Origin of the sequence: Streptomyces sp. NBC_01551, from assembly GCF_026339935.1 — a bacterium.
Taxonomy (GTDB): Bacteria; Actinomycetota; Actinomycetes; order Streptomycetales; family Streptomycetaceae; genus Streptomyces.
Map to the genome: position 1 here is coordinate 5,502,165 of NZ_JAPEPX010000001.1, position 56,638 is coordinate 5,558,802.

Annotated in this window: 49 protein-coding genes and 1 riboswitch (1 of these 50 running past the window's edge); of the genes, 23 read left to right on the top strand and 26 right to left on the bottom strand. The window is 73.5% G+C overall.

Annotation, left to right across the window (positions count from 1 at the left end; translation table 11 throughout):
- Nucleotides 1-46 precede the first annotated feature (46 nt).
- On the top strand, nt 47-1,462 hold the full coding sequence (locus OG982_RS24845; protein ID WP_266783024.1) for an NAD(P)/FAD-dependent oxidoreductase: 1,416 nt from the start codon (nt 47-49) through the stop codon (nt 1,460-1,462).
- A 74-nt stretch (nt 1,463-1,536) separates the two neighbouring features.
- Entirely contained in the window at nt 1,537-1,926 is a 390-nt protein-coding gene (locus OG982_RS24850; RefSeq protein ID WP_266783022.1) for a VOC family protein, read from the top strand.
- A 40-nt stretch (nt 1,927-1,966) separates the two neighbouring features.
- On the opposite strand, the gene OG982_RS24855 is transcribed toward OG982_RS24850, so the two are convergent.
- Nucleotides 1,967-2,479, bottom strand: coding sequence for an O-acetyl-ADP-ribose deacetylase (locus OG982_RS24855; protein ID WP_266783020.1), 513 nt, complete (start codon nt 2,477-2,479; stop codon nt 1,967-1,969).
- A gap of 152 nt (nt 2,480-2,631) precedes the next feature.
- Between OG982_RS24855 and OG982_RS24860 the strand changes: the two genes are divergently transcribed.
- Entirely contained in the window at nt 2,632-4,719 is a 2,088-nt protein-coding gene (locus OG982_RS24860; RefSeq protein WP_266783018.1) for a SpoIIE family protein phosphatase, read from the top strand.
- 12 nt (nt 4,720-4,731) lie between these two features.
- Here OG982_RS24860 and OG982_RS24865 read toward each other — a convergent pair whose 3' ends face one another.
- Both OG982_RS24865 and OG982_RS24870 read right to left on the bottom strand, forming a co-directional pair.
- Nucleotides 4,732-7,527, bottom strand: coding sequence for a SpoIIE family protein phosphatase (locus OG982_RS24865; protein WP_266783016.1), 2,796 nt, complete (start codon nt 7,525-7,527; stop codon nt 4,732-4,734).
- Nucleotides 7,528-7,554: 27 nt separating this feature from the next.
- A complete protein-coding gene (locus tag OG982_RS24870) occupies nt 7,555-8,553 on the bottom strand; it encodes a GlxA family transcriptional regulator (RefSeq protein ID WP_266783014.1) in 999 nt (332 codons plus the stop codon).
- A gap of 109 nt (nt 8,554-8,662) precedes the next feature.
- On the opposite strand from OG982_RS24870, the gene OG982_RS24875 reads away from it, so the two are divergent.
- From OG982_RS24875 to OG982_RS24885, 3 genes are all read left to right on the top strand, one after another.
- Nucleotides 8,663-9,271, top strand: a complete 609-nt coding sequence (locus OG982_RS24875; protein WP_266783012.1) for a cysteine hydrolase family protein — start codon at nt 8,663-8,665, stop codon at nt 9,269-9,271.
- Nucleotides 9,272-9,365: 94 nt separating this feature from the next.
- Complete coding sequence (locus tag OG982_RS24880; protein ID WP_266783010.1) at nt 9,366-10,850, top strand: AlkA N-terminal domain-containing protein; 1,485 nt, start codon at nt 9,366-9,368, stop codon at nt 10,848-10,850.
- Between the two features lie 15 nt (nt 10,851-10,865).
- Nucleotides 10,866-11,369: a methylated-DNA--[protein]-cysteine S-methyltransferase gene (locus OG982_RS24885; RefSeq protein ID WP_266783008.1), complete on the top strand. Its 504-nt coding sequence runs from the start codon at nt 10,866-10,868 to the stop codon at nt 11,367-11,369.
- 30 nt (nt 11,370-11,399) lie between these two features.
- Here OG982_RS24885 and OG982_RS24890 read toward each other — a convergent pair whose 3' ends face one another.
- The 3 genes from OG982_RS24890 to OG982_RS24900 are packed head-to-tail and all read right to left on the bottom strand — an operon-like array spanning nt 11,400 to nt 14,038.
- On the bottom strand, nt 11,400-11,828 hold the full coding sequence (locus OG982_RS24890; RefSeq protein ID WP_266783006.1) for a hypothetical protein: 429 nt from the start codon (nt 11,826-11,828) through the stop codon (nt 11,400-11,402).
- Nucleotides 11,829-11,872: 44 nt separating this feature from the next.
- Nucleotides 11,873-12,370 carry an NUDIX hydrolase gene (locus tag OG982_RS24895; protein WP_266783004.1) on the bottom strand — a complete coding sequence of 166 codons (498 nt, stop codon included), beginning with the start codon at nt 12,368-12,370 and terminating at the stop codon, nt 11,873-11,875.
- A gap of 9 nt (nt 12,371-12,379) precedes the next feature.
- Nucleotides 12,380-14,038, bottom strand: coding sequence for a BCCT family transporter (locus OG982_RS24900; protein ID WP_266783002.1), 1,659 nt, complete (start codon nt 14,036-14,038; stop codon nt 12,380-12,382).
- Between the two features lie 143 nt (nt 14,039-14,181).
- On the opposite strand from OG982_RS24900, the gene OG982_RS24905 reads away from it, so the two are divergent.
- Nucleotides 14,182-15,330 carry a glycerate kinase gene (locus OG982_RS24905; protein WP_266783000.1) on the top strand — a complete coding sequence of 383 codons (1,149 nt, stop codon included), beginning with the start codon at nt 14,182-14,184 and terminating at the stop codon, nt 15,328-15,330.
- Between the two features lie 270 nt (nt 15,331-15,600).
- Here the strand turns inward: OG982_RS24905 and pssA are convergent, their stop codons facing one another.
- The 9 genes from pssA to OG982_RS24950 form a co-directional block, all read right to left on the bottom strand.
- Nucleotides 15,601-16,383, bottom strand: a complete 783-nt coding sequence (pssA, locus tag OG982_RS24910; protein WP_266791729.1) for a CDP-diacylglycerol--serine O-phosphatidyltransferase — start codon at nt 16,381-16,383, stop codon at nt 15,601-15,603.
- A gap of 82 nt (nt 16,384-16,465) precedes the next feature.
- Entirely contained in the window at nt 16,466-17,122 is a 657-nt protein-coding gene (locus OG982_RS24915) for a phosphatidylserine decarboxylase (RefSeq protein ID WP_008737909.1), read from the bottom strand.
- Between the two features lie 186 nt (nt 17,123-17,308).
- A complete protein-coding gene (locus OG982_RS24920) occupies nt 17,309-18,514 on the bottom strand; it encodes an acyl-CoA dehydrogenase family protein (protein ID WP_030868030.1) in 1,206 nt (401 codons plus the stop codon).
- Between the two features lie 2 nt (nt 18,515-18,516).
- The gene (locus OG982_RS24925; RefSeq protein WP_030155134.1) at nt 18,517-19,029 is read right to left on the bottom strand and encodes a MaoC family dehydratase; all 513 of its coding nucleotides are present in this window, start codon (nt 19,027-19,029) and stop codon (nt 18,517-18,519) included.
- Between the two features lie 5 nt (nt 19,030-19,034).
- Nucleotides 19,035-20,009 (bottom strand): CoA ester lyase, encoded by a 975-nt coding sequence (locus OG982_RS24930; protein WP_266782997.1) that lies wholly within the window; start codon nt 20,007-20,009, stop codon nt 19,035-19,037.
- On the bottom strand, nt 20,006-22,057 hold the full coding sequence (locus tag OG982_RS24935; RefSeq protein ID WP_266782995.1) for a protein meaA: 2,052 nt from the start codon (nt 22,055-22,057) through the stop codon (nt 20,006-20,008). Before OG982_RS24935 ends, OG982_RS24930 begins: the two co-directional genes overlap by 4 nt.
- 31 nt (nt 22,058-22,088) lie before the next feature.
- Nucleotides 22,089-23,426 (bottom strand): crotonyl-CoA carboxylase/reductase, encoded by a 1,338-nt coding sequence (gene ccrA / locus OG982_RS24940; RefSeq protein WP_266782993.1) that lies wholly within the window; start codon nt 23,424-23,426, stop codon nt 22,089-22,091.
- A gap of 389 nt (nt 23,427-23,815) precedes the next feature.
- Nucleotides 23,816-24,649: a TetR family transcriptional regulator gene (locus tag OG982_RS24945; RefSeq protein WP_266782992.1), complete on the bottom strand. Its 834-nt coding sequence runs from the start codon at nt 24,647-24,649 to the stop codon at nt 23,816-23,818.
- A gap of 172 nt (nt 24,650-24,821) precedes the next feature.
- Complete coding sequence (locus OG982_RS24950) at nt 24,822-26,618, bottom strand: 3-hydroxyacyl-CoA dehydrogenase family protein (protein WP_266782990.1); 1,797 nt, start codon at nt 26,616-26,618, stop codon at nt 24,822-24,824.
- Between the two features lie 391 nt (nt 26,619-27,009).
- Here OG982_RS24950 and OG982_RS24955 point away from each other — a divergent pair, with 391 nt between their 5' ends.
- Entirely contained in the window at nt 27,010-27,561 is a 552-nt protein-coding gene (locus OG982_RS24955) for an adenylosuccinate lyase (RefSeq protein WP_266782988.1), read from the top strand.
- 7 nt (nt 27,562-27,568) lie between these two features.
- On the opposite strand, the gene OG982_RS24960 is transcribed toward OG982_RS24955, so the two are convergent.
- The 3 genes from OG982_RS24960 to OG982_RS24970 form a co-directional block, all read right to left on the bottom strand.
- Complete coding sequence (locus tag OG982_RS24960; RefSeq protein WP_266782986.1) at nt 27,569-27,991, bottom strand: RidA family protein; 423 nt, start codon at nt 27,989-27,991, stop codon at nt 27,569-27,571.
- 24 nt (nt 27,992-28,015) lie between these two features.
- Nucleotides 28,016-29,602, bottom strand: coding sequence for an alpha/beta hydrolase (locus OG982_RS24965; protein ID WP_266782984.1), 1,587 nt, complete (start codon nt 29,600-29,602; stop codon nt 28,016-28,018).
- A gap of 113 nt (nt 29,603-29,715) precedes the next feature.
- On the bottom strand, nt 29,716-30,750 hold the full coding sequence (locus OG982_RS24970) for an Rv2578c family radical SAM protein (RefSeq protein WP_266782982.1): 1,035 nt from the start codon (nt 30,748-30,750) through the stop codon (nt 29,716-29,718).
- Nucleotides 30,751-30,913: 163 nt separating this feature from the next.
- Between OG982_RS24970 and OG982_RS24975 the strand changes: the two genes are divergently transcribed.
- The 4 genes from OG982_RS24975 to OG982_RS24990 all read left to right on the top strand — a co-directional run bounded on the left by OG982_RS24975 (nt 30,914) and on the right by OG982_RS24990 (nt 35,804).
- Nucleotides 30,914-31,357: an SRPBCC family protein gene (locus OG982_RS24975; protein ID WP_266782980.1), complete on the top strand. Its 444-nt coding sequence runs from the start codon at nt 30,914-30,916 to the stop codon at nt 31,355-31,357.
- A gap of 262 nt (nt 31,358-31,619) precedes the next feature.
- The gene (locus OG982_RS24980; RefSeq protein WP_266782978.1) at nt 31,620-32,453 is read left to right on the top strand and encodes a M55 family metallopeptidase; all 834 of its coding nucleotides are present in this window, start codon (nt 31,620-31,622) and stop codon (nt 32,451-32,453) included.
- Nucleotides 32,446-33,801, top strand: a complete 1,356-nt coding sequence (locus tag OG982_RS24985; protein WP_266782976.1) for a M20/M25/M40 family metallo-hydrolase — start codon at nt 32,446-32,448, stop codon at nt 33,799-33,801. The genes OG982_RS24980 and OG982_RS24985 overlap by 8 nt, the downstream gene beginning before the upstream one ends.
- The gene (locus OG982_RS24990; RefSeq protein WP_266782975.1) at nt 33,801-35,804 is read left to right on the top strand and encodes a prolyl oligopeptidase family serine peptidase; all 2,004 of its coding nucleotides are present in this window, start codon (nt 33,801-33,803) and stop codon (nt 35,802-35,804) included. Before OG982_RS24985 ends, OG982_RS24990 begins: the two co-directional genes overlap by 1 nt.
- A gap of 44 nt (nt 35,805-35,848) precedes the next feature.
- Here the strand turns inward: OG982_RS24990 and OG982_RS24995 are convergent, their stop codons facing one another.
- On the bottom strand, nt 35,849-36,619 hold the full coding sequence (locus OG982_RS24995; RefSeq protein WP_266949253.1) for a hypothetical protein: 771 nt from the start codon (nt 36,617-36,619) through the stop codon (nt 35,849-35,851).
- Here OG982_RS24995 and OG982_RS25000 point away from each other — a divergent pair.
- The 3 genes from OG982_RS25000 (at nt 36,613) to OG982_RS25010 (ending at nt 40,156) form a co-directional block, all read left to right on the top strand.
- Nucleotides 36,613-37,191: a GNAT family N-acetyltransferase gene (locus OG982_RS25000; RefSeq protein WP_266782973.1), complete on the top strand. Its 579-nt coding sequence runs from the start codon at nt 36,613-36,615 to the stop codon at nt 37,189-37,191. The genes OG982_RS24995 and OG982_RS25000 overlap by 7 nt on opposite strands.
- Before the next feature lie 4 nt (nt 37,192-37,195).
- Nucleotides 37,196-38,095 carry an arginase family protein gene (locus OG982_RS25005; RefSeq protein WP_266782971.1) on the top strand — a complete coding sequence of 300 codons (900 nt, stop codon included), beginning with the start codon at nt 37,196-37,198 and terminating at the stop codon, nt 38,093-38,095.
- A gap of 93 nt (nt 38,096-38,188) precedes the next feature.
- Nucleotides 38,189-40,156: a DUF5107 domain-containing protein gene (locus tag OG982_RS25010; RefSeq protein ID WP_266782969.1), complete on the top strand. Its 1,968-nt coding sequence runs from the start codon at nt 38,189-38,191 to the stop codon at nt 40,154-40,156.
- A 75-nt stretch (nt 40,157-40,231) separates the two neighbouring features.
- Here OG982_RS25010 and OG982_RS25015 read toward each other — a convergent pair whose 3' ends face one another.
- Nucleotides 40,232-41,104, bottom strand: a complete 873-nt coding sequence (locus tag OG982_RS25015; protein WP_266782967.1) for a methyltransferase domain-containing protein — start codon at nt 41,102-41,104, stop codon at nt 40,232-40,234.
- A gap of 199 nt (nt 41,105-41,303) precedes the next feature.
- On the opposite strand from OG982_RS25015, the gene OG982_RS25020 reads away from it, so the two are divergent.
- From OG982_RS25020 to OG982_RS25030, 3 genes are all read left to right on the top strand, one after another.
- Nucleotides 41,304-41,876, top strand: a complete 573-nt coding sequence (locus tag OG982_RS25020; RefSeq protein ID WP_266782965.1) for a TIGR03086 family metal-binding protein — start codon at nt 41,304-41,306, stop codon at nt 41,874-41,876.
- Nucleotides 41,877-41,991: 115 nt separating this feature from the next.
- Nucleotides 41,992-43,218: an aminotransferase class I/II-fold pyridoxal phosphate-dependent enzyme gene (locus tag OG982_RS25025; protein WP_266782963.1), complete on the top strand. Its 1,227-nt coding sequence runs from the start codon at nt 41,992-41,994 to the stop codon at nt 43,216-43,218.
- Nucleotides 43,218-44,246 (top strand): MBL fold metallo-hydrolase, encoded by a 1,029-nt coding sequence (locus OG982_RS25030; RefSeq protein ID WP_266782962.1) that lies wholly within the window; start codon nt 43,218-43,220, stop codon nt 44,244-44,246. The genes OG982_RS25025 and OG982_RS25030 overlap by 1 nt, the downstream gene beginning before the upstream one ends.
- 146 nt (nt 44,247-44,392) lie before the next feature.
- On the opposite strand, the gene OG982_RS25035 is transcribed toward OG982_RS25030, so the two are convergent.
- Nucleotides 44,393-45,238 (bottom strand): bifunctional 5,10-methylenetetrahydrofolate dehydrogenase/5,10-methenyltetrahydrofolate cyclohydrolase, encoded by an 846-nt coding sequence (locus tag OG982_RS25035; protein ID WP_266791727.1) that lies wholly within the window; start codon nt 45,236-45,238, stop codon nt 44,393-44,395.
- Between the two features lie 136 nt (nt 45,239-45,374).
- Nucleotides 45,375-45,471, bottom strand: a riboswitch (ZMP/ZTP riboswitch).
- A gap of 47 nt (nt 45,472-45,518) precedes the next feature.
- Between OG982_RS25035 and OG982_RS25040 the strand changes: the two genes are divergently transcribed.
- A complete protein-coding gene (locus OG982_RS25040; RefSeq protein ID WP_266782960.1) occupies nt 45,519-46,280 on the top strand; it encodes a class I SAM-dependent methyltransferase in 762 nt (253 codons plus the stop codon).
- A gap of 214 nt (nt 46,281-46,494) precedes the next feature.
- Nucleotides 46,495-48,078: an RNA polymerase sigma factor gene (locus OG982_RS25045; RefSeq protein ID WP_266782958.1), complete on the top strand. Its 1,584-nt coding sequence runs from the start codon at nt 46,495-46,497 to the stop codon at nt 48,076-48,078.
- 182 nt (nt 48,079-48,260) lie between these two features.
- Here OG982_RS25045 and OG982_RS25050 read toward each other — a convergent pair whose 3' ends face one another.
- From OG982_RS25050 to OG982_RS25065, 4 genes are all read right to left on the bottom strand, one after another.
- Nucleotides 48,261-48,701 (bottom strand): SRPBCC family protein, encoded by a 441-nt coding sequence (locus OG982_RS25050; protein ID WP_266782956.1) that lies wholly within the window; start codon nt 48,699-48,701, stop codon nt 48,261-48,263.
- A 55-nt stretch (nt 48,702-48,756) separates the two neighbouring features.
- Nucleotides 48,757-50,043, bottom strand: coding sequence for an amino acid permease (locus OG982_RS25055; protein ID WP_266949970.1), 1,287 nt, complete (start codon nt 50,041-50,043; stop codon nt 48,757-48,759).
- 193 nt (nt 50,044-50,236) lie between these two features.
- The gene (locus OG982_RS25060) at nt 50,237-52,360 is read right to left on the bottom strand and encodes a phage holin family protein (protein ID WP_266782952.1); all 2,124 of its coding nucleotides are present in this window, start codon (nt 52,358-52,360) and stop codon (nt 50,237-50,239) included.
- A gap of 71 nt (nt 52,361-52,431) precedes the next feature.
- On the bottom strand, nt 52,432-52,836 hold the full coding sequence (locus OG982_RS25065) for a hypothetical protein (RefSeq protein WP_266782950.1): 405 nt from the start codon (nt 52,834-52,836) through the stop codon (nt 52,432-52,434).
- Nucleotides 52,837-52,965: 129 nt separating this feature from the next.
- Here OG982_RS25065 and OG982_RS25070 point away from each other — a divergent pair, with 129 nt between their 5' ends.
- A complete protein-coding gene (locus OG982_RS25070; RefSeq protein ID WP_266782948.1) occupies nt 52,966-53,736 on the top strand; it encodes an MBL fold metallo-hydrolase in 771 nt (256 codons plus the stop codon).
- 2 nt (nt 53,737-53,738) lie between these two features.
- Nucleotides 53,739-54,356, top strand: coding sequence for a DedA family protein (locus OG982_RS25075; RefSeq protein ID WP_266791725.1), 618 nt, complete (start codon nt 53,739-53,741; stop codon nt 54,354-54,356).
- Between the two features lie 139 nt (nt 54,357-54,495).
- Here OG982_RS25075 and OG982_RS25080 read toward each other — a convergent pair whose 3' ends face one another.
- Nucleotides 54,496-55,908, bottom strand: coding sequence for an NAD(P)/FAD-dependent oxidoreductase (locus OG982_RS25080; protein ID WP_266782946.1), 1,413 nt, complete (start codon nt 55,906-55,908; stop codon nt 54,496-54,498).
- 572 nt (nt 55,909-56,480) lie between these two features.
- On the opposite strand from OG982_RS25080, the gene OG982_RS25085 reads away from it, so the two are divergent.
- Nucleotides 56,481-56,638, top strand: the 5' end (the start) of a protein-coding gene (locus tag OG982_RS25085) for a hypothetical protein (RefSeq protein ID WP_266782944.1). It continues 283 nt past the right edge of the window; only the first 158 of its 441 coding nucleotides appear in the window; it begins with the start codon at nt 56,481-56,483; its stop codon lies off the right edge, out of view.

The window sequence follows — 56,638 nt, forward strand, 5'->3', positions numbered from 1 at the left end:
CCAATATCCTGGACCCGATGCCGCTGCCGGACGAAGGAGTCGCAAGGTGCCGTCGATTCTCGATGCGGTCGTGGTGGGGGCGGGGCCCAACGGCCTGACGGCCGCGGTCGAACTGGCCCGGCGGGGCTTCTCGGTGGCCGTGTTCGAGGCGGCCGACACCGTCGGCGGCGGGGCCCGCACCGAGGAACTGACCCTCCCCGGCTTCCGGCACGACCCCTGCTCGGCGGTGCACCCGCTCGGCATCGGCTCCCCGGTCTTCGCGACGATGCCGCTGGGGCGGTACGGCCTGGAGTGGCTGCACGCGCCGCTGCCCATGGCGCACCCCTTCGACGACGGCACGGCCGCCGTCCTCTCCCGCTCCGTCGCCGAGACCGCCGCCTCCTTCGGGGCGCGCGACGCGGGCGCGTACCGGCGGCTGGTGGCGCCGTTCCTCGGCAAATGGGACACCCTGGCCCGCGACTTCATGTCGCTGCCGTCCACGGCGCTGCCCCGCGACCCGCTCACGCTCGCCCGCTTCGGCCTCACCGGGCTGCCGCCCTCCACCTGGCTGCTGCGCCGCTTCCAGGAGGACCGGGCGCGCTCCCTCTTCGCCGGGCTCGTCGCGCACGTCATCGCCCCGCTCGGCGGGATCGCCACCGGCGCCGTCGGCCTGGTCTTCGCGCTCGCCGCGCACGCGAACGGCTGGCCGATGCCGCGCGGCGGCTCGCAGTCCGTCTCCGACGCCCTCGCCGGGTACCTGCGCGACCTCGGCGGGACGATCCACACCGGATTCGAGGTCAAGCGCCTCGACGACCTCCCGCCGGCCCGCGCGTACGTCTTCGACACCTCGCCGACCGCGCTGGCCCGGATCGCCCGGCTGGGCCGCGCGTACGACGGCTACCGGTACGGCGCCGGAGTGTTCAAGATCGACTACGCCCTGTCCGGCCCCGTGCCCTGGACCGCCGAGGCGCCCCGCCGGGCCGGCACCGTCCAGATCGGCCCGCGCGCCGCCGACATCGACGCCGCCCTGCAACTGGCCACCAGCGGGCGGGCGCCCCGCAACCCCTTCCTCATCACCGCGCAGCCCAGCCTGGTCGACCCCGGCCGGGCGCCCGAGGGAAAGCACGTGTTCTGGGCGTACGGGCACGTCCCGGCCGGCTGGGACGGCGACCTCACCGACGCCGTCGAGCGCCAGCTGGAGCGCTTCGCCCCGGGTTTCCGCGACCTGGTGCTCGCCCGCGCCACGGCCGGCCCGCCGGAGCTGGCCGCCCGCAACCCCAACTACGTCGGCGGGGACATCGCCTGCGGCGCCGCCTCGGGGCTCCAGCTGCTGCTGCGGCCCAAGATCAGCCCGTTCCCGTACTCGACGGCCCACCCGGCGGTGTTCCTGTGCTCCTCGGCCACCCCGCCGGGCCCGGGCGTGCACGGCATGTCGGGCCACAACGCCGCGAAGGCGGTGTGGCGGCACCTGCGGGCGCGCTAGGCCCTGTCGGCCGGCCGATGCGTCGCCGCGCCGCCAGGGGGACGATGGGGGAGGGGGTACGGAAGGCGGTCACCATGCTGGGAAAGAGCAAGGGATTCAGCGGCTACTCGGTGGACAGCATCGAGGGCGCCAAGGAGTTCTACGGTCAGACGCTCGGGCTGGACGTCGCCGTGGACGACGCGATGGGCATCCTGGTCGTGCACCTCGCCGGGGGCACCGACCTGATGCTCTATCCCAAGGACAACCACGAGCCCGCGACCTTCACCGTCCTGAACTTCCCCGTCGACGACATCGACCAGGCCGTCGACGGCCTCGCCGCGCGCGGCGTGACCTTCGAGTTCTACGACGGATTCGACCAGGACGCCAAGGGCATCGTCCGCGAGGACCCGCCCGGGCCCGCCATCGCCTGGTTCAAGGACCCGGCGGGCAACATCCTGTCCGTGCTCCGGGACACCAAGGCGTAGAGCGGCCCATTGGCGGCCCACCGGCGGGGCACTGGCGGCCCTACCGGCCCACGCGCTCCGCGAAGACGTCGTACGCCGCCTTGTCGAAGAGGACGAAGCGGACCTCCTCGACGTCCGTGGCCGCCGCGCCGACCGTTTCCAGCGCGATCCGAGCGCCGTCGTCCATCGGCCAGCCGTACACGCCCGTGGAGATCGCCGGGAAGGCCACCGTACGGGCGCCCAGCTCGTCGGCCACCCGCAGCGACTCGCGGTAGCAGGAGGCGAGCAGCGCCGAGCGGTCTTCCTCGCGCGACCACACCGGGCCCACCGTGTGGATGACCCACCGCGCCGGGAGCCGGCCCGCCGTGGTCGCGACCGCCCGGCCCGTCGCCAGGCCCTTGCCGTACTGGGAGGCGCGCAGCGCCCGGCAGGCCTCCAGGATCTGCGGCCCGCCCCGCCGGTGGATGGCTCCGTCCACGCCCCCGCCGCCGAGCAGCGAGGAGTTCGCGGCGTTGACCACCGCGTCCGCCTCCTCGCCGGTGATGTCGCCGAGGACGAGGGTGATACGGGGCATCGGGGCTTCCTTCGCAGTCGTGTCGATCACGGGCACCCCACGCTAGTGCGCCCGGCCGTCCGACGGGGCGCCGTCCGAAACAGCGCCGGTCACTGGTGCCTCGGCTAGGGTGAATCGGAAGGAATCAGGCCCCCCGGGGTGAGGTCGGTGCATTGGACACTTACCAGTCGACGAGCGAGGTCCCGGATCAGCCGGTGGCGGCTGTCGGGTACGCGGGCGTGCTCCGCGAGCTGCTCCCGATCGCCCTGTGGCGGGAGGACGCCGAAGGGCGCGTCGTCGAGTGGTCGCTGGCCGCCCAGGACCTCCTCGGGCACCGCCCCGAGGACATCATCGGCCGCGTCGGCACCTCCGTACTCGTCCCCGAGGCCAACCAAGAGCTCGCCGACGACCTGACCCGGCGCGTGCAGGCGGGGGAGAGCGTCGTCGGCACCCTGCCCGTACGCCACCGCGACGGGCACCGGGTGCGGATGGAGATGTGGATCGTCCCGGCCACCGACCCGCAGGGGCGCACGGGAGCCCTGCTCATCGCCGTGGAGACCTCCGAGGTCCTCCACATGCGGGACTCCCTCGCCACCCTCCAGAGCCTGTTCACGCAGTCGCCCATCGGCCTCGCCACCCTCGGCCCCGACCTGCGCTTCCTGCGGGTCAACGACGCGCTCGCCCGGATGAACGGCGTCTCCGCCGCCGAACACCTCGGCAAACGCCTCACCGAGGTGGTGCCCGGCGTCAACGCCGTCGCGCTGGAGGCCACGATGCGGCAGGTCCTGGACCGGGGGACCCCCGTCGTCGACGTCCGCCGCACCGGCCGCACCCCCGCCGACCCCGACCACGACCGGACCTGGTCCTGCTCGTACGCCCCGCTGCTCGACGCCGCCGGGCGGCGGCTCGGCCTGATCGCCTCCCTCATCGACATCACCGAGGGCCAGCGGGCGCAGGCGGAGGCCGAGCGGGCGCAGCGCCGGTTCGCCCTGCTGGCCGAGGCGGGCACCCGCATCGGGACCACCCTGGACCTGCGGCAGACCGCCGAGGAGATCGTGGACGTGCTGGTGCCGCAGCTCGCGGACTCGGCCGACGTCCAGCTGCTGGAGGCGGTGCTCGACCCCGACGACAGCCTCGCGGCCGCCGCGGGCGCCGGCCGGGGCGTGCTGCGCCGGCTCGCGGCCGTGTTCCCCGACCCGGCCGCGCCCACCGCCAAGCTGGCCCCCGGGCAGACCTTCCAGATCCCGGTGGGCACGGTGTACGAGCGGGTCATCGCCGACGGCCTGCCCATGAACCTGTACGTCTCCGACATCCCGGCGCTGATCACCGACCCCCGCGCGGGCGCCCTGCGCGACTACCTCGCCACGCTCGGCTCGGCCCGGATGGTCCCGCTCGTGGCGCGCGGGCGGGTGCTCGGCGCGGTCGCCGTGACCCGGCTGCGCGAGCGGGAGCCCTTCGACGAGCAGGACTACGTCCTCATCGACGAGCTGGTGGCCCGCGCCGCGCTCAACATCGACAACGCCCGGCTGTACACCACCCAGCGGGCGGCGGCCCTCACCCTCCAGCGCAGCCTCACCAACAGCGCCCTGCCCAAGGTCACCGGCCTCGAACTGACCGGCCGCTACCTGCCCGCCAGCGAGCACGACGTCGGCGGCGACTGGTTCGACGTCATCCAGCTGCCCAGCGGCCGCACCGGACTGGTCATCGGCGACGTCATGGGCCACGGCATCCACGCGGCGGCCGTCATGGGCCAGCTGCGCACGGCGGTACGGACCCTCGCCCGCCACGACGTGCCGCCCGCGCAGATGCTGCGCTCCCTCGACGCCGTCGTCGCGGACCTGGGCGAGGACGAGATGGCCACCTGCGTCTACGCCGTCCACGACCCGGTGTCCGGCAGCTGCGTCATCGCCCGGGCCGGCCACCCGCCGCCCGCCGTCGTCACCGCCGACGGGGAGATCACCTTCCTCGACGGCCCGCCCGGGACCCCGCTCGGCACGGGCGGCCACCACTTCCGCACCGAGGAGGTGCGGCTGCCGCCCGGAAGCCTGCTCGCGCTGTACACCGACGGCCTGATCGAGGCCCGCGACCGGGACCTCGACGCGGGAATGGAACAGCTCGCGGCGGCGCTGCTGGAGTCCGGGCAGCCCCTGGAGACCCTGTGCGACGGCATCCTGGAACGGCTGCTGCCCGGCGCCCCGCAGGACGACGTGGCCGTGCTGCTGGCCCGCACGGTGGGCGTCCGCGCCCCGGGCACCCCCTGAGGAGCGCCCCGCTCACCAGGCCAGGTCCTCCAGGGCGTCCAGGTCCAGCGCGGTGGCCGCCGGATCCGAGCCCCCGGTCAGCGGGACCTCGGCCCAGATGACCTTGCCGCGCTCGGTGTAGCGGGTGCCCCACCGGTCCGCGTACTGCGCGACGAGGAACAGCCCGCGCCCGCCCTCGTCGGTGGTGGCCGCGTACCGCAGGTGCGGGGAGGTGCTGCTGCCGTCGGAGACCTCGCAGATCAGGGTGCGGTCCCGCAGCAGACGCACCCGGACCGGCGCGTTCCCGTACCGGATCGCGTTGGTGATGAGCTCGCTGAGGATGAGCTCGGTGGTGAAGGCGATGTCCTCCAGCCCCCACGCGGTGAGCTGCGCCGAGCCCGCGTTGCGCACCCGCGAGACCGCCGACGGGTCGCCGGGCACCTCCCACTCCGCGATCCGGTCCGGCTCCAGCCGCCGGGTGTCGGCGACCAGCAGGGCGATGTCGTCGCTCGGCGCCGGGAACAGCAGCGCAGCCAGCACGTCCGCGCACGCCTGGTCGGGGCTGCGGCCGGGCTGCTCCAGCGTCCGGCGCAGCAGCGCCTGACCGGTGTCGAAGTCCCGGTCGCGGTCCTCCAGCAGGCCGTCGGTGAACAGCACGAGCCGGCTCCGCTCCGGCAGCGACAGCTCGGCCTTCTCGAACGGCATCCCGCCCACCCCCAGCGGCAGCCCGGCGGGCAGCTCGGGGAACTCCACGCGCCCGTCCGGGTGCACCAGGGCGGGCCCCGGATGCCCGGCGCTGGCCATCGTGCAGCGCCCGGAGACCGGGTCGTAGACCGCGTACAGGCAGGTGGCGCCCGTGACACCGGACTGCTCCCCGCGGCCCTCGGCGCCGGCGGCACTCTCGTTCTGGTCGATCCGGTCGATCAGCTCGTCCAGGTGCCCCAGCAGCTCGTCCGGCGGCAGGTCCAGCGTGGAGAAGTTGTGCACCGCAGTGCGCAGCCGGCCCATCGTCGCCGCCGCGTGCACCCCGTGGCCGACGACGTCCCCGACGACCAGCGCCACCCGGGCGCCCGGCAGCGGGATCACGTCGAACCAGTCCCCGCCCACCCCGGCCTTCGCCGGCAGGTACCGGAACGCGACGTCCACGGCGCTCAGGTCCGGCAGCACCCGCGGCAGCAGGCTCCGCTGGAGCGCCACCGCGGTGGCGTGCTCGCGCGTGTAGCGGCGGGCGTTGTCGATGGAGACGGCGGCCCGCGCCCCCAGCTCCTCCGCGAACGAGAGGTCCTCCTCGTCGAAGGCCTCCGGGGTGTCCGCCCGCCAGAAGTTCGCCATTCCGAGGACCACCCCGCGCGCCTGGAGCGGTACGGAGATCAGCGAGTGCAGCCCGTAGTCCAGGGCGATCCGGGTGCCCTCGTGGTCCTGGGCCCGCCAGCCGAACGCCTCGTTCAGATCGGCCGCGAGCACCGCCCGCCCGGCGTCCAGCGCCGCCGACATCGGCGCGGTCGGCACCACGAACCGGATGACGTCGCCTACCGGCTGGAGCGGCTGGTCGGTGCGGATCCCGGTCATCGCCGCCCGGCGCATCTCCGTGTACACGCCGTTGGCGACCGAGGGCTCCTCGCCGTGCAGCACCGGCTCCAGCAGCTCCACGGTGACGAAGTCCGCGAACCGCGGCACCGCGACCTCCGACAGCTCCTCGGCGGTGCGCACCACGTCCAGGGTCGTCCCGATGCTCACCCCGGCCTCGTACAGCAGCTGGAGCCGGCCCCGGGCCACCTCGGCGCGGCCGGAGAGCGAGGCGAGCTCGGTGGTGTCGCGCAGGGTCATCACGCTGCCCGAGGGCATGCCCGCGTACTGCTTGGTGGGGCGTACGTTCACTGCGAGCAGCCTGTTGTTCGCCAGGTGGACCTCGTCCGTCGCGACCCGCCCGGACGCCAGCAGCGCGGCGGTGCGCGGGTCGAGCCCGAGTTCGCCGACGTGCCGCCCCTCGGCGTCCGCCGGCAGGTCCAGCAGCCTCCGCCCCTCGTCGTTGGCCAGCAGCAGCCGGCGTTCCGCGTCGATGATGAGCACGCCCTCGCGCACGGCGTGCAGGACCGCCTCGTGGTGCTCGTTCATCCGGGTCATCTCGGCCTCGCCGAGGCCCCGGGTCTGGCGCCGCAGCCGCCGGCTGACCAGGAAGGCGCCGCCGGTGCCGAGCACCAGCGCCCCGGCCGCGGCCCCGAGCAGCAGCGGCAGCTGCTTGCGGACCACGTCGGAGACGTTCTCGATCTCGATGCCGGTGCCGACCAGGCCGACGACGTTGCCGTTCTTGTCCTGGACGGGGACCACCGCGCGGACCGCGTCGCTCGGGGTGCCCTTGAACACCTCGGTGAAGGCCTCTCCGCGCACGGCCCGGGACAGGTCGCCGGTGGCGCGCCGGCCGATCAGGTTGGGCCGGGCGTCGGTGTAGCGGATCCCGTCGGTGGTCATGACGGCGATGAAGTCCACGCCGGAGCCCAGGCGGGCGGCCTCGGTGAGCGGCTGGAGCTCGGTGGTCGGATTGGGCGCCTTCAGCGCCTGCGGGAGGCCCGGGGCGTGCGCGAACGCCTCGGCGGCGGCGAGCGAGCGGTTGCGGGCGTCGCGCTCGCTGTTGAAGCGCGCTTGGTAGACGAGGGCCAGCGTGGCGGCGGCGATCAGCACGAGCACGATGACGGCCTGGAGGGCGAACACCTGACCGGCGACGCTGTGCGGCGCGCGTGACAGGCGAGCGGGCGGGAACGCCCGCTGCCCGGCCGACTTGGGGGGCGGTGATGCCGGTGATCCCCTCGGTCGGCCAAAACGTCCTGTCATGAGCCATTTCTAACACTGTCGGGGAGGTTAGGGGATGGCGTGCCGATCAGGCATCGCCCTGGTGGCAGGCGCCGGGGTGGCGGTGGCCGCCGCGCGGTACGCGCGCGGGCCGAGGCCGACGTACGCGGTGAAATGCTGGCGGAAGGTTACCTCGCTCGCGAACCCGGCCCGCCGGGCCACCTCGGTGACCGGGTGGTCGGTGCGCTCCAGGAGCCGGCGGGCCGCGTCGAGCCGGTGGTTCAGCAGCCACCGGTGCGGGGTGGTGCCGGTGGCGGCCGCGAAGTGCCGGGCGAAGCTGCGCGGCGACATCCCGGCCCAGCCGGCCAGGGTCGGCACGTCGAGCGGCTCGTGCAGCCGCAGCAGCGCCCGCTCCCGTACGGCGGCCAGGACCTCGGCGGTCCGGTCGGCGGCCGGGGTGGGCCGGTCCAGGTACTGGGCGTGGTCACCGGTGCGGAAGGGGCCCGTCACCATCGAGCGGGCGATCGCGGCGGCGGCCTCCGCGCCGTGGGCCTCGCGGACCAGGTGCAGGCAGAGGTCGATCCCGGAGGCCACCCCGGCGGAGGTCCACAGCCCGTCGTCCGCCACGTACAGCGGGGCGTCCTCCACGAGCACCCCGGGGTGGCGGGCGGCGAGCAGCGGGGCCAGCGACCAGTGCGTCACCGCCCGGCGGCCCTCCAGCAGCCCCGCCTCGGCGAGGACGAACGCCCCGGCGCACAGCGCGGCCACCGGCACCCCCCGGGCGTGCGCGCCGCGCAGGGCGGCGAGGACCGGCTCGGGCGTGGGGTCCGAGGGCTCGGCCAGCGCCGGTACGACGACCAGATCGGCCCCGGCGAGCCAGTCGAGCCCCCGGTCGGGCTCCAGCGTGAGCCCGCCGGGCAGCGCGATCGGCCCGCCGTCCAGGGCGCAGCGGCGCAGCTCGAAGGCCGGCACCCCGAGCCGTCGGCGGTCGGGGCCCCAGACCTCTGTGATCACGGCGAGGTCGAAGCTGCGGATCCCGGGCTGGACGACGATGGCGACGCGGTGCATGAGGCCAGTGTGCGCGGTCGGCGCCGATCCTGCCAGGCTGGCAGGATCCCATCGATCGCCGTCGCCGGAGCCGCTGTCGGGCAGCCCCCGCGCCGGACAGCATGAAGCCATGACGAACACCGGATTCCACCTCGCCGAGAACGCCGCCCTGCTGGTCATCGACGTACAGAAGGGCTTCGACGACCCCTCGTTCTGGGGGCCCCGCAACAACCCCGAGGCGGAGGCCAACATCGCCGCCCTCATGGACGCCTGGCAGGAGACCGGCCGGCCGCTGGTCCTCGTACGGCACTCCTCGCTGCGCCCCGGCTCCGTACTGGCGCCGGAGCACCCCGGCCACGCCTTCAAGGACTTCGTCGAGGAGCGGGCCGGGCGGGCGGTCCTGCTGGTCGACAAGACCGTCAACTCCTCCTTCTACGGCACCCCGGACCTGGCCGACTGGCTCACCGCCCGGGGCATCGGCCAGCTGGTGGTGGCCGGGATCCAGACCAACATGTGCGTCGAGACCACCGCCCGGATGGCCGGAAACCTGGGCTACGAGGTCCTCGTCCCGCTGGACGCCACCCACACCTTCGACCTGACGGCCGGCCCCGCGGGCCCCGCCCTGACCGCGGACCAACTGGCCACCGCCACCGCCGTCAACCTCCAGGGCGGCGGCTTCGCCCGCGTCGTCACCACGGCCGACCTGCTGGCCGCCGCCCCCGGCCCCGCAGGCGTCTGAGACGGCCGATCCCCGGCGCCACCCCCCGCCCGGCGCTAGGCTTGATGTCGGAAAACCGCCAGCCCCGGGGGGATCCGGCCGGGATCCTGGAGCCATGTACACCGACACCGACCGCTGCGTACGGGCCGTGCAGTCGAAGGACGCACGGTTCGACGGGTGGTTCTTCACCGCCGTGCGGACCACCGGGATCTACTGCCGGCCCAGCTGCCCCGCGGTGCCGCCCAAGGTCGAGAACATGACGTTCCTCCCCAGCGCCGCCGCCTGCCAGCAGGCCGGGTTCCGGGCCTGCAAGCGGTGCCGGCCCGACACCTCCCCCGGGTCCCCCGAGTGGAACGCCCGCGCCGACGCCGTCGCCCGGGCCATGCGGCTCATCCAGGACGGCGTCGTCGACCGCGAGGGCGTCCCCGGCCTGGCGGCGCGGCTGGGGTACTCCACCCGCCAGGTCGAGCGGCAGCTGAACGCCGAGCTCGGCGCCGGGCCCCTCGCCCTGGCCCGTGCGCAGCGCGCCCAGACCGCCCGGCTGCTCATCGAGACCTCCGGGCTCCCGATGGGAGACGTCGCCTTCGCCGCCGGGTTCTCCTCCATCCGCACCTTCAACGACACCGTCCGCGAGGTGTTCGCCCTCGCCCCCGGGGAGCTGCGCCAACGCGCCGCGAAGGCGCACCGGCACCAGCAGCCCCGGGTGCCCGGGACCATAGCGCTGCGGCTGCCCTACCGGGCCCCGCTCAACCCCGACAACCTCTTCGGGCACCTCGCCGCGACCGCCGTCCCCGGCGTCGAGGAGTGGCGGGCCGGCGCGTACCGCCGGACCCTGCGGCTCCCGTACGGCACGGGCGTCGTCGCGCTCACCCCGATGCCCGATCACATCGGCTGCCAGCTGGCCCTGACCGACCTGCGCGACCTGACCATCGCCATCAGCCGCTGCCGCTGGATGCTCGACCTGGACGCCGACCCGGAGGCGGTGGACGGGCAGCTGCGCTCCGATCCCCTGCTGGCCCCGCTCGTGGACAAGGCCCCCGGGCGCCGGGTTCCCCGTACCGTCGACGCGGCGGAGTTCGCCGTACGCGCCGTGCTCGGCCAGCAGGTGTCCACGGCCGCCGCCCGGACCCACGCGGCCCGGCTGGTCACCGCGTACGGCGAACCGGTGGCCGACCCCGACCCCGAGGGCGGGCTGACCCACCTGTTCCCCTCGCCGCAGGCGCTCGCCGCGCTGGACCCGCAGGCGCTGGCCCTGCCGCGCAGCCGCCGCGCCACGCTGACCACCCTGGTCACGGCGCTGGCCGACGGGTCACTGCCGCTCGGCATCGACAGCGACTGGGAGGACGCCCGCGCCCGGCTGAACGCCCTGCCGGGGTTCGGCCCGTGGACCACCGAGGTCATCGCGATGCGCGCGCTCGGCGACCCGGACGCGTTCCTGGCGTCCGACCTGGGTGTCCGCAAGGCCGCCAAGGAACTCGGACTGCCCTCCACCCCGGCCGCGCTGACGGCCCGGGCGGCGCTCTGGCGGCCCTGGCGCGCGTACGCCGTGCAGTACCTGTGGGCCACCGACGGCCACCCCATCAACCACCTGCCCGTCTGAGGAGTACGACCCGCCATGAACAGCACGCAGCACAAGCGGCACACCGTCGTCGACAGCCCCTACGGGCCGCTCACCCTGGTCGCCTCGGACGGCCTCCTGTGCGGCCTCTACATGACCGGCCAGCGCCACCGCCCGGCCGAGGAGTCCTTCGGCGAGCGGGTCGCGGCCACCGAGGAGCCGTTCCCGGAAGTGGTACGGCAGCTGGGCTCGTACTTCGCCGGCGAGCTGACCGAGTTCACCGTCCCCGTCCGGCTGGAGGGAACGCAGTTCCAGCGCAGCGTGTGGGAGCAGCTGGTGCGCATCCCGTACGGCGAGACCTGGTCGTACGGGGAGCTCGCGGCCAAGCTCGGCAAGCCGAACGCCTCGCGGGCGGTGGGCCTGGCCAACGGGAAGAACCCGGTCGGCATCATCGTCCCGTGCCACCGCGTGATCGGCGCCTCGGGCGGCATGACCGGCTACGGCGGCGGCATCGACCGCAAGGTCCGGCTGCTGGAGTTCGAGGCCGCCGGCCGGGCCTGAGGGCCCGGCCGGGCCGGGCGGCCAGACCGCCTAGACCACCATCAGCGGCACCAGCAGGGCGAACCCCGCGCCGGCCTCCACCGCGTACGCGTACAGCGACGGGTGCTGGACCGGCGCGGCGAGCAGGACCAGGCTCTGCTGCGTGGTGGCGGCCTTCACCCAGTCCTCGTCGGCGCCGAGGTTGCCCTCGTACCAGCCTTCGCAGGCACCGGGGCCGGTGACGGCGAGGAAGTCGTCCTCGCGGCGGTACAGGGCCCGCCAGCCGGGGGCCGGCGCGGACCAGCCGTCGAAGTCGTTGAACTGGGCCCAGCCGCCCTCGCGGATGGCGGTGTCGAAGAGCCAGACCGGCATGCCCTCCGGGGTGACCTCACCGCCAGCCTGTTCTTCGGTCGTGAAGTGGACCATGGGCAGGGCGTCGGGCCCGTCGGCGGTGCTGGGCCAGGCGTACATGGTGATCATGTGCTGATTCTGTCCTGCTCTCGATGTGTGCCGTACAGCCGGGCCTACGTGTGGGCGGGGCGGCCGTTCTCCAGTTCCGCGGTGCCCTCGCCGGACTTCAGGACCCGGTACGCCTGCGCGGTGCGCAGGCCGAGCGCCCCCGGCAGGTAGGCGGTGAGCTCGGCGGGCTCGACCATCCGCCAGGAGATCAGTTCCTCGTCCTGGAGCTTGATGGCGGCGAGCTGCGCCTCGTCCAGTACGCCGCCGTCGTAGACGTACGCGACCAGCGGCGGGCGGGCGCTGCCGAGCACCCAGTCGACGGCGAGGAGCCGGCCGAGGGGGAGGTCGAGGCCGATCTCCTCGGCGCTCTCGCGGCGGGCCGCCGTACGGGGGGACTCGCCCTGGTCGGACTCGATCGTGCCGCCCGGCAGGGCCCAGCCCTCGCGGTAGTTGGGCTCGACGAGCAGCACCCGGCCCGCGGCGTCGAGGTAGAGCGCGGCGGCGCCGGCCAGCACCCGGGGCAGGCTCGCGATGTACGTGGCGTAGTCATCCGTGGTGGTCACTCCGCAACCCTACCCAGGCGGGCCTGACGGCTTCCGGCCGCGGGGTGCCCGGGCCTGCTCGGTGAGGGCGTCGCCGACCATCGCCTTGACCGCGTCGCGCATGCCGTGCAGCGGGTGGTGGCGGGCCGGGCCGGCGCCGGGGTCCTGGCGCAGTTCGCTGACCAGCGCCCAGCACAGCAGCAGCATGACGATGACGAAGGGCAGCGCGACCAGGATGGTGGCGGTCTGGAGGGACTTCAGGCCGCCGGCGACCAGGAGCACGGCGGCCACCGCGGCCATCAGGATGCCCCAGGTGACGACGAGCCAGGTGGGCGGGTTCAGGGAGCCGCGGCTGGTGAGCGAGCCCATGACGAGCGAGGCCGAGTCGGCGCTGGTGACGAAGTAGGTCATGACCAGGGCCATGGCCACGTACGAGGTGACGGTGCCCAGCGGGAGCGCGTCGAGCATCGCGAAGAGCGAGGCCTCGGCGCCGTCCTTGACCTTGACGGCGAGGTCGGCGACGCCGGTGGAGTCGAGGCGGATGGCGGTGCCACCCATGACGCAGAACCACACCACGGTGGCACCGCTGGGGACCAGCAGGACGCCGATCAGGAACTCGCGGATGGTGCGACCGTGGGAGATGCGGGCGATGAAGGTGCCGACGAAGGGGGCCCAGGAGAGCCACCAGGCCCAGTAGAAGATCGTCCACGCACCGAGCCAGGCGCTGTCGGTGAAGGCGCCGGTACGGGTGGCCATGGGCAGCAGTTCGTGCAGGTAGCTGCCGACGCTCGCCGGGATCACGTCGAGGATGTAGACGGTCGGGCCGAGCAGGAAGACGAAGAGCGCGAGGGCGCCGGCGAGCACGATGTTGACGGTGCTGAGCCATTTGACGCCCTTGTGGAGGCCGGAGAAGGCCGAGAGCACGAAGGCGGCGGAGAGCGAGGCGATGATGATCAGCTCGACGGCCGTGGAGTCCTCGACCCCGGCGGTGATGCTGAGGCCCTCGGTGACCTGGAGCGCGCCGAGGCCGAGGCTGGTGGCGGTGCCGAAGACGGTCGCGAAGACGGCGAGCAGGTCGACGGCCCTGCCGGGCCAGCCGTCGGCCCGCTCCTGGCCCATCAGCGGGACGAAGGCGGAGCTGAGGCGGTTGCCGCGGCCCTTGCGGAACGTCGCGTAGGCGAGGGCGAGGCCGGCGATGCCGTAGATGGCCCAGGGGGTCAGGGTCCAGTGGAAGAAGGAGTAGTCGAGGGCCGCCTGGGCCGCGGCCCCGGTGCCGGGGGCGGCCCCGGAGGCGGGCGGCGGGTTCAGGTAGTGGGTGAGGGGCTCGCCGACCCCGTAGAACATCAGGCCGATGCCCATGCCGGCGCTGAACATCATCGCGATCCACGCGAGGTTGGTGAACTCGGGCTCGGAGTCGTCGGCGCCGAGCCGGATCCGGCCGAAGCGGCTGATGGCGAGGACGACGCACATGACGAGGAACACGTCGGCGGCGATCACGAACAGCCAGGCGAAGTTGTCGAGCACCCAGGCGAGGGCGGCGGCGGACGCGGTGTCGAAGGAGCCCTTGGCGAGCGCGGCCCAGGCGACGACGGCGAGTACGGCGATCACTCCGATGGCGACGACGCTGCGGTCGGGGGCGCCGTCACCCGGGGGTTCGGGAGGCGGCTGGTCCAGTGATTCCGTACTCATGCGGCCACACTATGCAGGCGTATATCCCGATTTAGGGGCATGGCGCGCCGGGTGTGACCCGGGCCACGCATGGGCATAGGAGGATCCTCCGGATAGGCTCATGGTGGCGCGACTGCACTGTTCGATAGCAAGGGATTAGCAAGGTGACGGACGGAGCAGTAACTGAGACCGCGCGCGTGCTCATCGCCGCGGACAAATTCAAGGGCTCGCTCACGGCCGTTCAGGTCGCGGAGCGGGTGACGGCCGGGCTCCGCCGGGCCGTACCGGGCGTGGAGATCGAGACCCTCCCCGTTGCGGACGGCGGCGACGGTACGGTCGCGGCCGCCGTCGCGGCCGGGTTCGAGCGCCGGGAGGTCCGGGTCACCGGGCCGCTCGGCGACCAGGTGACGGCGGCGTTCGCGCTGCGCGACGGCACCGCGGTGGTCGAGATGGCGGAGGCCTCCGGGCTCCAGCTGCTGCCGGCGGGCGTCTTCGCCCCGCTGACGGCGACCACGTACGGCTCCGGCGAGCTGCTGAAGGCCGCGCTGGACGCGGGTGCGCGCTCGATCGTGTTCGGCGTGGGCGGCAGCGCCACCACCGACGGCGGCGCGGGGATGCTGGCCGCGCTCGGAGCGGTGTTCCTGGACGGGTCGGGCGAGCCGGTCGGTCCGGGCGGCGGCGCGCTGGCCGGGCTGGCGTCGGCGGACCTGTCCGGGGTCGACCCGCGCTTCGCGGAGGTCGAGTTCGTCCTGGCGAGCGACGTGGACAACCCGCTGACGGGCCCGAAGGGCGCGCCGGCGGTCTACGGCCCGCAGAAGGGGGCGTCGCCGCAGGACGTGGCGACGCTGGACGCGGCGCTCGCGCACTTCGCGGTGGTGCTGGAGAAGGCGATCGGTCCGAAGGCCACCGAGCTGGCGGCGTCCCCGGGCGCGGGCGGCGCGGGCGGCATCGGCTACGGTGCGCTGCTGCTCGGCGCCTCGTTCCGCCCCGGCATCGAGCTGATGCTGGACGTGCTGGGCTTCGCGCCGGCGCTGGAGCGGGCCACGCTGGTGATCACCGGTGAGGGGTCGCTGGACGAGCAGACCCTGCACGGCAAGGCCCCGGCCGGTGTCGCGGCCGCGGCGCGGGCGGCGGGCAAGGAGGTCGTCGCGGTGTGCGGGCGGCTCCTCCTCCAGCCGGAGGCGCTCCGGGCGGCGGGCATCCGCCGGGCGTACCCGCTGACCGAGATCGAGCCGGACCCGGCGAAGTGCATCGCGAACGCGGGCCCACTGCTGGAACGCGTCGCGGCCAACATCGCCGCCGACATCCTCTGACCCCACCCGAGGCCCGGCCCCCCAGGGACAGCCGGGCCTCACCCATCCCCTGCCGTGCCCCCGGCAGGCTCTTGCCGCGGCCCGGAGGCCCCTGCCGGGGCCTCCGCGACCGCACGGCCCCCCGCGGCCCACGGGCCTGTACCAGGCCGAAGGGCCGGCGCCGGCCCGCATGGTTCCTGCCCGGTCCCCGGGTACGTCAGTGCCCCGGCACGCGAAAAGGCCCCCGTTGCCTCTACGGCAGCGGGGGCCCTTTCCAAGCAGCGGCCGGCGTTAAGGCAGCTGGGCTGCCCGCGCCTCGCGGCGGTTGTGGCGGAACGTGTTCGCGCGGCGCGTCGTCGCGAACAGCGGGATCGTCGCCGCCAGGGCGATCTGCAGCGCGCAGCCCGTCTGGAGCAGCAGCTGGCCGCCCGGCGCGTCGAACGCCCAGGCCGCGAGCAGCCCCATGGCCCCGACGATCCAGCTCAGCATCGCCACCGCGAGGACACCCCGCGGCTTCGGGTACTCGACCCGGCTCACCATCAGCCACGCGACGCCGATGATCGCCAGCAGGGTCGGGATGAACTTCAGCTCCAGCAGCACGATCGAGACGACCGTCAGCGCGCCGAAGGGGCTCGGCATGCCCTGGAACATGCCGTCCTTCATCGTCACGCAGCTGAATCTCGCGAGGCGCAGGACTACCGCCAGCAAGACCACGATCGCCGCCAGTGCCGACATCTTCTGGTGCGCGTCGTCGGCGACCATGCCGTAGACCAGCACGAAGTACGCCGGCGCCAGACCGAAGCTGATCAGGTCGGACAGGTTGTCCAGCTCCGCGCCCATCGGCGAGCTGCGCAGCTTCCGGGCGACGATGCCGTCGAAGAGGTCGAAGACCGCCGCGAGCAGCATCAGTATCACCGCGGTCGCCGCGCTGTGCCGGGCCATGCCCGACTCGCCGCTGCCGGTGAGGTGCGGGATGAGGATCCCGGTGGTGGTGAAGTACACCGCCATGAATCCGCAGGTGGCGTTACCGAGGGTGAGCGTGTCCGCTATCGACAGCCGCAGCGACAGCGGCATGTCGTCCTCGGGCGACTCCTCCTCGGCGGGCTCGGGAACCCAGCCCTTCGAGGGGGTCGAGGGCGTGGCGGGAGTCTCAGGGTCAGTCACGGTCAATTCGGGTCACCCCCGCGGTGGTGGCCTGTCCGACCTCGACCGCGACCTCGACACCCTCGGGGAGGTAGATGTCGACGCGGGAGCCGAAGCGGATCAGACCGATGCGTTCGCCCTGCTCCACCTTGGTGCCGGCCGGCAGGTAGGGGACGATGCGTCGCGCGACGGCGCCGGCGATCTGCACCATCTCGATGTCACCGAGCTCGGTGTCGAAGTGCCAGACAACGCGCTCGTTGTTCTCGCTCTCCTTGTTGAACGCCGGGACGAACCCGCCGGGGATGTGCTCCACGGACGTCACCGTGCCGGCCAGGGGCGCGCGGTTGACGTGGACGTTCAGAGGGCTCATGAAGATCGCGACGCGCGTGCGCCCGTCCTTCCACGGCATGATGCTCTGCACCACACCGTCGGCGGGCGAGATGACACGGCCCTGGGTGATCTCACGCTCGGGGTCGCGGAAGAACCACAGCATGCCCGCCGCGAGAGCGGTGGCGGGCACGGCCGCCGCGGCCCAGCGTCCGGACTTGCGGGCCCGGGTGAGGCTGAGCGCCGCGGTGGCGACGGTCGGCAGGAGCCACGGCGATGCTCCGCGTGCGAGACGTCCGTTCAGGAAGCCGACGCGAGGTGCAGAGGTTTGGCTGTGGGGCATGGATGACCTTCGTAGCGGGTGATTGCCGCGCCGCAAACGGGGGGACGGGACGGCGGCTTTACTGGAATGCTATCGGTTGCACGCAACAACTGGGCAAGCCAGAAGCCGAGTCGATGGCCGTCAGCCAGTGACTGCTAGTGACTCTTTTGCGACGAATCTCGGAAAGATTCGCCGCAAAAGGTACATTCAGCCCTGGAGTCGGTACTCCTCGAGCAGGCGTCGCCCAATGATCATTTTCTGGATCTCGGCGGTACCTTCACCGATCAGCAGCATCGGGGCCTCCCGGTACAGGCGCTCGATCTCGTACTCCTTCGAGAATCCGTAGCCGCCGTGGATGCGGAAGGCGTCCTCCACCACCTCCTTGCAGTACTCGGAGGCGAGGTACTTCGCCATCCCTGCTTCGAGGTCGTTTCGTTCCCCGGAGTCCTTTTTGCGTGCTGCATTGACCATCATCGCATGGGCGGCTTCGACCTTGGTAGCCATCTCGGCCAGCTTGAACTGGATGGCCTGGTGCTCGGCGATCGCCTTGCCGAAAGTGTGACGTTGCTGGGCATAGGAGACACCGAGCTCGAAAGCACGCTGAGCGACACCACAGCCACGGGCCGCCACGTTGACGCGGCCGACCTCGACGCCGTCCATCATTTGGTAAAACCCTCGGCCGGTCTGGCCTCCGAGGACCCGATTGGCCGGAATGCGCAGTCCGTCCATGATGAGCTCGGTCGTGTCGACGCCCTTGTAGCCCATCTTGTCGATCTTGCCCGGGATGGTCAGACCCGGACGGACCTCACCGAAGCCCGGCTCCTTCTCGACGAGGAAGGTCGTCATCGACTTGTGGGGCGCCGTGCCCTCGGGGTGTCCTTCGTCACTTCGGACCAGGACGGCCACCAGGGTCGAGGATCCGCCGTTCGTCAGCCACATCTTCTGGCCGTTCAGGACGTACTCGTCGCCGTCCTTCACCGCCTTGGACGTGATGGCCGACACGTCCGAGCCCAGCCCCGGCTCGGACATGGAGAACGCGCCGCGCACCTCGCCGAGCGCCATGCGCGGGAGGAAGTGGTCCTTCTGCTCCTGCGTGCCGTGCTGCTTGAGCATGTACGCCACGATGAAGTGGGTGTTGATGATGCCCGAGACGGACATCCAGCCACGCGCTATCTCCTCGACGCACAGGGCGTAGGTGAGCAGCGACTCACCCAGGCCGCCGTACTCCTCCGGAATCATCAGGCCGAAGAGGCCGAGTTCCTTGAGGCCGTCGACGATCTGCTGCGGGTACTCGTCGCGGTGTTCGAGCTCGGTCGCGACCGGGATGATCTCCTTGTCGACGAACTCCCGGACGGTCTTGAGGATCTCCCGCTGGACGTCGGTGAGCCCGGCGGTCTGGGCGAGTCGGGCCATGGCTACTTCCCCTGTTCCTTCAGCTGCGGGCGGCCGGGCTGCTCGCCGCCGCGCTCCTTGATGTACGTCTCGGTCGGGACCATCACCTTGCGCCGGAAGACGCAGACGAGGGTGCCGTCCTGCTTGTAGCCCTTGGTCTCCACGTAGACGATGCCGCGGTCGTTCTTCGACTTCGACGGCGTCTTGTCGAGGACCGTGGTCTCGCCGTAGATGGTGTCGCCGTGGAAGGTCGGCGCCACGTGCCGCAGGGACTCGATCTCCAGGTTGGCGATGGCCTTCCCGGAGACGTCCGGCACCGACATGCCCAGCAGCAGGGAGTAGATGTAGTTGCCCACGACCACGTTCTTGCCGAAGTCGGTGGTGTTCTCCGCGTAGTTGCTGTCCATGTGGAGCGGGTGGTGGTTCATGGTCAGCAGACAGAAGAGGTGGTCGTCGTACTCGGTGACCGTCTTTCCGGGCCAGTGCTTGTAGACCGCCCCGACCTCGAACTCTTCGTACGTGCGTCCGAACTGCATGGGGATCAGGCCTCCGGGATCTCGAACTTGGTGGTGCGCTGCATCCCGGCCGCGCGGCCCTTGCCCGCGATGACCAGGGCCATCTTGCGGCTGGCCTCGTCGATCATCTCGTCGCCGAGCATCGCCGAGCCCTTCTTGCCGCCGGCCTCGGAGGTGCACCAGTCGTACGCGTCGAGGATCAGCTCGGAGTGGTCGTAGTCCTCCTGCGAGGGGGAGAAGACCTCGTTGGCCGCGTCGACCTGGCCCGGGTGCAGCACCCACTTGCCGTCGAAGCCCAGCGCCGCCGCCCGGCCCGCCACCTCGCGGTACGCGTCCACGTCGCGGATCTGGAGGAAGGGGCCGTCGATCGCCTGGAGGTTGTGCGTGCGGGCCGCCATCAGGATCCGCATCAGGATGTAGTGGTAGGCGTCCGCCGGGTAGCCGGGCGGCTGCATGCCCACGACCAGGGACTTCATGTTGATGGAGGCCATGAAGTCGGCCGGGCCGAAGATGATGGTCTCCAGTCGCGGCGAGGCGGCCGCGATCTCGTCGACGTTGACCAGGCCCTTGGCGTTCTCGATCTGCGCCTCGATGCCGATCTTGCCGACCTCGAAGCCCATGGTCTTCTCGATCTGCGTCAGCAGCAGGTCCAGCGCCACGACCTGCTGGGCGTCCTGGACCTTCGGCAGCATGATGCAGTCGAGGTTCTGGCCGGCGCCCTCGACGACCGTGATGACGTCGCGGTACGTCCAGTGGGTGGTCCAGTCGTTGACGCGCACGACCCGGGTCTTGCCGGTCCAGTCGCCGTTGTTCAGCGCGTCCACGATCGTGTGGCGGGCGCCTTCCTTGGCGAGCGGGGCGCAGGCGTCCTCCAGGTCGAGGAAGACCTGGTCGGCCGGCAGACCCTGGGCCTTCTCCAGGAACCGCGGGTTCGAGCCCGGAACCGCGAGGCAGGAGCGGCGCGGCCGCAGCCGGTTCACGGGAGACGTGGGCGTGGTCATGCGGGGACCTCCAGAGGGTCGAGCTTGTTCGCTTTCCGGATCTCGTCGACGATACGGCCGATGATCTCCGTGATACCGAAGTCCTTGGGTGTGAAGACGGCGGCGACTCCGGCCGCCTTGAGGGCGATGGCGTCGGCGTTCGGAATGATGCCGCCCAGGACGACGGGTATGTCACCCGCCCCCGCCGCGCGGAGGCGTTCCAGCACGTCCGGAACGAGCGCGCTGTGCGATCCGGACAGGATGGACAGTCCCACGCAGTGGACGTCCTCGGCCAGCGCCGCCGAGGAGATCTCCTCGGGCGTCAGCCGGATGCCCTGGTAGACCACCTCGAATCCGGCGTCCCGGGCCCGGACGGCGATCTGCTCGGCGCCGTTGGAGTGCCCGTCCAGGCCCGGCTTGCCGACCAGCAGCCGCAGCCGGCCGGAGCCCAGGTCCTGCGCGGTACGGGAGACCTTCGCGCGGACCAGGGCCATCGGCGTGCCCTCCTCCGCGGTGACGGCCACCGGGGCCGAGGAGACGCCGGTCGGGGCGCGGAACTCGCCGAACACCTCGCGCAGGGCGCTCGCCCACTCGCCGGTGGTGACACCGGCCCGGGCGCACTCCAGGGTGGCCTCCATCAGGTTCTCGGTCCCGGCAGCGGCCTCCTTCAGCCGGTCCAGGGCCTGCATGACCGTCGGGAAGACGAACGGGTCGCCGCCCCCCTGCCGCTCCGAGGACTCCTGCCGCTCGGCGCGCCAGCGGACGATGCGCTCCACGGTCAGCGCCTCGACGGCCGGGTCGACCGTCATGATGGCGCCGTCCAGGTCGGCGGTGAGGGGGTTCTCCTCGGTCTGCTGGAAGCAGTTGACGCCGACGATCTTGTCTTCGCCGGCCTCGATCCGGGCGCGCCGCTCGGCGTGCGAGGAGACCAGCTGGGACTTCAGGTACCCGGACTCGACGGCGGCCATCGCGCCGCCCATCTCCTGGATCCGGTCGATCTCGGCCAGGCAGTCGGCGACCAGGGAGTCGACTTTGGCCTCGATGACGTGGGATCCGGCGAAGATGTCCTCGTACTCCAGCAGGTCGCTCTCGTGCGCCAGGACCTGCTGGATGCGCAGCGACCACTGCTGGTCCCAGGGCCGGGGCAGGCCCAGCGCCTCGTTCCAGGCCGGCAGCTGCACGGCGCGGGCGCGGGCGTCCTTGGAGAGGGTGACCGCCAGCATCTCCAGGACGATGCGCTGGACGTTGTTCTCCGGCTGCGCCTCGGTCAGGCCCAGGGAGTTGACCTGGACGCCGTACCGGAAGCGGCGCTGCTTGTCGTTCTCGATGCCGTAGCGCTCGCGGGTGACCTTGTCCCAGATGCGGCCGAAGGCGCGCATCTTGCACATCTCCTCGATGAAGCGGACGCCCGCGTTCACGAAGAACGAGATGCGGGCGACCACTTCGCCGAACCGCTCCTCGGGCACCTGGCCCGAGTCGCGCACGGAGTCGAGCACGGCGATCGCGGTCGACATCGCGTACGAGATCTCCTGGACCGGGGTGGCCCCGGCCTCCTGGAGGTGGTACGAGCAGATGTTGATCGGGTTCCACTTCGGGATGTGGTTGACCGTGTACGCGATCATGTCCGTCGTCAGGCGGAGCGAGGGCCCGGGCGGGAAGACGTGCGTCCCGCGCGAGAGGTACTCCTTGACGATGTCGTTCTGCGTGGTGCCCTGGAGCTGGGCGATGTCCGCGCCCTGCTCCTCGGCGGCCACCTGGTAGAGCGCCAGCAGCCACATGGCGGTGGCGTTGATCGTCATCGAGGTGTTCATCTGCTCCAGGGGGATGTCCTGGAACAGCCGCCGCATGTCGCCCAGATGGGAGACCGGGACCCCGACCCGGCCGACCTCGCCGCGGGCGAGGATGTGGTCGGGGTCGTAGCCGGTCTGCGTCGGCAGGTCGAACGCGACCGACAGGCCGGTCTGGCCCTTGGCGAGGTTGCGGCGGTACAGCTCGTTGGACGCCTCGGCCGTGGAGTGGCCGGCGTACGTCCGCATGAGCCACGGACGGTCTTTCTGGCGCTCTGTCATCTCAGGCGATCCTTATGGCCTTTGAGCCGACTCAGATGTTCCGGAAGCGGTTGATCGCGTCGAGGTGCGTCGCGCGCATCTCGTGGTCGCGCACGCCCAGGCCCTCCTCGGGCGCCAGCGCGAGGACGCCGACCTTGCCCTGGTGGAGGTTGCGGTGGACGTCGTACGCGGCCTGGCCGGTCTCCTCCAGGGAGTAGACCTTCGAGAGGGTGGGGTGGATCTTGCCCTTGGAGATCAGGCGGTTGGCCTCCCACGCCTCGCGGTAGTTCGCGAAGTGGGAGCCGATGATCCGCTTGAGCGACATCCACAGGTAGCGGTTGTCGTACTCGTGCATGTAGCCGGAGGTCGAGGCACAGGTGGTGATCGTGCCGCCCTTGCGGGTGACGTAGACGCTCGCGCCGAAGGTCTCGCGGCCGGGGTGCTCGAAGACGATGTCGATGTCCTCGCCGCCGGTCAGCTCGCGGATGCGCTTGCCGAAGCGCTTCCACTCCTTGGGGTCCTGGGTGTGCTCGTCCTTCCAGAACTTGTAGCCCTCGGCGTTGCGGTCGATGACCGCGGTCGCGCCCATGGCCCGGCAGATGTCCGCCTTCTCGGGGCTGGAGACGACACAGATCGGGTTGGCGCCGCCGGCCAGCGCGAACTGCGTGGCGTACGAGCCGAGGCCTCCGCTCGCGCCCCAGATCAGGACGTTGTCGCCCTGCTTCATGCCGGCGCCGTTGCGGGAGACCAGCTGGCGGTACGCGGTGGAGTTGACCAGGCCGGGGGAGGCGGCCTCCTCCCAGCTCAGGTGGCCGGGCTTCGGCATCAGCTGGTTGGACTTGACCAGGGCGATCTCCGCCAGGCCGCCGAAGTTGGTCTCGAAGCCCCAGATGCGCTGCTCGGGGTCGAGCATCGTGTCGTTGTGGCCGTCCGAGGACTCCAGCTCGACCGAGAGGCAGTGGGCGACGACCTCGTCGCCGGGCTTCCAGGAGTTCACGCCGGGGCCGGTGCGCAGCACGACGCCCGCGAGGTCGGAGCCGATGATGTGGTATGGGAGGTCGTGGCGCTTGGTGAGCTCCGACAGGCGCCCGTAGCGCTCCAGGAAGCTGAACGTGGAGACCGGCTCGAAGATCGAGGTCCACACGGAGTTGTAGTTGACCGAGGAGGCCATGACGGCCACCAGGGCCTCGCCCGGGCCGAGTTCGGGGACCGGGACCTGGTCGAGGTGCAGGGACTTGCGCGGGTCCTTCTCACGGGTGGTGAGCCCGGCGAACATCTCCGTCTCGTCCTTGTGCACGGTGATCGCGCGGTACGAGTCGGGGAGCGGCAGGGCCGCGAAGTCGGCGGCCGTAGCGGCCTGCGACTGGATCGCGTCCAGGATGTCCTTCACGGTGTGCCTCCGGCGAGCGCTGAGGGTGCGCTGAGGGATACGCGGGTGCGTTCGGTTCGATTGGTGTGGTGCTGCGCGGTGCCGTCGGTTCGGCGGAGCTGTGGAGCGGGCCACGCCTGTGGTGGGGCGGTGCCGGGGCCTGGTGACGCAGGCATCCGGGGCGCGTCCCACCGCCGGGTGGGCGGGGGTCGCGGGGACGTCCGGACGAGATTCAACGTATGGCACCCCGTGTCACCCGGCAAGGCACCGCGTGCCAAAACTTTCTCTCATTTGCCTATTGACCTGCGCAGATGAGCGATGATCGATCAGAGTTACCGATGAGTAGGGGCAAGTCGGACAAACAAAAGCGGCCGCCCCCGGTACGGGGGCGGCCGCTGTGATGTGTGTGACTACTGCTTGTTCCTCAGTGCTTCCTCGATGGTCCGCATGACCTCGTCGAGCGGTGCGTCGGTACGGGCCACCGCCACCAGCACCTCGCCCTGCGTACGGACCTGGGCCGCCTCCGGCCGCTCCTCCTGGGCCTGCGCGGCCGTGTTCAGGGTGCGGCCCGCGCCGATCCCCGAGCCGAAGGTCTTCCGTACGATCGAGAAGGCGTGGTCCAGCTCCGCCTCCACGTCCCCCCGGCCGCCGGCCCGCAGCCAGCGCCGCAGCACGTGGTTGTGGGCCGTGACGACCGCGGAGGCGGCCACCTCGGCCAGCAGCGGGTCGTCGTTGCCGTCGTGGTGGTCGTGCTCGTCGAAGTGGGCCAGCAGGTAGCGGGTGAAGAGCCGCTCGTAGCGGGCGACCGAGGCGATCTCCCGCTCCCGCAGCGCCGGCACCTCGCGGGTGAGGCGGTAGCGCTCCACCGACACCGCCGGCGAGGCGGCGTACATCTTCATGACTTCCTTGATCCCGCGGCACACCGTGTCGAGCGGGTGCTCGTGCGCCGGGGCCACGTCCAGCACGGCCTCGGCGCGGGTCAGGGTGTCGTCGTGATCGGGGAAGATCGCCTCTTCCTTGGAGCGGAAGTGGCGGAAGAAGGTCCGGCGCGCGACCCCGGCGGTCGCGGCGATCTCGTCGACCGTCGTCGCCTCGTACCCCTTGGTCGCGAACAGCTCCATCGCGGCCGCGGCGAGCTCGCGGCGCATCTTGAGCCGCTGTGCGGCCGCCTTGGTGCCGGCCGCGCTCTCCGGGGCGTCGGAGGCCGTGGTGGCGCGGGGCGAGGTCTTGGCGGGCTGGGACATAGAGCGAAAGTACTTCATTTGCGCAGGGGAGCGCGCCTGAGGGGGGTGGGACAGGGGTGGATGCGGGGGAGAGCCCGCACTGGGCTCGGGTACGGTCCGCCGTGAGGGTCCGGCGGACCCGAGCAGCCCTCCCCACGCATCCGGCTCGGTTGCCCCGGGGGCAGGGCGCGGCTTACCGGCGGGCGTACTCACGGAATCCGCGGCCGGTCTTCCGGCCCAGGCAGCCCGCCGCCACCAGGTGCTCCAGCAGCGGCGACGGGGCCAGGCCCGGGTCGCGGAACTCCTGGTGCAGGACCTTCTCGATGGCCAGCGACACGTCAAGGCCGACCACGTCGAGGAGCTCGAAGGGCCCCATCGGGTAGCCGCCGCCCAGCTTCATCGCGGCGTCGATCTCGTCGATGCCCGCGTAGTGCTGCTCGACCATCTTGATCGCGTTGTTCAGGTACGGGAACAGCAGCGCGTTCACGATGAAGCCCGCCCGGTCCCCGCAGTCCACCGGGTGCTTGCGCACCTTCGCGCAGACCTCGCGGACCGTGGCGTGCACGTCGTCGGCCGTCAGGACCGTACGGACCACCTCGACCAGCTTCATGGCCGGCGCCGGGTTGAAGAAGTGCATGCCGATCACGTCGTGCGGCCGCGACGTCGCGCGGGCGACGGCGATCACCGGCAGCGAGGACGTGGTCGTGGCCAGCACCGCGCCCGGCTTGCAGACCTTGTCCAGGCCCGCGAACAGCTCCTGCTTGACCGCCAGGTCCTCGGCGACGGCCTCGACGGCCAGGTCCACGTCGGCGAACGCGTCGAGCGAGCCCGCCGGGGTGATCAGGGCCAGCGTCCGTGCCGCGGCCTCCTCGGTCAGCCTGCCCTTGGACACCGCACGGCCCAAGGACTTGCCGATCGCGGCCTTCGCGGCATCGGCCTTCTCCTGGCTGCGGGCAGCCAGCACGACCGGGTAACCGGCCTGCGCGAAGACCTGGGCGATACCGCTCGCCATCGTGCCGGAGCCGGCGACGCCGACCGAGGAGACCGGGCGGCTCGCGCCCAGCAGGGACCCGTCCAGCGGGGTCTGGAGATCCCGGACGATCACCGTGCTGCCCGGGGCCTCGTACGTGTAGAAACCGCGCCCGGACTTCTGCCCGGTCAGGCCGGCCTCGGCGAGGTGGCCGAGGATCGGGGCCGGGGCGTGCAGCCGGTCGCCGGAGGAGGCGTACATGGCCTCCAGGACGGTCCGGGCCGTGTCCACGCCGATCAGGTCGAGCAGCGCGAGCGGGCCCATCGGCAGGCCGCAGCCGAGCCGCATCGCCGCGTCGATGTCCTCGCGGGAGGCGTACTTCGACTCGTACATGGCGGCGGCCTGGTTGAGGTAGCCGAAGAGCAGGCCGTCGGCGACGAAACCGGGGCGGTCGCCGACCGCGACGGGCTCCTTGCCGAGCTCGCGGGCCAGCGCGGTGACCGCCTCGACGGCGGGCGGCGCGGTCAGGACGCTGGAGACCACCTCGACCAGCTTCATCGCCGGGGCCGGGTTGAAGAAGTGCAGGCCCAGCACCCGCTCGGGGCGCTGCGACTCGGCGGCCATGCGGGTCACCGACAGGGCGTTGGTGCCGGTGGCCAGGATGGTGTCGGGCCGGACGATCGCGTCGAGTTCGCGAAACAGCCGCTGCTTGAGCTCGTAGTTCTCCGGGACGACCTCGATGACCAGGTCGGCGTCGGCGGCGGCGCTCAGCTCGGTGAAGGTGCGGAAGCGGGCGAGCACGCCCTCCCGCTCCTCCTCCGTGAGCCGCTCCCGGGTGACGGAGCGGGCGGTGGCGGCCGCGAGGGCGGCGGTGGCCCGGCGCGTGGCGGTGTCGCTGATGTCGATGCCGATGACCTCGCGGCCGGCCCGGGCGAGGACCTCGGCGATGCCGGTGCCCATCGTGCCGAGGCCGACGACGGCGATGGTCTGGAGGGTGGACTGACTGGACGGACGGTCCATCGCGGGACTCCAGTGAATGAGGGTGACGACTGGGTGAAGGCACGCGGCTGCACAAGCTCGCGGCCCGAAGATCCGCACAAGATGCCCAGGAAAGGGGGGCAAAGGGAGGGGCGGAGAGAACGGCGGACCCTGTCCCGGGGGTCACGCCGAAGACATACACGCGGTACCTGAGGGTGCCTGGTACCGAACCGACTGGTGCGGGGCGCTGCGTCACCAGGCCTGCCCCGTACGTTGATGCGAGAGTAACCCGTCGGTAACTGCTGCGCCAGTGTGCGGAGATGTGACCTGTACCGCCCAAATGTACCGATCATCGATCATCGATCATCGGGTGTTGCCGGGTCCTCTGCGCGAACCCGGCGTGGCGGCCGCCGCGCCGCCCTAGGGTGGCCGGGTGAACGACGTGCTGGAGCGCCTGCGCACCGAATCCGCGGACTCGGCGGAGTACGGGGAACTGCTCGCGGCGGACCCCGACGCCCTGGCCGCCTCCCTGACCTCGGCCGGGCGGCCGCTGTGGGCCCGCGAACTGGCCGCGTACCGGCTGGGGCTGGCCGGGGACCGGCGCGCCTTCGAGCCGCTGGTGCTGCTGCTGAACCACCGGGACCCGCCGCGCTGCGCGGCCGCCGCCGCGGCGCTGGCCGTGCTCGACGACCCCCGTACCGCCCGCGCGGCGGCCGCCCTCGCGACGAACGGCCTGCGCACCGCCTACGCACTGCACCCGGTCCGGCTGCTCGCCGCACTCCGGGCCCCGGAGTCGGCTCCGGCGCTGATCGCCACGCTGTCGCGGCTGCTCGCGCCGAACGACCCGTACTGGCGGGTCGCCCTCGCCTGCGTCGAGGGCCTCGGGACGCTGGCCGACCCGCGCGCCCGCGAGGTCCTCGTCCGAGCCCAGTCCCACCCCCGGCTGGCGGTGGCGGCCACCGAGGCCCTGCGCGGGCTGGCCTGACCCGGCCTCAGGCCCGCTGCGGCGCGACGATCGCGAAGGCCTCGATCTCCACCAGGAGTTCGGGGCGGAACAGGGCCGAGACCTGGACCGCCGAGGAGGCCGGGAGGCGGCCGGCGGGGAGGGCGGCGTCGCGGGCGTCGCGGACCGCCGGGAGGTACGCCATGTCCGTCACAAAATAGGTCAGCTTGACCACGTCGTCGAAGCCCGCCCCCGCCGCCGCCAGGCAGCGGCGGAGGTTCTCGAACACCTGCCGGGCCTGCGCGGCGGCGTCGCCGGCGCCGACCACCTCACCCCGCTCGTCGAGGGAGCACTGCCCCGAGACGGCGACGAACGTCCCGGTGCCCCAGACGACGTGGCTGTACTGGGGACTGGGGGCGACGCCCTCGGGCGCGGGGACACGGGTGAGGTGGCTGGTGCCGGACGTGGTCATGGGGATGATCTTGCCCGGTGTCCGTCAGCCGCGGAACCCCAGCAGGCCGTGCAGCGCCGCGCCGCCCGCCGACGGCGGGACCGAGCGGGTCAGCGCGGCCGGCTTCGGGGCCGGCTGGGCGGCGCAGGTCGCGTCCGCCGCCCGGCCCGTTTGCAGGTACGCCGACACCTTCTCGTCCAGGCACTTGTTGCCCGCCAGCGAGATCCCGTGGTTGCCGCCGCCCTCCTCGACCACCAGAGCGGAGCCCTTCAGCTTCTCCTTCATGCTCAGCGCGCCGCCGAACGGCGTCGCCGCGTCCTCGGTGGCCTGGAGCAGCAGGGCGGGCGGCAGCGCCGCGTTGGTCACGTCCGGTGTCGCCAGCGGCTCCGTCGGCCAGAACGCGCAGGGGGCGTTGTACCAGGCGTTGTTCCAGGTCATGAACGGCGCCTTGGCGTGCGTGGCCCACATGTCCGCGCGCCAGGTGTTCCAGTCCTTCGGCCAGGCCGAGTCCCGGCACTGCACCGCCGTGTACACGCTGTAGCTGTTGCCCGCGGAGGGCTCCACCGCGCCGAACCGCTCGTACGCCGCCACCAGCGGCTTCGGGTCGCGGTCCACCACGTACGCCGAGAAGGCCTCGGCGAGGTTGGGCCAGTAGCCGTTGTAGTAGCCGCCCGGCATGTAGGTGTCCTCCAGCTCGGCCGGGCCCACCTTGGCCCCGGCCGGGGTCTCGCGCAGCGCCTCGCGCATCGCGTACCAGCGGTTCTCCACCTCCGCCGGGTCGGTGCCGAGGCGGTACTTCTCGTCGTACTGGGCGACCCAGGCCAAGAACGCCTTGTGGCGGGCGTCGAAGGCCTGGTCCTGCGCCAGGTTGTCCTCGTACCAGACGCCGCCCGGGTCGACCACGGAGTCCAGGACCAGCCGGTGCACCCGGGACGGGTGGAGCTTGGCGTACACCGCGCCCAGGTAGGTCCCGTACGAGTAGCCGAAGTAGCTGATCCTCGGCGCGCCCAGCGCGGTGCGCAGCACCTCCAGGTCGCGGGCGGCGGAGAGCGTGCCGATGTACGGGAGCACGTCCGCGTGCTTGGCCTGGCAGGAGTCGGCGAAGGACTTGACCCGCTCCAGGTTGGCCTGCTCGGTCTCCACGTCACGCGGGACGGAATCCGGCCGCACGGGGGTGAAGTGCGCCGCGCCGCAGTCCAGGGCGGGCTCGCTCTTGCCGACGCCCCGGGGGTCGAAGCCGATCACGTCGTACTGGGCGGCGACGTCCTTCGCCAGCGTCGCGGCGACGTACCCGGCCAGGCCGCGGCCGCTGCCGCCGGGGCCGCCGGGGTTGACCAGCAGCGGGCCCTGGGAGGTGGCGGCCGTGTGCGGGACGCGGGTCAGGGCGAGGGAGATCTGCCGCCCGGCCGGCCGGTCGTGGTCGAGCGGCACCTTGAGGGAGGCGCACTGGAGGGTGGGGTAGCGGGGGGTCGCGCAGCCCGTCCAGCGGACCGCGGCGGCCTTCGCGCCCGGTGGGGCGGCGGCGGCCGTGACGGCGGCGGGGCTCGCGAGGGTCGCGGCGACGGTGGCGACGGAGACCGACACGAGGACGGCGGCGCGCTTCGTGACGGGGCGGTTCGTGGGGCGGAGCATGAGGGCCTCCCAGCCGAGGGTTCTGGGCGGAATCGTCCCGGAACCAGCGCCGCGAAGGCGGGATTGCGCCCCCTATTGGCCCGATGTGATGACCCGTCGCCCGCCGCCCGCGCTCACAGGAGCGTGAGCTGCGTCGGCCCGGCGGGCGCCGCATCGGCCGGCCGCTCCGGGACGACGGCGCGGCGGGCGGCGCCGCGCCGGGCCGGCCCGATGCCGAATTCGGCCGCCAGTTCGTGGACTTGGCGGGTGATCCGGCGCTGGTACCAGGTGGGCGCGTACGAGCCGCCCTCGTACATCCGCTCGTACCGTTCGACCAGGTGCGGGTGGTGGGTGCCCAGCCAGGCCAGGAACCACTCGCGCGCCCCGGGCCGCAGATGGAGTACCAGGGGTGTCACGGAGGTCGCCCCGGCCTCGGCGACGGCCCGGACGGTGGCCCGCAGCTGCTCCGGCGCGTCCCCGAGGAAGGGGATGACGGGGGCCATCAGCACCCCGCACTCGATCCCGGCGTCGGTGAGGGTCCGCACGGCGTGCAGCCGGCTCGCGGGGGACGGCGTACCGGGCTCCACGGTCCGCCACAGTGCGGTGTCCGTGAAGCCGACGGAGACGCAAACCCCGATGTCGGTGACCTCGGCGGCCTGCCGCAGCAGGGGGAGGTCGCGCAGGATCAGCGTGCCCTTGGTGAGGATGGAGAACGGGTTGGCGCGGTCGCGCAGCGCCTCGATGATCCCGGGCATCAGCCGGTAGCGGCCCTCGGCGCGCTGGTAGCAGTCGACGTTGGTGCCCATGGCGATGTGCGCGCCGCTCCAGCGGGGCCCGGCGAGCTCCTTGCGCAGCAGCTCGGGCGCGTTGGTCTTGACGACGATCTGGGAGTCGAAGCCGACGCCGGTGTCGAGGTCGAGGTAGCTGTGCGTCTTGCGAGCGAAGCAGTACACGCAGGCGTGGCTGCACCCCCGGTACGGGTTGACCGTCCATTCGAACGGCATCCGGGAGGCGCCGGGCACCCGGTTGAGCACGGAGCGCGCCCGGACCTCGTGGAAGGTGATGCCGCGGAACTCGGGGGTGTCGAAGGTGCGGGTGACGACGGACCCGACCCCGAAGAGCGCCCCCGTCCTCTCCTCGGTCCCGTCGGTCAGATTGTCCCAGCGCATGAGCGCCTCCCTCGGTAGCCCGGACCGAGAATAGAACAAACGTTCCCATGATCGTGCGGGAGTGCCGCCGGGCCGCTGTCATGCGGGGCCCGGATTTGGGCGCCCGCCCCGGAGGTGGTTGGCTTGCGGCCGACGAGCGAGAACAACTGCTGGAGGAACAGCCATGGCGCAGGTCGAGGCCACCACGGAGCGGATCATCGCGGCCGACGCGGAGACGGTGTTCGACGCGCTCGCGGACTACACCGGGACCCGGGGGAAGCTGCTTCCCGAGCACTTCAGCGAGTACGAGGTGCGCGAGGGCGGCGACGGCGAGGGCACCCTGGTCCACTGGAAGCTCCAGGCCACCAGCAAGCGCGTCCGCGACTGCCTGCTGGAGGTCACCGAGCCCACCGACGGTCAGCTGGTGGAGAAGGACCGCAACTCCTCGATGGTCACCACCTGGGTCGTCACCCCGGCCGGCGAGGGCAAGTCCAAGGCCGTGGTCACCACCGTGTGGAACGGCGCCGGCGGCATCGGCGGCTTCTTCGAGCGCACCTTCGCCCCCAAGGGCCTCGGCCGCATCTACGACACCGTGCTGGCCAACCTGGCCACCGAAGTCGAGGGCTGACCAAGCCCGTTACGGGTACCGGGGCCGGGGCGGCTCACCGGATCGGGTGGATTTCCCCACGCTGAGCCGCGCCCGGGCCGGGCCCGAGCCGCGCCCGAGCTTCGTCCGAGCCGGGCCCCCGAGCCGCGCCCCGATCCGGGCCGCCGGTCCCGGGCGTGGCCAAAGGGCCCCCGAAGGGGCCGGCGGGCTAGGGTGGGGCCCTGCGTGGACGGCACCCGTCCGTGTCGTCCGCCCCGCGCGCAGCCGACCGCCTGGGGGCCCGATGAAGATCCTCATCTCCGCCGACATGGAAGGCGCCACGGGCGTCACCTGGCCCGAGGACGTGATCCCCGGGGCCTCCCAGTGGGAGCGCTGCCGGTCCCTGTTCACCTCCGACGTCAACGCCGCGGTCCTCGGCTTCTTCGACGGCGGCGCCGACGAGGTCCTCATCAACGAAGCGCACTGGACCATGCGCAATCTGCTGCTGGAGAAGCTGGACGCGCGGGCCGAGCTGATCACCGGCCGCCACAAGACCCTCAGCATGGTCGAGGGCGTCCAGCACGGCGACGTCGACGGCGTCGCCTTCGTCGGCTACCACACCGGCGCCGGGACCGAGGGCGTCTTCGCGCACACCTACCTCGCCAACTCCATCACCGGGGTGTGGCTCAACGGGGTCCGGGCGAGCGAGGGCCTGCTCAACGCCCACGTCGTCGCCGAGTACGGGGTCCCGGTCATCCTGGTCACCGGCGACGATCTGACCTGCGTCGACGCCGCCGGTTACGCCCCCGACGCGGTCGCCGTCGCCGTCAAGGACCACGTCTCGCGCTACGCGGCCGTCTGCCGCACCCCCGCCCGCACCGCCGCCGACATCCGGGCCGCCGCCAAGCAGTCCACCGCGCTGGCGGTCCGTCACGACCCGGTGCGGGGCGGCCCGTTCGTCGTCGAGGTCGAGTTCGACGCCGAGCACCTGACACTGGCCGCGGCAGTGGTCCCCGGCGTCGAACGGTCCGGGGAGCGCCGGGTCGCGTACACCAGCGAGACGATGTACGAGGGGATCCGGGCCTTCAAGGCGGTCACGACGGTCGTCTCGAGCGCCGTGGAGGAGCAGTATGGATGACATGCACCCAACGGATGGCTCCGCCGGCGCCGCACTCGACGCGGCGGCGTTCGACGAGGTGGTCGAGTTCACCTCCGGGCTGATCCGGATCGACACGGCCAACCGGGGCGGCGGCGACTGCCGGGAGCGGCCCGCCGCCGAGTACGTCGCCGAGCGGCTCGCCGCCACCGGGCTGGAGCCCGTCCTCGTGGAGCGCACGCCGGGCCGCACCAACGTGGTGGCCCGGATCGAGGGCGCCGACCCCTCCGCCGACGCCCTCCTCGTCCACGGCCACCTCGACGTGGTGCCCGCCGACGCCGCCGAATGGAGCGTGGACCCCTTCTCCGGGGAGGTCCGCGACGGGGTGGTCTGGGGCCGCGGCGCCGTGGACATGAAGAACATGGACGCGATGGTGCTGGCCGTCGTACGGGCCTGGGCGCGGGCGGGCGTGAAGCCGCGCCGGGACATCGTGATCGCCTACACCGCCGACGAGGAGGACAGCGCCCTCGACGGATCGGGATTCCTCGCCGACGAGCACCCCGGCCTCTTCGAGGGCTGTACGGAGGGCCTCGGCGAATCCGGCGCCTTCACCCTGCACCTCGCGCCCGGCCGGCCGGTCTACCCCATCGCGGCCGGTGAACGCGGGACGGCCTGGCTGAAGTTGACCGCGCACGGCACGGCCGGACACGGCTCCAAGCCCAACCGGGCCAACGCGGTCAGCCGGCTCGCCGCCGCCGTGGCCCGGATCGGCGCGTACGAGTGGCCGGCGCGGCTCACCGGCACCGTCGCCGCCTGCATCACCGAACTCGCCGCCGTCCAGGGCCTGTCGGTCAACCCGGCCGCGCGGAACTTCGACCTCGACGAGGTCCTCGGCAAGCTCGGCCCCGCCGGACTCCTGGTCGAGGCGACGCTGCGCAACAGCGCCAACCCCACGATGCTCAGCGCCGGTTACAAACTCAACGTCGTGCCCGGGACCGCCACCGCATACGTGGACGGAAGGACACTGCCCGGCGGCGAGGCCGAGTTCATCGCGACCCTCGACGAGCTCACCGGCCCCGACGTGCGCTGGGAGTTCCACCACCGGGAAGTGGCCCTCGAAGCCCCGGTGGACGGGCGGACGTACGGGATCCTGCGCGAGTCGGTCGAGCGCTTCGACCCCGGGGCGCGGGTGGTGCCGTTCTGCATGGCGGGCGGCACCGACGCCAAGCAGTTCTCCCGGCTCGGGATCACCGGCTACGGCTTCTCGCCGCTCAGGCTGCCGCCCGGGTACGACTACTGGTCCCTCTTCCACGGGGTGGACGAGCGCGTCCCGGTCGACGCCCTGCACTTCGGCGTCCGCGTCCTCGACCACGCGCTGCGGACCCTGTGATGGCCCGGCCGGCGGGCGCCGGGGCGGGTACGCGGCCCTACGGGAGCTGGCCCTCGCCCATCGACGCCGCGCTCGCGGCCTCGCTCGACGGGCGCCCCGAGTACCTCGGCACGGTCGGCGCCGAGCTGTGGTGGACCGAGCCCCGCCCGGCCGAGGCCGGGCGCCGCACCCTGGTCCGCCGGCCGGCCGACGGTGGCCCCGAGGTCTCGGTGCTGCCCGCGCCGTGGAACGTGCGCAGCCGGGTCACCGAGTACGGCGGCCGGCCCTGGGCCGGGGCCGAGCGGGCCGAAGGGGGCCCGCTGCTGGTCTTCGTACACTTCGCCGACCAGCGGCTGTACGCGTACGAGCCCGACGCGCCCGCACACCCCGGTCCGCGGCCCCTGACCCCGCTCTCCTCCGTCGGCGGCGGGCTGCGCTGGGCCGACCCGGTGCTGCGCGGCGGCGAGGTCTGGTGCGTGCTGGAGGAGTTCACCGGGGCCGCGCCGACCGACGTGCGCCGCGTCCTGGCCGCCGTACCGCTGGACGGGTCGGCGGCCGAAGCACGCTCCCTCGTACGGGAGTTGACGGACGACCGGCACCGGTTCAGCACCGGGCCCCGGCTCTCCCCGGACGGTCGGCACGCGGCCCGGCTGGTGTGGGACCACCCCCGTATGCCCTGGGAGGGCACCGAGTTGCTGCTCGCCGAGGTCACCGCGGACGGGGTGCTCGGCCCGGCCCGGACCGTACTCGGCGGCCCCGACGAGGCGGTGGCCCAGGTGGAGTGGGCGTCCGACGGAACCCTCCTCGCGGTGAGCGACCGCAGCGGCTGGTGGAACCCGTACCGGGTCGACCCGGCGACGGGCGGGGCGGTCAACCTGTGCCCCCGCGAGGAGGAGTTCGGCGGCGCGCTGTGGAAGCCGGGGCTGCGCTGGCTGGCGCCGCTGCCCGACGGGCTGATCGCCGTCCTGCACGGCCAGGGCTCCTCGGTGCTCGGCGTCCTCGACCCCGAGAGCGGCGACCTGGTGGACGCCGCCGGGCCGTGGACGGCGTGGCAGCCGGCCCTGGCCGTCAGCGGGACGCGGGTGTACGGGGTCGCGGCCAGCCCGCGCAGCGGCTACGAGGTGGTGGAGCTGGACACCGCGACCGGCCATGCCCGGGTCGCCGGCGCCCCGGCCTCGGACCCCGTGGACGCGGCCTACTACCCGGAGCCGCAGAGCCGGACCTTCCTCGGCCCCGGCGGCCGGGAGGTGCACGCCCACGTCTACCCGCCGCACCATCCCGCGCTGCGGGCCCCGGCGGACGAGCTGCCCCCGTACGTGGTGTGGGCGCACGGCGGCCCCACCGACCACGTGCCGCCCGTACTGGACCTGCACATCGCCTACTTCACCTCGCGAGGCATCGGCGTGGTCGAGGTCAACTACGGCGGCTCGACGGGCTACGGGCGCGCCTACCGCGAGCGGCTGCGCGAGCAGTGGGGCGTGGTCGACGTGGAGGACTGCGCGGCGGTGGCCCGCGCGCTGGCTGCGGAGGGGACGGCCGACCCGGCCCGCCTCGCGATCCGCGGCGGCAGCGCGGGCGGCTGGACGGCGGCGGCTTCGCTGGCCGCGAGCGACCTGTACGCCTGCGGAACGATCATCTACCCGGTGCTGGACCTGCTGGGCTTCGCGCAGGAGACCCACGACCTGGAGTCCCGCTACATCGACAGCCTGGCCGGGCCGCCGCAGACCCTGGCGGTGCGCTGCCGCGAGCGTTCCCCGGTGGCCCGTGCCGACCGGATCACCGCGCCGTTCGTCCTGCTCCAGGGGCTGGACGACCCGATCTGCCCGCCGGCCCAGGCGGAACGGCTGCTGGCGGCGCTGCGCGGCCGCTCGGTCCCGCACGCGTACCTCACCTTCGAGGGGGAGGGGCACGGCTTCCGGCGCGCGGACACGATGATCCGGGCGCTGGAGGCGGAACTGTCGCTGTATGCACAGGTGTTCGGGATCGAGCGGACGGACGTGCCGAGGCTCGCGCTGGAGCCGTGAGCGGTGAGCGGTGAGTCGTGAGCGGTGGACAGTGAGCCGCTCCGCTACGCGCCCCGCAGCCACACCCGGAGCGGGCCGATCGGGGTGAAGCCGTGGCGGGTGGCGGTGGTGAGGTCGTCGCCGGACTCGTAGCCGACGAGCGGCAGGCCGGGCCAGAGGGCGGCGAGGGCCGCGAGACTGCCCGTCCAGGCCTCGTCGGGTGGGGTGCCGGGCGCGGAGAACACGTTGGAGATCCCGACGACCGCGCCGGTGCGGTGCGCGGCGGCCCCGGCGAGGACGCGGCCGTCGCCGTCGTGGCCGGCCAGGAAGGCGAACTCCGGGGCCAGCAGCCCGGGGTGGAAGAGCCCGGTGCTCTCCTCGCCGTCCCAGGCGCGCTCCCAGGCGACCAGCTCCCCGGCGGTGACGACGCGGGTCCAGCGGAGCGACGGCACCGCGGCCGGGACCGCGGCCGGGACCGCGGCCGGGGTGACGGCGGCGCGGTGGATCCACTGCGCCTCGAACAGGACCTCGAACCCCGCCGGGCCGAGATCGAGCATGGCGAAACTGTCCTTGACCGAGCAGCCGGGCGCTTCGGTGTCCACCGCGGCGAGCAGGGCCGTGGCCGAGGCGTCCCGGGTGAGGGTCACGGCGTCCGGGTAGTACGGCGGGGTGCGGCGCGCGCTGGTCCAGGCGGCCTCGGTGAATCCGCCGTCGCGGCTGACCGCGGCGCACCACTCGGCGTTGTTGCGTGCCGCCGAGTGCAGGAGATCTTCGGTGTCCGGGTTGATGATCACACGGAGGAGCTTGTCATACGCCCTAGCCTGGGGCGATGTCATATGTCAGCTACCTCGCGGAGGGCGAGCGGGTCGGGCTGCGCCCCTTCCGGCTCGCCGACGGCCCCGAATTCACCACTCACGCGCACGAGAGCCGGCACCTGCACCGGCCGTGGCTGTTCCCGCCCACCACCGTCGAGGAGTACGAGCCCTACGCGACCCGGCTGATCGAGGACGGGACCCGGGCCGGGTACCTGGTCTGCGAGCGGGCCACCGGGGCCATCGCCGGGTTCGTCAACGTGAACAACATCGTGCACGGGGCCTTCCGCTGCGGGGCGCTCGGCTACGGGGCCTTCGCGCACGCCGCGGGCCGCGGGCTGCTGCGCGAGGCGTTGGGGCTGGTGCTCGGCCACGCGTTCGCACCGGCGGACGACGGCGGCCTCGGGCTGCACCGCCTGGAGGCGAACGTCCAGCCGGGCAACACGGCGTCCATCGCCCTGGTCCGCGGCCGGGGCTTCCGGCTGGAAGGGCTCTCGCCGGACTTCCTGTACATCGACGGGGCCTGGCGCGACCACGAACGCTGGGCGATCACCGCCGAAATGTCTGGTCCCGGGGGCGCCGATCGCGCAGGATGAGGGGATGCGAAGCCTGGTGCTCCTCGACGCCCCGTCCAACCTGGGCCTGCGCCCGCCCGCGCCCGGCACCGTCCCCGGGGTCTACAAACTGGCGGGCGCCCTGCGCGAGCAAGGCCTGCTGAGCCGTCTCGGCGCCCGCGAGGGCGGGGTCGTCGTGCCGCCCCGCTACGACCGCGGCAGTTGGAAGGAGGGCGACGGGGTCTTCCACGCCGCTCCCCTCGCCGCGTACACGGTCGCCCTCGCGGACCGGATCGAGACGCACCTGCGGGCCGGGGAGTTCCCCGTCGTCCTCGGCGGCGACTGCTCGATCCAGCTCGGCGCCTCCCTCGCCATGCGCCGCCTCGGGCGGTACGGGCTGGCCGCGATCGACGGCTCGGCCGACTTCCGCCACCCCGGCAACGAGGCGGTCAACGGGCCCGTCGGGGCCGCCGGCGGCGAGGAGCTCGCGCTCGCCACCGGCCGCGGCCAGGCCGACCTCACCGACCTGGAGGGGCTGCGGCCCTACCTCCGGGACCAGGACGTACGGCTCTTCGGGCTGCGCGACGGCGACGAGGACCTGCCGGAGCTGCGCGCGGCCGGGATGACGGCGGCCACCGTCGGCGACATCCGCGCACGCGGCGCGGCCCAGGTGGCGCGCGCCGCGCTGGACGGGCTGCACCCGCCGGACACCGCCGGGTTCTGGGTCCACCTGGACGCCGACGTGCTGGACCCGGCCGTGATGCCCGCGGTCGACAGCCCCGACCCCGGCGGGCTGCTCCCCGGCGAACTGGCCGAACTGCTCGCCGTGCTGGTGGGCTCCCCGCGGTGCGTCGGCCTCAACGTCACGATCTACGACCCGGACCTCGATCCCGACCTGCGGGCCGGGGCGCTGCTGGCCGACCTGGTGGCGGGGGCGCTCGCGTAGGGCTCGGCCGGGGCCAGGGCTTTGCGCAATCCTGACCGGTGGTGATCCGCGGAACCCCTGTGCAGCGACCGGTACGGCGTGTTCCATTCCTTCATGGCCACCACCGTCCGCCGCGCCGTACTGACCCTGCCCGCCGCCGTGTTGGGCCCCGACAACCCGCTGCCGGCCCTCCGCGCGCCCGACGGCGTCCACGTACTGGACGAGCGCTCCCGCGCCGGCCTGCCGCGCGACATGGCACGTCAGATCGGGTACGAGCCGCTGCGCTCGCTGCTCCCCGCCAGAGTCCGGGACGGCTACGGGCGGGCCCGCGCCGAGCGGGACGTCGACGCGGTCGTCATCGAGAACGAACACCTGCGGGCCACCGTGCTCCCGGGCCTCGGCGGCCGCGTGCACTCGCTCGTCCACCTCCCGACCGGCCGGGAACTGCTCTACCGCAACCCGGTGTTCCAGCCCGCCAACTTCGCGCTCAACGGCGCCTGGTTCTCCGGCGGCATCGAGTGGAACATCGGCGCCACCGGCCACACCACCCTCTCCTGCGCCCCCCTGCACGCCGCGCTCGTCCCCGCGCCCGACGGCGGCGCGATGGTGCGGCTGTGGGAGTGGGAGCGGCTGCGCGACCTGCCGTTCCAGGTGGACCTGTGGCTGCCCGAGGGCTCGGAGTTCCTCTACGTCGGCGTCCGCGTCCGCAACCCGCACGAGCGGCCCGCACCGGTGTACTGGTGGTCCAACACCGCCGTCCCCGAGGACTCCGGCACCCGGGTGCTCGCCCCGGCCGACGAGGCCTGGCACTTCGGGTACGAGCGCTCGCTGCGGCGGATCCCCGTACCGGACTGGGAGGGCGCGGACCGCACGTACCCGCCGCGCAGCGCGTACCCGGCCGACTTCTTCTACGAGGTGCGCGACGGGGAGCGGCCCTGGATCGCCTCCCTCGACGCCGACGGACACGGGCTGGCGCAGACCTCGACGGCGCGGCTGCGCGGCCGCAAGCTCTTCGTCTGGGGCGCGGGCGAGGGCGGCCGGCGCTGGCAGGAGTGGCTGACCGAGCCCGGCACCGGCGGCTACGCGGAGATCCAGGCCGGGCTGGCCCGGACCCAGCTGGAGCACGTACGACTGGAGGGCGGGGCGGAGTTCAGCTGGCTGGAGGCGTACGGGCCGCTGGCCGCGGATCCGGCGGCGGTGCACGGGGCCGACTGGCCGGCGGCGCGCGGCGCGGCCTCGGTGGCCCTGGACGCCGCTCTGCCGCGCGAGCGGGTGGACGCGGCGTACGAGGCCTGGCGCGGGAGCGCCGACACCGAGCCCGGGGAGCGGCTGGCGGCGGGCTCGGGCTGGGGCGCGCTGGAGGTGCTGTGCGGCGGGCACAAACTGCCGGGCACGCCGTTCGAGGAGGCAGGGCTGGGCCCGGAACAGGCCCCCTGGCTCGAACTGTGGCGGACCGGCGTCTTCCCGACGCCCCGGCGCGTCGTCCCGCCGGGGCCGACCCTGGTGGCCGCGCACTGGCGGGACATGCTGGAGACCGCCCGGGCGGATCCGCTGACCGAGTACCACCTGGGCGTGGCCCAGTGGCACGCCGGGGACGTGGCGCAGGCGGTACGGAGCTGGGAGCGCGGGCTGGCGCTGGCGCCCTCGCGGTGGCCGCTGCTGCGGTGCCTGGCGCTGGCGGAGGCGGTGGCCGGGGACCCGGAGCGGGCGGCCGACGGCTACGCGGAGGCGTTCGCGGACCTGGCCGAGGAGAGCCGCGGGGGCGAGGCCTGGACGGCCGCCGAGTCCGCGCTGGGGCGGGAGGCGATGACGGCCCTGCTCGCGGCCGGGCGGCCGGCGCAGGCCCGCGCGGTCTGGGACCGGCTCCGGCCGGCCCTGCGCGAACAGGGCCGGTTCCGGCTGCTCGCCGCCCGGTTGCTGGCGGCGGAGGGCCATGTCGGCGCGGCCCGGCGGGTGTTCGAGGAGGGTTTCGAGCTCCCGGACCTGCGCGAGGGCGAGGAGGTCCTCGCCGAGGTCTGGTCCTCCCTCACCGACCGCCCGCTGCCGCAGGCGTACAACTTCCGCATGAGCCCACCGGGTTAGCCGCCGGCCCGTCGGCCGTGGGCCGCCGCCTCGGCTTCGGCGACGGCGCGCGGGACTGCCCGTGGGGGCCCGGTGTCAGGCGCGGCACAGGATCTCGCCGTTCAGGACCGAGAACCAGGCATCGGGCCGGGCACCCCAGGAGCGCCAGGCCTCGGCGATCTCCGCCAGGCCCGCCGGGGTGGCATGGCCGTCGGCCGTGGCGAGCGCGGCGTACGAGGAGGCCGTCGTCCGGTCCGCCCACAGGGACGACCACCAGGAGACCTCCTCCGGCGTGGCGTAACACCAGGCCGTCGCCGAGCAGGCGATCTCCGTGAAGCCGGCCGCCTGCGCCCAGGACCGCAGCCGGCGGCCGGCGTCGGGCTCGCCGCCGTTGGCGCGGGCCACCCGGCGGTACAGGCCCAGCCACTCCTCCAGCCCGGCCTCTGCCGGGAACCAGGTCATCGCCGCGTAGTCCGCGTCCCGCACGGCCACGACGCCGCCCGGCCGGCACACCCGGCGCATCTCGCGCAGCGCCCGTACCGGGTCGCCGACGTGCTGGAGCACCTGGTGGGCGTGGACCACGTCGAAGGAGTCGTCCGGGAAGTCCAGCGCGTGCACGTCCGCCGTCGCGAACTCCGCGTTGGCCACGCCCCGCTCCGCCGCGTACGCGCGGGCCTGCTCGATCACGTCCTCGGCGGCGTCCACCGCCGTGACCCGGCCGCCCGGGGACACCAGGTCCGCCAGATCCGCCGTGATGGTGCCCGGGCCGCAGCCCACGTCCAGGACCGTCATGCCCGGTCGCAGCTCGCCGATCAGGTACGCGGCCGAGTTGCGGGCGGTGCGCCAGCGGTGCGAGCGCAGGACCGACTCGTGGTGGCCGTGGGTGTAGACGGCGGTCTCGTGCGCGGCGTGCGCGGCGTCCCCGGCGTGCGTGGCGTCCGCGACGTCCCCGGCATCCCTGGCGTCCATGGGTGACTCCTCCTCGTCGAAGTGTTTCCCGGCGTGGTGATCACGGTAGGGGATTCGATCGCCATGTGAGATATGCGTTTTGACATGTGGACACCATCCCGCTGCGGCAAGGGCAGTGTCCGGGCCGGTGGCAGGGTGAAAGCGGTGCGAGGACAGTGGGCCCCGGGGGAGAACACCACGGCAGAGGACGGTGAGACCCGTGCCGGACACGCTGCTCGAACAGCACGCCGCCGCGTTGGCCCTCTTCGGAGAGCGGGTGCGCGCCGTCGGCGCCGCCCAGTGGAACCTGCCGACCCCCTGTACGGAGTGGAACGTGCGGGAACTCGTCAACCACGTCACGGGCGAGCAGCTCTGGATCCCGCCGCTCGTCAGCGAGGGCCGCACGGTCGAGGACATCGGCGACTCGCTCTCCGGCGACCGGCTCGGCGACGACCCGGCCGCCACCTGGGAGCGGGCCGCGGCCGCCGCCCGGGCCGCGTTCACCGCGCCCGGGGCGCTGGACCGCACGGTCAGGCTCTCCTACGGGCCCGCGCTCGGCCGGGCCTACTGCTCGGAACTGACCGCCGACTGCGTCGTCCACACCTGGGACCTCTCGCGGGCCATCGGCGCCGAGGAGCGGCTGCCGGACGGGCTCGTGGAGTTCGCCATCAAGGAGGTCATGCCCTACGTGGACGGGCTCGCGGCCAGCGGACTGTTCGCCGCCCCGCTGGAGGTGCCGGCGGGCGCGAACGCGCAGACCCGGCTGCTGGCGATGGTGGGCCGGCAGGGCTGAGCGGGCGGCTCTCCTGGTCGCACCCCCGGGCGGACGACAACGGGCATGCCATGGCGAAAAATCGTATAAAGGGCAGGTCTGGCGGAGTCCGACGAGCGCGGAAGGCGGGAGGACCGTGGAGGGGACGCAGCGCACGGTGGCGGAGGGCCGTGGCCCGGTCCGCTACGGCCCACCCGCGCCCGAGCCCGGCCTGCCGGTGCTGCCCGAGCTCGCCGCCGTCCTCGCCGAGGCCGCCCGGCAGGCCGTCCCCGAGCCCCCGGGCGGCGGGGAACCCGTACGGGAGGCCGCCTGCCGGCACTGGGCGCGGCGCGGGCTCGCCACCGCCCCCGAGAACGTGGCCGCCGGACCCGGCGCGCCCGCCCTGCTGCTCGCGCTGCTGGGCGCCTACGGGGGCGACGTCATGCTGCCCCGGCCCTGTCCCGCCTGGTGGACGCCACAGGTCCGGCTGCTGGGACGGCGGGCGTACCACGTGCCGACCCCGGCCGAGTGCGGCGGCGTCCCCGACCCGTACGCCCTGCTGGAGACCGTCCGCCGGGTCCGCGCCGAGGGCGGCGACCCGCGCGTGCTGCTGCTCTCGGTCGCCGACGACCCGACCGCGACCGTGCCGCCGCCCGAGCTGCTGCGCGAGGCCTGCGAGGCCGCCGCCGACGCCGATCTGTTCGTCGTCAGCGACGAGAGCTGGCGCGACACCGTACACCGGCCCCACGACACCCTCGTCCTGAGCCCCGCCGAGATGCTCCCCGACCGGGCCGCCGTACTCGTCGACCTGGCGGGCGCGCTGCTGCCCGCCGGGTGGCCCGCCGCCGTCGCCCGCTTCCCCGGCACCCCGCGCGGGACCTGGCTGCGGGCCCGCACCCTCGACGTGCTCACCGCGACGGGCGCGCTCGTCGCCGGCCCGGTCGCCGCGGCCGCCGCGCACGCCCTGGAGGAGCCCGACGCGGTCGCCGGACGCGCCTACGCGGCGGCCGCCCTGCACGGCGCGGTGGCCGCCGCCGTGCACCGCGAGCTGCTCGCCGTCGGCGCGTTCGCGCGGCCCCCTCAAGCAGGCCGCCACCTGTACGCCGACCTGGGCCCGCTGCGCGCGGGGCTGGCCCGGCACGGGGTGGGCGACGCGATGGAGCTGGAGGACTGGCTCGGCGCGCGGCTCGGCGCGCCGACGCCCGGCGGGCAGCGGTTCGCGGACGAACCGGTCGCGCTGCGGGTCCGGCTGTCGACGGGGCCCTTCCTCGGCGCGACCCCGGGGGAGCGGCTGGCCGCGCTGACGGCGCGCGACCCGCTGGACCTCCCGCACGTACGGGGCTCGCTGGAGCGCCTGCGGTCGGTCCTGGCCGGGCTGTCCTGATGGGGGAGCGGACGCAGACGCCGGCCCGTGGCGCCGTGGCGCGGCGGCCGGCGACGCGGCCCGAGCCGGTCACCCGGCCGCCGGGGGAGATCCGGCACTGGCCGCGCTCGTTCGCCGACCGACTGACGACCCCGCTGCCCGGCGTCCGGGCCTTCGCCCGGCTCGCCCGCGAGGGCGCCTTCCGGCCCGATCCCGAGGGCCTGCGCGGCATCCCCGACCTGCCGTACGAGCCGGCTCCGCTCCCGGAGGCGGCCCCCGGCGCGGTGTCCGTCACCTGGGCCGGGCACGCCAGCTGGGTGCTCCGGCTGGGCGGGCTGACCGTCCTGACCGACCCGGTCTGGTCCCGGCGCATCCTGGGGACACCGGCTCGGATGACGCCCGTCGGGGTGCGGTGGGAGGACCTGCCGCCGGTCGACGCGGTGGTGATCAGCCACAACCACTACGACCACCTCGACGCGCCGACGCTGCGGCGGCTGCCGCGCGACACGGCCCTGTTCGTCCCGGCCGGGGTCGGGCGCTGGTGCCGGCGGCGCGGGTTCACGCGGGTGACGGAGCTGGACTGGTGGGAGTCCGCCGAGCTGGGCGGCGTACGGTTCGACTTCGTCCCGGCGCACCACTGGTCGAAGCGGTCGCTGATCGACACCTGCCGGACGCTGTGGGGCGGGTGGATCCTGACGGACGAACGGGGCGCGGGCCGGCAGGTCTACTTCGCGGGCGACACCGGGTACGGGCACTGGTTCGCGGAGATCGGGCGCCGCCACCCGGGGATCGACCTGGCGCTGCTGCCGATCGGGGCGTACGCCCCGAGGTGGTGGCTGCGGGACGTGCACGCCGATCCGGAGGAGGCGGTGCGGGCGTGCCTGGACCTGGGCGCGCGGCGGATGGCCCCGATGCACTGGGCGACCTTTGTCCTGTCGGCCGAGCCGGTCATGGAGCCGCTCCACCGCGTCCGCGCCGCCTGGTCCCGCGCGGGCCTGCCCCGCGAGGCCCTCTGGGACCTCCCCATCGGCAGCTCCCGCGCCCTGTGACGGCCGGCGCCGGCCTGTGACGGCCGGCGCCGGCCTGTGACGGCCGGCGCCGGCCTGTGACGGCCGGCGCCGGCCTGTGACGGCCCGCGCCGGCTCAGCCCGGCCCGCCCCGGCCGAAGGCCCGCCCCGCGTCCCCCGGTCCCGCGTCAGAGGGTGGCGAGGTCCAGCCCGGCCTGAGCGGCCGCCGCCCGGACGGTCTGCTCCAGGAGCACCGCGATCGTCATCGGGCCGACCCCGCCCGGGACCGGGGTGATCAGCGAGGCCCGCGCCGCCGCCGACTCGAAGTGGACGTCGCCGACGTTGCCCTCGTTGTACCCGGCGTCCAGGACCACCGCGCCCGGCTTGATGTCCTCGCCCCGGATGAACTCGGCCTTGCCGACGGCCGCGACCAGCACGTCCGCCTGGCGCACGATCGACGGCAGGTCCACGGTGCGGGAGTGGCAGTAGGTGACGGTGGCGTTCTGCTCCAGCAGCAGCATCCCGGCCGGCTTGCCCAGGATCGCGCTGCGCCCGACCACGACGGCGTGCTTGCCGGTCAGGTCCACGTCGTAGGCCTCCAGCAGCCGCATGATGCCGCCGGGGGTGCAGGAGACGAAGCCCGGCAGGCCGAAGCCCATGGCGGCGAACGAGTGCATCGTGACCCCGTCGACGTCCTTGCCCGGCGCGATCGCCTCGAAGGCCGCCCGCTCGTCGATGTGGTGCGGGACGGGGTGCTGGAGCAGGATGCCGCTGATCTCCGGGTCCTCGGAGAGCGCCGTGATCGCGGCGACCAGCTCCTCGGTCGTGGTCTCGGCCGGCAGCTCCACGTGGCGCGAGGTGATCCCGGCCTTGGCGCAGCGGTTCTGCTTCATCTTCACGTACGTGACCGACGCCGGGTCCTCGCCGACCAGCACGGTGGCCAGGCACGGAGCCGTTCCCGTGGCCTCGGTGATCTTCGCCGCGAGGGAAGCGGTCTCCTGCGAGATGCGGCGGGCGAGGGCGGTGCCGTCCATCAGCCGGGCGGTCCGCCCCGGCTCGGCGGACGCGGACGCGGACTCGGACACGGTCTGGGGCTGCGGGATGGACTGGACGGTCGTCATGGGGTCTCCTGAGCGTCGCTGCGGATCTCGGATCGGTGATCGCGGTTCGCGGTTTCGCCCAGGCGCGCGGCAGTGGACGTACGCACGGCGTACGCCGGGCCGCTCCCCGGTGGTGATCCACCCGAACGCCAGTCACGGCCCGCATCCACCATATCCGGTGGATGACCGGCGCCCGACCTGGGACGATCTAGACATGACGCGCACTTTCGACCATCTCGTCGCCGAAGCCGAATCCGTCTCCGTCGACGGCTGGGACTTCTCCTGGCTCGACGGCCGCGCCACCGAGCAGCGCCCCTCCTGGGGCTACCAGAGACTCATGGCCGAGCGTCTGGCCCGGGTCCACTCCGCCCTCGACATCCAGACCGGCGGCGGCGAGGTGCTCGCAGGGGCGGGGACCCTGCCCCGGCTGACGGTCGCCACCGAGTCGTGGCCGCCGAACATCGCGAAGGCGACCCGGCTGCTGCACCCGCTCGGCGCGGTCGTCGTCGCGGACACCGACGAGCCGCCGCTGCCCTTCGGCGACGAGTCCTTCGATCTGGTGATCAGCCGGCACCCCGTGACGATCTGGTGGGACGAGATCGCCCGCGTCCTCACGCCCGGCGGCACCTACCTCTCGCAGCAGGTCGGTCCGGCGAGCGTCTTCGAGCTCGTCGAGTACTTCCTGGGCCCGCAGCCCGAGGAGGTCCGGCGCGGCCGGCACCCCGACGACGCGGCCGCCGACGCCGCCGGGGCGGGCCTCGAAGTGGTCGATCTGCGCTCCGAGCGACTGCGGACGGAGTTCCACGACATCGGAGCCGTGATCTACTTTCTACGGAAGGTGATCTGGATGGTGCCCGGCTTCACGGTCGGGCAGTACCGGGACCGGTTGCGCGAGCTGCATGAACAGATCGAACGCGAAGGTCCGTTCATCGCGCACACCGCCCGCTTCCTCATCGAGGCCCGCAAAACGGGCTGACCGCGGGGCGGACGGATCCACGCCGGATCGGTTGCGCGGCCACAGCGTGGCGCAGGTCACTCAATTCAGCGCGTAACGAATCGACTCGGGCATGCGATGAACCGACAGGTGTCCTCGCGCGGCCCCGGAATACAGACCCCCCTCGGGTCTGTTTCCCGAGTTCGCGCGATGATGTCCCGCCCACCCCTTATCTGTTCGCAACGAGAGGCTCCTTGTGTCGCTCAGCCCGTCCCGTACGTTCCCTCCGGAGATCGCCGAATCGGAGGCCCTCGTCGCGCTCGTCGAGCGCGGCCGCGAGCAGGGTCACATCAACGGTGACGACGTGCGCCAGGCCTTCGAGGCCGGCCGCATCCCGGTGGACCAGTGGAAGCGGGTCCTGCGCAGCCTGAACCAGGTCCTGGACGAGGAGGGCGTCGCCCTGCACGTCAGCGCCGCCCCCGCCACGAAGGCTGCCGCGAAGAAGCCCCGCAAGGCGGCCGCCGCGCCTGCCCGCACCGTGACCAAGAAGGCCGCCGCCGCGCCCCGCCCCATCGGCGCGCGCAAGACCGCGGCCGCGGCCGCACCGGTCGCCGCCGCCGCGGCGATATCTGCCGACACCGTCGGCGCCGACGTGTCCGAGGACACGGACGCCGCCGCTCCGAAGAAGCGCGTGGTCAAGAAGACCGCCGCGAAGAAGACCGCCGTCAAGAAGACGACGGCTGCCAAGAAGACCACCGCCAAGGACGCCGACGAGGGCGAGACCCCCGTCGTCGAGGGCGAGGACTGGGCGGCCGAGGACCTGGCCGACGAGGTCGAGGAAGAGGCCCCCAAGGCCGGCGGCACCCAGGGCTTCGTGCTGTCCGACGACGACGAGGACGACGCCCCGGCCCAGACGGTCATGGTGGCCGGTGCCACCGCCGACCCGGTCAAGGACTACCTGAAGCTGATCGGCAAGGTGCCCCTGCTCAACGCCGAGCAGGAGGTCGAGCTCGCCAAGCGCATCGAGGCGGGCCTGTTCTCCGAGTACAAGCTCGAAGAGGAGGATGACCACAAGCCCGCGTTCAAGCGCGAGCTGGAGATCCTCGTCGAGGACGGCCGGCGCGCCAAGAACCACCTGCTGGAGGCCAACCTCCGCCTCGTGGTCTCGCTCGCCAAGCGCTACACCGGCCGCGGCATGCTCTTCCTGGACCTGATCCAGGAGGGCAACGTCGGCCTGATCCGCGCCGTGGAGAAGTTCGACTACACCAAGGGCTTCAAGTTCTCCACGTACGCGACCTGGTGGATCCGGCAGGCGATCACGCGCGCCATGGCCGACCAGTCGCGCACCATCCGCATCCCCGTCCACATGGTCGAGATCATCAACAAGCTGGCCCGTGTCCAGCGCCAGATGCTCCAGGACCTCGGCCGGGAGCCCACTCCGGAGGAGCTGGGCAAGGAACTCGACATGACCCCCGAGAAGGTCATCGAGGTCCAGAAGTACGGCCGCGAGCCGATCTCCCTGCACACCCCCCTGGGTGAGGAGGGCGACAGCGAGTTCGGTGACCTCATCGAGGACTCCGAGGCGGTCGTCCCGGCCGACGCCGTGTCGTTCACCTTCCTCCAGGAGCAGCTCCAGTCGATCCTGGGCACGCTCTCGGAGCGCGAGGCGGGCGTCGTCTCGATGCGTTACGGCCTGAACGACGGCCAGCCGAAGACCCTGGACGAGATCGGCCGCGTGTACGGGGTCACCCGTGAGCGCATCCGCCAGATCGAGTCCAAGACCATGTCGAAGCTGCGCCACCCGTCGCGCTCGCAGGTGCTGCGCGACTACCTCGACTAAGCCGGCCCGCGCCCCCAGGTCAGCCGGAACACCGGCCCCGGGGGGCGTGAACGGCAGGGAGGCACCCTGCGGAACCAGACAGGCGCGCTCGCGCCGGATCCGCAGGGTGCCGGTCCACCCGTCCGTGATCACCAGCACCAGCACCGGCACCGGCGCCTGCGGAGGGAATCCGCACCTGGTTCTCAGTGCTCCAGCAGGTGCTTGAGCTTCTCCTCGTTCCTCGGCATCTCTTTGCGGGCGTACGGCCTGACCACCAAGGGGACCAGGGCCCGGCCGATGCCGTGGGCCTCGAAGTCGAGGTCGAGGGTGACGCGCGAGCGCCGGCCCCCGTCGAGCGGTTCGATGGTGCCCCGGACGTCGCCGCGTACCGGGCCGTCGAGCCCGTGCAGGCGCCAGCTCCGCGGCGGGTCGAACTCCGTGACCTGCATGGTCATCGGGAACCGCCGCCTGCCGATCCGGCGGGTGAGGGCGACCTTCGAGCCGAGGTGGAGGGGCGCGCCGTCCAGCGGGCGGGCGGAGACGGCGCTGTCCTGCCACTCCGGAAGGTGCGAGGGGTCCGTCACGTAGGCGTAGACGTCCTGCGGACTCCGGGAGATCTCGATGCTTTCTCTGATCGCGGACATGGCGACCCCTTACTGCCCACTGCCTCGTTCCCCTGGTTCCACGCTACTGCGCAGGTCAAGCGGTTGCGCGGGCCCTGCGCGCGGACATCGCGGCGTAGCAGAGGACGCCCGCGAAGAGGAACAGCACGCCCTGGTAGACGGCCGCGTAGCCGGAGCCGGCGACCAGCCACATCGAGAAGCCGAAGGCGAGGGCGGCGAGGACGCCGTCGCGGACCAGCCGGCCGGTGTGGACGCGCTCGCGCTGCCCGGAGAGCAGGAAGTAGATCTGCGCGGCGGTGGCGAGCAGGTAGGGGACGGTCGCCGTGAAGGTGGTGATCAGGACCAGGCTCTCGAAGACGCCCTGGGTGCCGGCCGTGTAGTTGTAGACGGTGAGGGCGGAGGCCAGCGCGACGGTGACGACCACGCCGACGACGGGGACGCCGCGCTTCTTCGTCTCGAAGGCCTTGGGGAAGAGCCCGTCCTTGGCGGCGGCGTACGGGGTCTGCGCGCTGAGCAGCGTCCAGCCGTTGAGGGCGCCGAGCATCGAGATCACGGCGGCGCAGGCGACCACGGTGCCGCCCCAGGTGCCGCCGAACATGGCGTTGACGGCGTCGGTGAAGGGGGCGGTGGAGTCGACCAGCCGGTCGTGGGCGACCAGGCCGAAGACGGCGAGGGTGCCGAGCAGGTAGACGACGGCCGCGCCCGCCGTGCCCAGGATCGTCGCCCGGCCGACGTTGCGGGCCGGATCGCGGACCTCGCCCGCGCTGACGGTGGCGGACTCGACGCCGAGGTAGCTGAAGAGCAGGATCGCGGCGGACGCCGAGACGGCGCCGACGGCGCTCTGGTCCGTGGCCCGGAAGGGGCCGAGGTTGGCGGGGTCGAAGAAGAACAGCCCGCCCACGGCCACCAGCAGCAGCGGGGCGAACTTCAGTACGGTGGCCACGACTTGCACCGCGCCCACGTAGCGGGTGCCCGCCAGGTTGGCGAGCGCGGGGAGCCACTGCACGGCGAGCGCGGCCAGGCACATGGACCACTTGTGCGCGCCCGCGGCGGGGAAGAGCACCGTGAGGTAGCCGACGGCCGCGACGGCCAGGGCCGCGTTCGAGACCCAGGCGGTGATCCAGTAGCTCCAGGCCGCGAGGAATCCGGCGAAGTCCCCGAACGCGGCGCGGGCGTAGACGTACGGGCCACCGGTCTGCGGGTGGCGCTCGGCGAGCCGGCCGAAGACCAGGGCCAGGGCTATCGCACCGGCGGTGAGCACCCCGAAGGCGACCAGGCTGATCGTCCCGAAGGGGGCGACCGAGGCGGGCAGCAGGAAGATCCCGCCGCCGATGATGTTGCCCATGACCAGACAGGTCGCGATGGGGAGGCCGAAACGGCGGGCGTGCGGGCTCGCCGCGGGCTCTGTCGTCGCGGTCGGCTCGGCGGTCGGCTCGGCGGCCGGCTCGGCGGTCGGGGCGGGGACTTGCAGGGTGGTGCTCACGGGGTCGCGCCTCTGGTGTTTCACATGCTGGACAGGTCGACACATGGTCGTGCACGGTCAATCCCGCACCAAATCAATGGTTTTCGTCCTGTACGGGAGCCCCTACGGAAGGAAAGATTCCGCCCGTGGCGTCCTCCGGCCGGGGATCCTGCAGCGGAACCTGGGGGCCGTCCGCCTCGCGCAGCCAGCGCCGCAGTACGTCGTGCACGGCTTCGGCGCCGACCAGCTCGGCGCCCACCGGCTCCGCGCCCACCGGATCGGGGAGCGGATCCGACAGGACCGTCGGCCACATCAGGAACGGCCGCCCCTGCTCCCCGCCCAGGCCGCCGTGCGAGCCGATCTGCTCCTCGAAGGCGTGCACGGCCCCGGTGGCCGGGTCGTACGCCGAGTTCACCATCACATCGGCCACGTGCGGGAACGAATCCGTGCGCCGCACCGCCTCCGCCGCGCCCGGGCCGAAGGGCGCCAGGAGGGCCTCCGCCTCGCCCGGCACCGCCAGCCGCGCCACCGCGCCGCCCGGGCCGATCACCTCGCCGTCCACCAGCAGGAAACCGACCCCGGGATGGTTCGCGAGGGTCGTCAGCAGGGCCGGGTGCGCGCGCTCGATCCGCTCCCGGGCGGCCCGGCCCGCCATGGCCGGGAAGGAGATCAGAGCGAGGTTCCCCGAGGCCAGCACCACCGGGTCCGGACCCGGCCCCGGGCGGGCCTGCGCGTCCTCCTCGACCGGCCGGTGCAGCGCGGCCAGCACCGCCGCGCGGGCCTCCGCCCCGCTGTGCGTGCGGCCCGCCCGCCGGGACACCGGCAGCCCGCAGCCCGCCCGGACCAGGTCCTTGAGGGTCAGCCCGTACTTCCCGAGGAAGGTCTCCCCGGGGCTCTGGCCGTGGTCCGAGAGCAGCACGATCCGGTACTCCCTGGGCGCGTGCTCGGCGACCCGGGAGAGCAGCGCGAGGCTACGGTCGAGGCGGGCCAGCACGTGGTCGGTGTCCCGGCCGCGCGGCCCCGAGTGGTGGGCGACCTCGTCGTAGGCGACCAGATCGGCGTAGACCGCGGCGCGGCCGGCCAGCATGTCACCGATCACCGCCGCCACGACCACGTCACGTTCCACCACGGTCGCGAACGCCCGGATCAGCGGGTACAGCCCGCCGCGGGCCACCCGCGGCCCGTCCCCGCGCAGCCGCGCCCGTACCGACTGGCCGATCTCCCGGCCCGCCTCGGCGACGAACGACAGCGCCGTGCGGACGGCGTTCGCCGGATCCGAGAAGTACGCGAAGTAGCCCGCGCGCGAGCGGTTCGCCCGGCCCCGCCGCGCCGACACCGAGAGCACCAGGGCCAGCTGGTCGGCGCCGCCGCTGAAGAGGTTGCCGCGGCTGGCCCCGTCGTGGGTGAGCAGCCCCCCGTCCCGGGTCCGCTCGATGGCCCGCAGCTGGAGTTCCGCGGCGCTGGTGGGCCGGTTGCAGACCATCACCTCGCCGGTCTCCTTCTCGTACCAGCGGAAGGCGGGCACGTCGAAGTTCGAGCCGTGCAGGATGCCGAGCTGGCTGGCGCCGGTCTGGCTGGACCAGTCGGTGCGCCAGGACGCCAGCCGGTGGCTGCGGTCGAGCCAATCGGCCACCGTCGGCATCAGCCCCTCGGCCGCGGCGGCGCGCAGCACCTCGTACCCGACCCCGTCGAGCTGGAGGAAGAGCATCCCGGGCGCCGACCGGTCCGCACCGGGCCCGGCCGCCGCCCGCTGCCTGCGGCGGCGCCGGTCCGCGAGGCGGTAGAGCCTGCGGCGGTACGCCTCGTCGTCGCGTACGGCGAGCGCGGTGGAGGTCGCCGACGCGACGGCGGACATCACGGCGGCGACGACCACCGCGGTCTCGGGGGCCACCTCGCCGCGCCCGTCGGGGACCAGGCTGAGCGCGAGCAGCAGCAGCGAGCCGTTGAGGAAGAAGACGAGCAGCCCGAGCACCAGGGCGGGCACCAGCAGCAGGGCCCGTACCAGCAGCGGCCACACCAGCGCGCTGAGCAGGCCGAACGCGCCGGCGCCCCAGGCGGCGGCCAGCCCGATCTGCGTGACGCTGTCGCCGTCGCCCGAACGGAGGCGGAAGTCGGGCAGGACCCCGGCGAGGACCAGCATGGTGAGGGTGGACACCGCCCACACGACGATCACCCGCAGCAGCGCGCTGCCCGTGGTCCGCCACCGTCCGCGCAACACGCCGCACCCGCCTCAGCTCCGGGCCCGCGCGCCGCCCGCGGTCCCCGTGCCAGCGTCGCACAGGGGGCCGGTCACGTACCGTCGTAACCTGCCGTGGGCATGGACAGCCGGCGGTGCACCTCGGCCTTCATCGCGGAGGTGTAGCGGGGTTCGGCGAGCCCGGCGGTCTCCAGGCGTACGCCGCGGCGCGCGCACTCGGCGGCGAACTCCTCGACGGAGCGCAGGGCGCGGGCGAGCACGCGTTCGTTGGCGGCGACGAAGAGGTCCACGTGCCCGGCGTCGACGTCGGACCAGAGCCCGTAGTGGTCGGCGCGCAGCCCGCAGAAGACCAGCTCCCGTGCCACGACGCAGCCGTGTTCCGCCGCCCAGCGGGCGCACATGGCGTGCTGGCTCCGGGTGTCCACGGCGAAGGGGTCGGCGTCCAGATCCTCTAGCGGGGTCAGGCTGGCGATCGCGGCCACCCGCAGCTCATCCATGCCGCCCGACCCTACTCCGATCCGGGGCCCGGGAGGAGGGATCCACCGGTTCCGATCAGGCTCCGACCGGCGGGGCACCGCCTAAGCTCGGGAGGTCCGGGATCGTGCGAGGCGGGAGGACGGGTACCGGTGGAGATCACCTGGTGGGGGCATGCCACGTGCACGGTGGAGGACTCCGGGGTCCGGGTGCTGACGGACCCGCTGTTCGCCATGCGGCTCGCGCACCTGCGGCGGCGCCGCGGGGCGCTGCCGCCGCCGGAGGCGGCCGAGGCGGACGTGGCGCTGGTGTCGCACCTGCACGCCGACCACCTGCACCTGCCCTCGCTGGCGCGGCTTGCGGCCGGAACCCTGCTGGTGGTGCCGCGCGGAGCGCCGGGGGCGGTGCCGGGGCTGGCGCGGCTGGCGCGGACGCGGGGGCTGACGCTGACGGAGGTGGAGCCGGGCGAGGAGGTCGCCGTACGAAGCGGCGTACGGGTACGGGCGGTCAGCGCGCGGCACGACGGACGGCGGCTGCCGTTCGGGCCGCGGCGGGCGCCGGCCCTCGGGTACGTGGTCCAGGGCGCGGCGCGCACGTACTTCGCCGGGGACACCGGGCTGTTCGCCACCATGGCGCGGGAGGTCGGCCCGGTGGACGTGGCGCTGCTGCCGGTCGGCGGCTGGGGTCCGTACCTGGGGCCCGGACACCTGGACGCGGGGCGGGCGGCGCGGGCGCTGGCCGAACTCGCCCCGTCGGTGGCGGTGCCGGTGCACTACGGGACGTACTGGCCGATCGGGATGGACGCGGTCCGGCCGCACGAATTCCACGCGCCGGGTGAGGAGTTCGCCCGGCGGGCCGGGCAGCTTGCGCCGGAGGTGGCGGTGCGGGTGCCGGGGCACGGCGAGCGGGTGGGGCTGTCGTGACGGTGTGGCGGGCGGTGGGCGACGCCGTCACCACGGTGCCCCCGGAGACGACCCGGCAGGTGGTGGGCTACCCGGCGCTGTTCGTGCTGGTGGCGCTGGGCGCGCTGGTGCCGGTGATCCCGACGGGGGCGCTGGTGAGCACGGCGGCGGTGGTGGCGTTTCACCAGGACCTGCCGTTCGGGCCGCTGCTGGTGTTCGGGGTCTCGGCGGTGGCGGCGTTCACCGGGGACATCGCGCTGTACTGGCTGGGCGGGCGGGGGGTGCGCTCGCGCGGCGGCTCTCGATCGCTGGAGCGGCTGCGGGCGCGGGCCACGCCGGAGCGGCTCGCGCAGGCGCAGACGGGGCTGGACGAGCACGGGGTGCTGGTCCTGGTGCTGTCCCGGCTGGTCCCGGCGGGGCGGATCCCGGTGATGCTGGCCTGCCTGCTGTCCGGACTCCCGCTCGGCCGCTTCGCGCGGGGCGACGCGCCGGCGTGCCTGGCCTGGGCGGCGACGTACGGCCTGATCGGCATCTTGGGCGGTTCCCTCTTCTCGCAGCCGTGGAAGGGCGTCGTGGTGGCGGTGGCCCTCACCCTCGCCGTCAGCGCGACCCCCTGGGCCTGGCGCCACCTGCGCCGCTGAAGCCGAACCCTGCCCGAGCCGCCCTCTCCGGCCCCGCCGCCGTGTGAGGCGCGGGATCCGGGGCGGAGCCCGAGAGCGGCCGGGCGCCGCCCCGTTCCCGGAGTGAGGGCCCAGGCCCGCCGGGCCGGCGGCGCGGCGATCAGAGCGGCTGCGGGGCCGCCGTCAGGCCGGCGGCGGCGCGTTCGGCCGCGGTGAGGGGCGCAGCCGTCAGGGCGTTGCGGTCCGTCGCGCGCAGGACGTGCCAGATCACCGCCGGGGTGAGCCAGTGCGTCGGGGCGCTGTTCATCGTCATCACCCGCAGCAGCGCGGCCGCCAGCGCCCGGTCCGTCGTCGCCCCGGCCATCAGCCGGCCGACGTAGGAGCCGAGCACGCCCGAACCCCGCTTCGGCCGCACGCCTGTCGCCCCCGGGTACAGGATGTCCTGCGAGGTCGCGAGCTCCCACGCCGTCGCCACCCGCGGAGCGAGCGCCCGTTGGGCCTCGCGGCCGATGCCCGGGTGCGAGAGCCCCTTCGCGCGCAGCAGGGCCCGTACCGCCAGCAGCCCCTGCGCCGCGACCGTCATGCCCTGCCCGTAGAGCGGGTTGAAGGTGGCCACGGAGTCCCCGACCGCGAAGAACCCGTCGGGCAGGCCGGCCTTCTCGAAGTACAGCCGCCGGTTGGCGGTGCCCTGGGTGACCGCCACGTCCGTCAGCGGCTTTCGGCCCTCCAGCAGCTCGCCCACGATCGGGGAGCGGGCGCCCTTGGCGAACGGGACGAACGCCTCCGGGTCCGCCGTCGGCTGCCCGCCCCGGGTACCCGACAGCGTGGCCTGCCACTGCCCGTTCTCGATCGGCACGATCGTCGCCGTCTGCCCCGGCACCGGGACCCGCGCGTCGGACTGCACGTTGACGATGGGGAAGCCCGCCGCGTGCGCCCCGGCGGGCGCCTCGAAGATCCGGCTCGCGTAGACGAGGCCGGAGTCGACCTCGGCCTGCCTGATCACGCCCACGCCGAGTTCCCGGAGCCAGGTACGGGCCCGGGAGCCGCGCCCGCTCGCGTCCACGACGAGGTCGGCGCCGATCAGCCGGCCCTCCTCCCCGGGCGTGTCGACCCGTACCCCGGTGACCCGGGCGGCGCTGCCCTCCAGTGACCGCACCCGGCTCCGCTGGAGCGTGCTGACCCCGTCCAGGCCGGTAACCCGGGCCCGTACCACGGAGTCCAGCAGGTCCCGGCTGCAGGAGACGGTGAACTGCATCTCCTCGTGGCGCGGCAGCCAGCCCTGCGCGGTCAGGGTGACCACGTCGGTCGGCAGGCTGCGGCGCAGGGCGCCCGCCGCCCGCCACTGCGCGGTGATCCCCGGCAGGATCTCCTCGATGGCGCGCGCCCCGCCCGACCAGAGGAGGTGGACGTGCCGGGCCTGGGGGAGTCCTCGCCGAGGCGCCGGGCCGTCCGGGAGGACGTCGGCGTCGATGACCGTGACCGTCATGTGCTCGCGCAGGACGGCGGCCGCGAGCAGGCCGGCCAGGCCGGCGCCGATGACGACGGCGTGACGGGGCGGGGAGGACTGGGTCATCGTCGGGTGCTCTCTGTCAGGGCCCGGCGGGGGCGTCGCCCGGCGCGTCGTCGGCTCGCGTCACGGCGAGCATCGGGTTTTCCTCTCCGCCGCCGCTGGACTCCGGCTCGCGCTCCATCCCGGCGGCCGCCGCCGGCCGGGGCAGGCCTCGCCATGGCCGAGGCGGGTCGGCGACCGCCCGGACGCCTCGAAGACCTCGGCGACGGCGGCGAGGAAGTACGGCGGCCGGCCGTCCTCCCGGAGGCGGCTGCGGCGCGGATCTTCCGTACGTCGACCGGGCGTTCGGGTGGCTGGACTGCCGTGCAGCCTAGCCGCCGGCCCCCTGCCGAACCAGCACAACCCCACGTTTCCCGCGACGCGGCGCGAGACTCGCCCGCCCCCCGGCGGCACCCCGGCAGCGGCCGTGACGCCGACCACGACGCGAGCCGTGACGCCGGCCATGACCTCCGGCGTAATCGACCCCGGTCCGGCCCGGCGGCACAGTGGAGGCGTCGGGTTCCGGGGCCGCGCACTCGGTTCCGGGGCCCGCTCCCCAGCTCGCGCACCCGACCCTCGACGGAGGCTGATCCGCCATGTCCGCACCCCTGCCCGGCAGCGCCGCCCGTATCTCCCGCACCGCCGAACCGCGGGCCATGCTGCGCCGGTTCCTCGCCCTCGACTCCCTCGTCACCACCGGCAACGGCCTCGCGTACCTGGCCTTCTCCGCCCCGCTCGGCCGCCTGCTCGGCGT

Excerpts from the sequence above, each read along its gene's own strand:
- OG982_RS24850 (WP_266783022.1), top strand. The coding sequence starts at position 1,537 with ATGCTGGGAAAGAGCAAGGGATTCAGCGGCTACTCGGTGGACAGCATC.
- OG982_RS24855 (WP_266783020.1), bottom strand. The coding sequence starts at position 2,479 with ATGCCCCGTATCACCCTCGTCCTCGGCGACATCACCGGCGAGGAGGCG.
- OG982_RS24865 (WP_266783016.1), bottom strand. The coding sequence starts at position 7,527 with ATGACAGGACGTTTTGGCCGACCGAGGGGATCACCGGCATCACCGCCC.
- OG982_RS24870 (WP_266783014.1), bottom strand. The coding sequence starts at position 8,553 with ATGCACCGCGTCGCCATCGTCGTCCAGCCCGGGATCCGCAGCTTCGAC.
- OG982_RS24875 (WP_266783012.1), top strand. The coding sequence starts at position 8,663 with ATGACGAACACCGGATTCCACCTCGCCGAGAACGCCGCCCTGCTGGTC.
- OG982_RS24880 (WP_266783010.1), top strand. The coding sequence starts at position 9,366 with ATGTACACCGACACCGACCGCTGCGTACGGGCCGTGCAGTCGAAGGAC.
- OG982_RS24885 (WP_266783008.1), top strand. The coding sequence starts at position 10,866 with ATGAACAGCACGCAGCACAAGCGGCACACCGTCGTCGACAGCCCCTAC.
- OG982_RS24890 (WP_266783006.1), bottom strand. The coding sequence starts at position 11,828 with ATGATCACCATGTACGCCTGGCCCAGCACCGCCGACGGGCCCGACGCC.
- OG982_RS24900 (WP_266783002.1), bottom strand. The coding sequence starts at position 14,038 with ATGAGTACGGAATCACTGGACCAGCCGCCTCCCGAACCCCCGGGTGAC.
- pssA (WP_266791729.1), bottom strand. The coding sequence starts at position 16,383 with ATGCCGCTGTCGCTGCGGCTGTCGATAGCGGACACGCTCACCCTCGGT.
- OG982_RS24915 (WP_008737909.1), bottom strand. The coding sequence starts at position 17,122 with ATGCCCCACAGCCAAACCTCTGCACCTCGCGTCGGCTTCCTGAACGGA.
- OG982_RS24920 (WP_030868030.1), bottom strand. The coding sequence starts at position 18,514 with ATGGCCCGACTCGCCCAGACCGCCGGGCTCACCGACGTCCAGCGGGAG.
- OG982_RS24925 (WP_030155134.1), bottom strand. The coding sequence starts at position 19,029 with ATGCAGTTCGGACGCACGTACGAAGAGTTCGAGGTCGGGGCGGTCTAC.
- OG982_RS24930 (WP_266782997.1), bottom strand. The coding sequence starts at position 20,009 with ATGACCACGCCCACGTCTCCCGTGAACCGGCTGCGGCCGCGCCGCTCC.
- OG982_RS24935 (WP_266782995.1), bottom strand. The coding sequence starts at position 22,057 with ATGACAGAGCGCCAGAAAGACCGTCCGTGGCTCATGCGGACGTACGCC.
- OG982_RS24945 (WP_266782992.1), bottom strand. The coding sequence starts at position 24,649 with ATGTCCCAGCCCGCCAAGACCTCGCCCCGCGCCACCACGGCCTCCGAC.
- OG982_RS24950 (WP_266782990.1), bottom strand. The coding sequence starts at position 26,618 with ATGGACCGTCCGTCCAGTCAGTCCACCCTCCAGACCATCGCCGTCGTC.
- OG982_RS24960 (WP_266782986.1), bottom strand. The coding sequence starts at position 27,991 with ATGACCACGTCCGGCACCAGCCACCTCACCCGTGTCCCCGCGCCCGAG.
- OG982_RS24965 (WP_266782984.1), bottom strand. The coding sequence starts at position 29,602 with ATGCTCCGCCCCACGAACCGCCCCGTCACGAAGCGCGCCGCCGTCCTC.
- OG982_RS24970 (WP_266782982.1), bottom strand. The coding sequence starts at position 30,750 with ATGCGCTGGGACAATCTGACCGACGGGACCGAGGAGAGGACGGGGGCG.
- OG982_RS24975 (WP_266782980.1), top strand. The coding sequence starts at position 30,914 with ATGGCGCAGGTCGAGGCCACCACGGAGCGGATCATCGCGGCCGACGCG.
- OG982_RS24980 (WP_266782978.1), top strand. The coding sequence starts at position 31,620 with ATGAAGATCCTCATCTCCGCCGACATGGAAGGCGCCACGGGCGTCACC.
- OG982_RS24985 (WP_266782976.1), top strand. The coding sequence starts at position 32,446 with ATGGATGACATGCACCCAACGGATGGCTCCGCCGGCGCCGCACTCGAC.
- OG982_RS24990 (WP_266782975.1), top strand. The coding sequence starts at position 33,801 with ATGGCCCGGCCGGCGGGCGCCGGGGCGGGTACGCGGCCCTACGGGAGC.
- OG982_RS25000 (WP_266782973.1), top strand. The coding sequence starts at position 36,613 with ATGTCATATGTCAGCTACCTCGCGGAGGGCGAGCGGGTCGGGCTGCGC.
- OG982_RS24995 (WP_266949253.1), bottom strand. The coding sequence starts at position 36,619 with ATGACATCGCCCCAGGCTAGGGCGTATGACAAGCTCCTCCGTGTGATC.
- OG982_RS25005 (WP_266782971.1), top strand. The coding sequence starts at position 37,196 with ATGCGAAGCCTGGTGCTCCTCGACGCCCCGTCCAACCTGGGCCTGCGC.
- OG982_RS25010 (WP_266782969.1), top strand. The coding sequence starts at position 38,189 with ATGGCCACCACCGTCCGCCGCGCCGTACTGACCCTGCCCGCCGCCGTG.
- OG982_RS25015 (WP_266782967.1), bottom strand. The coding sequence starts at position 41,104 with ATGGACGCCAGGGATGCCGGGGACGTCGCGGACGCCACGCACGCCGGG.
- OG982_RS25030 (WP_266782962.1), top strand. The coding sequence starts at position 43,218 with ATGGGGGAGCGGACGCAGACGCCGGCCCGTGGCGCCGTGGCGCGGCGG.
- OG982_RS25035 (WP_266791727.1), bottom strand. The coding sequence starts at position 45,238 with ATGGACGGCACCGCCCTCGCCCGCCGCATCTCGCAGGAGACCGCTTCC.
- OG982_RS25040 (WP_266782960.1), top strand. The coding sequence starts at position 45,519 with ATGACGCGCACTTTCGACCATCTCGTCGCCGAAGCCGAATCCGTCTCC.
- OG982_RS25050 (WP_266782956.1), bottom strand. The coding sequence starts at position 48,701 with ATGTCCGCGATCAGAGAAAGCATCGAGATCTCCCGGAGTCCGCAGGAC.
- OG982_RS25065 (WP_266782950.1), bottom strand. The coding sequence starts at position 52,836 with ATGGATGAGCTGCGGGTGGCCGCGATCGCCAGCCTGACCCCGCTAGAG.
- OG982_RS25080 (WP_266782946.1), bottom strand. The coding sequence starts at position 55,908 with ATGACCCAGTCCTCCCCGCCCCGTCACGCCGTCGTCATCGGCGCCGGC.